Raw genomic sequence first — 53429 nt, forward strand, 5'->3', positions numbered from 1 at the left:
AAGGACGAAGGCGGCCGCCACACGCCATTCTTCAACAACTACCGCCCCCAGTTCTACTTCCGCACGACGGACGTGACCGGTGCGATCGAGTTGCCAGAAGGCAAGGAAATGGTCATGCCAGGCGATAACGTGTCGATCACCGTCAAGCTGATCAACCCGATCGCCATGGAAGAAGGCCTGCGCTTTGCCATCCGCGAAGGCGGCAAGACCGTCGGCGCCGGCGTCGTTGCCAAAATCATTGCGTAATTTCCGCAAACCATAAGGAATTACCATGGCCACCAAGCAAAAAATCCGCATTCGCCTGAAGGCGTTTGATTACAAACTGATCGACCAGTCGGCAGCTGAAATCGTTGACACTGCCAAGCGCACCGGTGCGATTGTCAAGGGGCCCGTGCCCCTGCCAACGCGCATGAAGCGTTTTGACATCCTGCGTTCGCCCCACGTCAACAAGACGAGCCGCGACCAGCTGGAAATCCGCACGCACCAGCGTCTGATGGACATCGTGGACCCTACGGATAAAACCGTGGACGCCCTGATGAAGCTCGACCTGCCGGCTGGCGTGGACGTCGAAATCAAGCTGCAGTAAGCAAGAAATCGGGGTTTCGGCCACAAGCCGGCCCCCAAATCGACAGGTTTTAGCCCGGGTTTGCCATTTTTGACAGCCTGGGCTATACTCTTGGGCTGTCCTTTGCATATTGGCTTCGTGCCTTTGTGAATTGGGCGGTTTTATTAACTGTCTTTCACATCAAAACGTCTGTGGCCAATTGAAGTCGCAGCGGTGAAAGTTACGAAAGAACACATCATGAGTCTGAGCAACTCCCTCGGGTTGCTGGGCCGCAAAGTTGGCATGATGCGTCTGTTTACGGATGATGGGGACACAGTTCCTGTTACCGTGGTGGATGTATCGAACAACCGCGTGACCCAGGTTAAAACCGAAGCAAATGACGGCTACGATGCCCTTCAAGTGGCATTTGGCGCGCGCAAAGCATCGCGCGTGACCAAGCCGGCCGCCGGCCACCTTGCAAAAGCAGGCGTTGAAGCTGGTGAAATCCTGAAAGAATTCCGCGTGACGGCTGATGTCGCAGGCAAATACGCTGCCGGTACTGTTGTGCCCGCAGCCGACGTGTTTGCCGTGGGCCAGCTGGTGGACGTGCAGGGCACCTCCATTGGTAAAGGCTACGCCGGCACCATCAAGCGCCACAACATGAGCTCGCAGCGCGCGTCGCACGGTAACAGCCGTTCGCACAACGTTCCCGGCTCCATCGGTATGGCGCAGGACCCCGGTCGCGTGTTTCCTGGTAAACGCATGACGGGCCATCTGGGTGACGTCACCGTGACCACGCAAAACCTGAACATCGTGCGCATCGACGAAGCCCGTCAGCTGCTGATGATTCGCGGCGCTGTGCCTGGTTCCAAAGGCGGTTTTGTCACGGTTCGCGCCGCGATCAAGGCCAAGCCCACCACCGCTGCTAAAGGAGCGAACTGATGCAGGTCGAACTCCTGAATGACCAAGGTCTGGCCTCGTCCAAAGTGGATGTGCCTGATACCGTGTTTGGTCGCGAATACAACGAAAGCCTGATTCACCAGGTGGTCGTGGCCTTCCAGGCCAACGCCCGCCAGGGTACCCGGGCCCAGAAGGACCGTGAGCAGGTTCGTCACTCGACCAAGAAGCCTTTTAAACAAAAGGGAACTGGTCGTGCACGTGCTGGTATGACGTCTTCGCCACTGTGGCGCGGCGGCGGTCGTATCTTCCCGAACATGCCTGATGAAAACTTCACGCAGAAGATCAACAAGAAGATGTATCGCGCCGGCATGGCGTCCATTTTCTCGCAACTGGCGCGCGAAGGCCGCCTGGCTGTGGTTGATTCGCTGGCTGTGGATTCACCCAAGACGAAAGTCCTGGCTGACAAGTTCAAGGCCATGAACCTCAACTCGGTGCTGGTCATCGCTGATGTGGTTGATGAAAACCTGTACCTGGCTTCCCGCAATCTGGTGAACATTCTCGTGGTTGAGCCCCGTTACGCCGATCCGGTGTCGCTGGTTCACTACAAGAAGGTTCTGGTCACCAAGGCTGCCATGGACCAACTCAAGGAGATGTTCGCATGAGCGCCCGTAACCCATCTTCTCCAAAACTGAAATTCGACGAAGGCCGCCTGATGCAGGTTCTGGTCGCTCCCATCGTGTCTGAAAAGGCGACGATGATTGCGGACAAGACCAATGCCGTGACCTTCAAGGTGCTGCAGGACGCTACCAAATTTGAGATCAAGGCTGCTGTGCAGCTGATGTTCAAGGTGGACGTCCAGTCGGTTGCCGTCCTCAACATCAAAGGCAAGACCAAACGCTTTGGCAAATCCGTGGGCCGCCGCGACAACATTCGCAAGGCTTACGTGACGCTCAAGCCAGGTCAAGAGCTCAACCTCGGTGGGGAGTCTGCGTAATGGCTGTCATTAAAATGAAACCCACCTCTCCCGGCATGCGCGGGATGGTGAAGATCTCCCGGGATCACCTGCACAAGGGTGAGCCTTACGCGCCGCTGCTGGAGCCACAATTCCAGAAGTCCGGCCGTAACAACAACGGGCACATCACTGTTCGCCACAAAGGCGGTGGTCACAAGCATCACTACCGTGTGGTCGACTTCAAGCGCAACAAGGACGCCATTCCGGCCAAGGTCGAACGTATCGAGTACGACCCCAACCGCACGGCCCACATTGCGTTGCTCTGCTACGCCGACGGCGAGCGCACCTACATCATCGCCCCTCGCGGCCTTGAAGTCGGCGCCACGCTGATCAGCGGTTCGGAAGCGCCGATTCGCGTGGGTAACACCTTGCCGATCCGCAATATTCCTGTCGGTTCGACGATCCACTGCATCGAGATGCAAATCGGCAAGGGCGCGCAAATCGCCCGTTCCGCCGGCACCTCTGCAACCTTGTTGGCCCGCGAAGGTACCTACGCCCAGGTGCGTATGCGTTCCGGTGAAGTTCGCAAGATCCACATCGAATGCCGCGCCACCATTGGTGAAGTCGCCAACGAAGAACACAGCCTGCGCCGTCTCGGCAAGGCCGGTGTGAAGCGCTGGATGGGTATTCGCCCGACCGTTCGCGGTGTGGTGATGAACCCGGTTGACCACCCGCACGGCGGTGGCGAAGGCAAGACCGGCGAAGGCCGTCATCCAGTCGATCCATGGGGTAACCTGACCAAGGGCTACCGCACCCGCAACAACAAGCGCACGCAAGTGATGATTGTTTCGCGTCGCAAGAAGTAAGGCTAACCCATGACACGTTCACTCAAAAAAGGTCCGTTTGTCGACCATCATTTGGTAGCCAAAGCCGACAAGGCCGTTACCAACAAGGACAAAAAGCCGATCAAGACCTGGTCGCGTCGCTCCATGATCCTGCCCGAGTTCATCGGCCTGACCATCGCCGTGCACAACGGCAAGCAGCACGTACCTGTCTACATCACCGATCAAATGGTTGGCCATAAGCTGGGCGAGTTCGCACTCACCCGGACTTTCAAAGGTCATCCGGCTGATAAAAAAGTTGTGAGAAAGTAAGGAAAAGACCATGGAAACACGTGCAACCCTCCGGGGCGTTCGTCTGTCGGTCGACAAGGGCCGTCTGGTCGCTGACCTGATCCGCGGCAAGAAAGTGGATCAAGCCCTCAACATCCTGAATTTCACGCAGAAAAAAGCTGCTGGAATCATCAAGAAGGTTGTGGAGTCCGCCATCGCCAACGCTGAACACAACGATGGCGCCGACATTGACGAACTGAAGGTGAAAACCATCTACGTCGAACAAGGTGCCACGCTCAAGCGTTTCTCCGCGCGCGCAAAAGGCCGCGGCAACAGCATCAGCAAGCCCACGTGCCATGTGTACGTGGTCGTTGGCAACTAAAGGCAGCAGGATATGGGACAAAAAATCAACCCAACCGGGTTTCGCCTTGCAGTTAGCCGCAACTGGTCTAGCCGCTGGTACGCAAGCAACCGTGACTTCGCCGGCATGCTGGCCGAAGACATCAAGGTTCGCGAGTACCTGAAGGCCAAGCTCAAGAACGCTGCGGTTTCGCGCGTTCTGATCGAGCGCCCCGCCAAGAACGCCCGCATCACGATTTTCTCGGCACGTCCGGGCGTCGTAATCGGCAAAAAAGGCGAGGACATCGAGAACCTCAAGAAAGAACTGAGCCGCCAGCTGGGTGTGCCGGTCGCCGTGAACATCGAAGAAGTTCGCAAGCCTGAAATTGATGCCAAGCTCATCGCTGACAGCATCACGCAACAGCTTGAAAAACGCATCATGTTCCGCCGTGCGATGAAGCGCGCCATGCAAAACGCCATGCGTCTGGGTGCCCTGGGTATCAAGATCATGTCGTCCGGCCGCCTCAACGGCATTGAAATCGCTCGCTGCGAGTGGTACCGCGAAGGTCGCGTGCCCCTTCACACCCTGCGCGCCGACATCGACTACGGCACCTCTGAAGCCAAGACCACCTATGGAGTGATCGGCGTCAAGGTCTGGGTCTACAAGGGCGACACGCTGGGCCGCAACGATGCACCAGGCGCCAAGATGGTGGAAACACCAGCCGACGAAGAACGCAAGCCGCGCGGCCCACGCCGTGATGCCCGTCCTGGCGATCGCCCTGGTTCCGACCGTCCTGCTCCACGCGGTGCCCGTGCACCACGCGGTGCGACTAACACCGCTCCGGTAGATGGAAGCGACAAGCCGGCTGAAGCTACTCCTGGTAGCGAAGCCCCGAAAACCACCGTTAAGCGCGTCCGTAAAGCCGCGCCAGCTGCAGCAGCTGACGGTGCCAAGACCGAGTAATCGGTCTATTAACGGAGAATCAAAATGCTGCAACCCGCTCGCAGAAAATACCGCAAAGAGCAAAAAGGCCGTAACACCGGCATCGCAACCCGGGGTTCCTCGGTTGCGTTCGGTGACTTCGGTCTCAAATGCACTGACCGTGGCCGTCTGACGGCCCGTCAAATTGAAGCCGCACGCCGTGCGATTTCCCGTCACGTCAAACGTGGCGGCCGTATCTGGATCCGTGTCTTCCCGGACAAGCCGATTTCCCAAAAGCCTGCTGAAGTGCGTATGGGTAACGGTAAAGGTAACCCAGAGTATTACGTGGCTGAAATCCAGCCCGGCAAGATCGTGTTTGAAATCGTTGGCGTGCCCGAAGAGCTGGCCCGCGAAGCGTTCCGCCTGGCTTCTGCCAAGCTGCCGCTGCGCACCACCTTCGTCAGCCGCATGATTGGCCAGTAAGGGGAAATGACCATGACCAAATCCACTGAACTCCGCCAAAAAGACGTTGCCGGCCTGAAAACCGAAGTCAAAGAGCTGCAAAAAGCCCACTTTGGCCTGCGCATGCAAAAAGCCACGCAGCAACTGACCAACCTTTCCACGCTGCGTTCCACGCGTCGCAGCATCGCTCGCGCCAAGACTATCCTGGCCGAAACCATCGTCAAGCAAGGAGCCAAAAAATGACGGAAGCTAAAAAATCCCTCAAGCGCACCTTGATCGGCAAGGTGGTCAGCGACAAGCGCGCCAAGACCGTGACGGTTCTGGTTGAGCGTCGTGTGAAGCACGAGCTGTACGGCAAGATCGTATCGCTGTCCAGCAAGTACCACGCCCATGACGAAAAGGGCGAGTACCACACAGGTGATGTGATCGAGATCACCGAAAGCCGCCCGATCTCCAAGACCAAGAACTGGGTTGTGACCCGTCTGGTTGAAAAGGCTGCGGTCGTTTAAGTCTTGGGTTTACCTCAAGGCTGACGTCAAGTCACTCTCTGAAAAATGGCTCACCTTGGTGGGCCATTTTTGTTTGCGCCGGCAATGTGTACGCTGTGTTCCCTGGTATGCCCTTCAAGGTCAGGTCGGTTTCTACACAGTGAGCGCACGCTTTTCAGCTCCGCACTAAACTGCGGGAGTTGATTTTCAACCCATTTATTATTTGAGGAGCACACCATGATCAAAGTAGGCGACACCCTTCCGGCCACCACGCTGATGGAATTTTCTGAAGTTGAAGGCAACGGCTGCAGCATTGGCCCCAACCCGGTTGACGTGGCCAAGGCCACCGCCGGCAAGACCATCGCGTTGTTCGCGCTTCCCGGTGCATTCACGCCCACCTGCTCGGCCAAGCATGTGCCTGGCTATGTGGAGAAATTTGCCGATTTCAAGGCTGCAGGTGTCGACGAGATCTGGTGCCTGAGCGTGAACGATGCGTTTGTCATGGGTGCCTGGGCACGCGACCAGAAGACCGGCGACAAGGTTCGTATGCTGGCCGATGGCAGTGCAGAGTTCGCCAAGGCCACGGGCCTGACGCTGGACCTGACGGCGCGCGGCATGGGCCTGCGCAGCAACCGCTACTCCATGCTGGTCAAGGATGGAAAGGTCGCCAGCCTGAATGTTGAAGGCCCCGGCAAGTTTGAAGTCAGTGATGCCGCCACGCTGCTGGCGCAAGCCAAGGGCTGATCACGCTGCCCCTGGCCCTTACGGGTCTGTCAAAGCCGCTGCCTCTTTGTCAGCGGCTTTTTTGTGCTCTGCTGGTGATGGCGGATTGACGCCGGTCAGTTAATTGCTATCAATAGCATAGCTGCTCGCGCAAGATCCTATTGGTCTGCGGCATGTTTTTCCTAAAAATCGACCTTGAGATAGTGCGCACCCGGGATCGGGTTGTGATAGTAGGGTGGGATCTCGGAGAATCCCAGCTCGGCATACAGGGCGCGCGCTGATTCCATGTCGTCCAGCGTGTCCAGCAGCACCGAGGAATAACCCGCCACGCGCGCCGCGTCCAAAATCGCTTCCGCCAGCTGCCGGCCCAGACCGAAGCGGCGAAACGGCAGGCGTACGTACAACCGCTTCATTTCCCCCGCGTTTGGGTAGTCGACCGAATCCAGTGCCCGCAGCGCACAGCAGCCGGCGACTTCCCCGTCGACCAGGGCCAGCAGCAGCGCACCCTCAGGGTCATCGTACTCACCGGGCAGTTCGGCCAGTTCGGCCTCAAAGTTCTGGAAGCACAGGTCAATGCCCAGCTGCTCCGCATACTCGCGAAAAATCAGGCGCGTGGCGGCCAGCTGCTCCGGCGTGTCGGGCGTGATGAACTGGATGGAGGGGCGTTGCACGGATCGGCGGGGGAGAAGTCGACAACCAGTTTACCGTGATTTGCAACTGGAGAGCAGGCCCGGGGGACACCCCGGCCGGTGGCATCAAAATGCAGGCGCGGCCAGTGTAGACACCCAGTAAGCCACGCCGCCGCAGACCGCCAGGATCAGCGCCGCAGCCAGGCGCGAGACCGTGTCGTCCCGCGATGGCGGGGCCGGCATCACCAGCTCCTTGTCACCGTGCAGCATGGCGCCGACCAGGTTGTGCTTGCGGGTCAGGTAATAAACGATGGCCGCGATGTGCAATACCACCAGGGCCAGTAGCACCCACTTGCCAATGTTCTTGTGATAGTTGGTTGCCAGGCCGACGGTGGCATTGGAGACAAAACGTGTCAGCGGGCCGGCAAAGGCAATTTCGTCGTCGCTCAGCAGGCCCGTGCCGACCTGGGCCACCAGAAATCCCAGCATGGCGAACACCGAACCAGCACCGATCGGGCTGTGGCCGACACCGTGCTCGGGTTTGCCTTGGCCCTTGAGGTAGCTGATGACGCTTTGGGGCGCATAAATGAACGCCCCAAAACGAGACCAGCGCCCACCCACCAGGCCCCAGACAATGCGAAACAGCAGCAGGGCCAGCACGGTATAGCCAAACCGGAAATGCCAGACCATGGCGTTGCCACCAATGGTGCCGGTAATGGCCAGCCCCAGCACACAAACCACCAGCGCCCAGTGAAAAAACCGCGTGGGGAAATCCCAGACGCGCACCTTGTGAAGATTCTTATTGGTGTACATGCTCACTCCTCGTTTTTGTGGTTGTTCTATGCAACGGTGCTCTATATACGGCCTCGCTGCCACTTGGTGCTTTCCCGTAGCGCATAAGTTCCTGCGGAACTTATCAGGTCTGGCTAAACTCAGCCCTATGGCAACAGGCAAAGTGTGTTGCCATTGCCCCATCTTAAGAAAAAACCTACGAGGAAACCCATGAAAGCTTTTGCCTGTATCGCCGCGGCCGCCACATTGATGGCCATGGCTGCTCCGGCCTCCGCGCAGTTTGCCAAACCCGAAGATGCCATCAAATACCGCCAGAGTGCGTTGTTTGTCATGGCCCAGCACTTCGGACGCGTCGGCGCCATGGCCAACGGCCGTGTCCCCTTCGATGCCAAAGTCGCAGCGGAAAATGCAGAAATCGTGGCCGACATGGCCAAGCTTCCGTGGGCCGGTTTTGGCCCCGGCACCGACAAGGGCGGCAACACCAAGGCCAAGCCTGAAATCTGGGCCGAACAAGCCAAGTTCAAGGAAGGCCATGAAAAGCTCGTCGCAGAGACCGCCAAGCTGGCCGCCGCAGCCAAAACCGGCAACCTTGATAACCTGAAGACCGCATTCACGTCCACGGCCGGCACTTGCAAGGCTTGCCACGACGCGTTCAGAAATCAGTAACACCCCCGTCCAGGCTCACTGCGTGTAGCCTGTTCCCCCCTCGAGGGGGCGGCGCCTGGGGCCGGCGAAGCCGGACCTCGGCCCCCGCTTGAATGGAGACATCTCCGCCCCGGGGTTGGGCAACAAAAAAGCCGGTTCGTTTGAACCGGCTTTTCTTTTGGGGGAGCGAAACGCTTCAGGTCTCTTTGAGAAGCTTTTCGATCAGCTGGTGCAGCGCCGCAAAGTCGGGCTCGCCCACGTACTGTTTGACGATCTCGCCGCGCTTGTTGACCAAGTAGGTGGTGGGTGTGAGCTGGACATCGCCCCATGCCTTGGCCACTGCGCCCGTGTTGTCGATGGCCACCTTGAAAGGCAGCTGGCGCGTCTGCGTGTAATTGACGACATAGCTGGGCGGGTCGTAGCTCATGGCCACGGCCAGCGTGTCGTAACCCTGGGATTTGTATTTGTTGTAGGTCGAAATGACCTTGGGCATCTCGGCCACGCAGGTTACGCAGCTGGTGGCCCAGAAATTGACGAGGGTGACTTTGCCTTTCAAGTCGGCGGTGGTTTGTTTGCTGCCGTCCAGCAGCACAAAGGTCGACTCCGGCGCGGCCTCGGCACCGCCACATCCCGGCAGGCAGGCAAGGGCCGCCACAGCCAAAATACCGGCCAGTGCCGTGCGGCATACTGTCAGGCGGGATGTCAATTTCATTGGAAGGACCTCATCATGCAACGTCGCAATTTTAACCAGGCCGGCGTCAGCGCGTTGGGCGCACTGATATTGGCCACTTACCACCAGGCCCACGCACTCTCGCTCGGGGACTTGTCAGGCATCAGCAATGCCGACGCCAGCGCCGGCCTGAAAACAGCCCTTGAGAAAGGCGCTGTCGCCGCCGTCGCCCTGCTGGGCAAGACAGATGGATTCCTCGGCAACCCAAAAGTTCGCATTCCTTTACCCGGATATCTAGAAGATGCCTCGAAATTGCTTAGAAACTTTGGCCAGGGCAAGCGGATCGATGAACTGGTGACGTCCATCAACCGGGCCGCCGAAGCTGCCGTGCCCATGGGAAAGGACCTGCTGGTCAATGCGGTGCGCACCATGAACGTGAATGACGCCAAGAACATCCTGACGGGTGGCGAAACCTCGGTGACCACTTTCTTCGCCGAGAAAACCCGCACCCCGCTGGGCGTGAAATTCCTGCCGGTGGTGACCAAAGCCACCGAAAAAGTCGGCCTGGCCAACAAGTACAACGAATTCGCCGGCAGGGCCGCCGGATTTGGTCTGGTCAAGAAAGAAGATGCCAACATCCAGCAGTACGTGACCGGCAAATCGCTGGACGGCCTGTACCTGATCATCGGCGAGGAAGAAAAGAAGATCCGGCAAGACCCGGTAGGCACGGGCAGCGCCATTCTCAAGAAGGTGTTCGGGTCGATGAAATAACGGTTTTTCTGAAATATTGTGTCGAAAATTCGCCTCTAGCCCATATAGGGCAAGCACAAGCAGCTATCAAAAAGTGAGCAGCATGAAGGGCAAGACACCGGAATTTGGTACAGGAACAGGAACGGCGTTCTCATGGGCCGGGTGGCTCCAAAAAAACGCATTTGCTTACATGCGGTTGGTAAATATGACCACGCGGGAAATGCCTTAACAGCCTCGCCAGTAAACGTGCTCTGATGAGGTTGCAGCGAACGGTCTGGAGCGGCTGCAGATACCGCGGATCACCGACGGTATGTGAAGAATGCCGCTCAAGCCGCCAAGCTGGGTTATGCAGGCTTCGTCTCGTGGCTGGGGGGCAACGGATCGACGCCGGCATGAAGCGCCGCAACATCAGCAAATCCGGACAATTGCCGAAACATGGATTTATCATCAAGAAGGACAGCCACCGCTTCTCAGTGGGTGGCAACCTTGCGGTTCACGCTTCGGGGTTGCGTCCGGTTCGGATTCGCGCTTCGCACTCCCCGCACGAAACCCACGAGGTGAGCCATGAACGAGCACCCCGATCAATGCCCCAGGGGCGCCAGCCCAGACCCTTCTGCCGCCACGGTTTTGGCGGTCACGGGATTGGGTGTGCGGCTGAAGTTATTCCTGACTGTGCTGGCGTTCGCCTCTCATGCCGCCTTCGCGGCCCCCTTGCTCAATGAGCCCATCCAGCCAATCCCCCTCACGCTGAAGCAGGACCCGGCACGTGCCGAAATCGGGCGGCAGCTGTTTCACGATCCGCGCCTGTCCGGAAATGGGCGCGTGTCCTGTTTCAGCTGCCATGACCTGACCAAGGGCGGCGGTGATGGCCGCGACCGCTCCGTCGGGCTCAACGGCGGGCTGACCGGTGTCAATGCCCCGACGGTGTTCAATGCGGCGCTCAATTTCAGGCAATTCTGGAACGGCCGCGCCGAATCGCTGGAGTCCCAGGTGGACCATGTCATGCTGAACCCGATCGAGATGGGGTCGAAGTGGGAAGAAGTGGTTCGCAAGATAGCGGACGACGCGAAATACAAAGGCGCGTTTGCCGCAGCCTACAAAGACGGCGTGACCAAAGCGAACATCCAGAACGCCATCGCGACATTCGAGCGGACGCTGATCACACCTAATTCGCGCTTTGACAAATATTTGCGCGGCGACGCCAACGCCATTACCGACGCGGAGAAGGTCGGCTACGCCAGGTTCAAGCAGTACGGGTGCGTTGCCTGCCACCAGGGCGTCAATGTGGGCGGCAACATGTTCCAGAAGTTCGGCGTCATGGGCGACTATTTCGCAAAGAGGGGCAACCCGACGGAGGCCGATCTTGGCCGGTACCTCGTCACAAAGGTGGAAAGCGACAAGCACGTCTTCAAGGTACCGAGCCTGCGAAACATCGCGCTGACGGCGCCTTATTTTCACGATGCCTCGGCCAAGACACTGGAAGATGCCGTCGATGTCATGTTCAGGTACCAACTCGGACGCGTTGCCTCCAGGGAAGACAAGGAATCCATTGTCAGGTTCCTCAATACGCTCACCGGCGAACGGGACTTCAAGCCGTGAAAAAACCGAATCAACTTGCCCTGGCGCCTATGGCGGCAATCACCGCCGTGCTGCTGTCCATCCTGGTGTTCCTGTATAGCAAAACCCAAAGCTTTGACGAGTCGCACTACTTTGAGGATATGGCCGTGCTGCGCCACCTGAAGCAGCTGGACGCGCAATGGGAGCTGGATGTGCTGAAGTCCAGGATCGGGATCAACACGCACTACGATGCGCTGGCCGATAACCAGGGCGAGATGGCCCGGCTCATGGAACAACTCGAGTCGGACACCCACGCCCACAAGCACGATGCATCCGGACAGGTGGACAAGCTCGCGGCGCTGGAACGCGCCGTGCAGGACAAAGCTGTCCTGATCGAGCAATTCAAGTCGCACAACTCTGTGCTGCGAAACTCGCTGGCCTTTCTTCCCACCGCAGCGGAAGATGTCCAGCAGTCGCTCGGGCCCGGCCGCGGCGCCACAGAGCTGGCGCTCCGGCAGATTTCGTCTGGCGTCAGCAGGCTGCTGCTCGCGAGCATGCTGTACAGCCAGAGCCCGACCGACGAAAAAGGGGCCGAGATAGAAGAGGAGCTGGGCCGGCTTGACGGCAAGCTGCACCATACTCCGCCGGGCATTGCCGACAGGCTGGGGATCTTCCGCGCGCATGTCCAGACCATCCTGCGCGAACAAAAAACAGTCAACGAACTTCTCGCAGGTATTTCCTCGGCACCGACCGCCAAACTGCTCGATACGGCCAACGATGTATCAACGATCGAGCAGCAGCGCGCGGGGGTGGAGGGCGAGCGCTACGGCCGTTACCTGCTGATTTTCTCGGCGGTGCTGGTGGCCCTGCTGCTGTATGCAGCCCTTCACGTGTTGCGCAGCCATGCCGTGATCCGGCGCGTCAACACGGAACTCCAGGCGGCCAATGAGCACCTTGAACAGCGCGTGCAGGAACGGACGCAGGAGCTGCGCCAGGCGCAAAGCGAGCTGATGACTGCGGCGCGCCAGGCGGGCATGGCCGAGATCGCCACCAATGTGCTGCACAACGTGGGCAACATCCTCAACAGCGTCAACGTCTCGGCCGACCTCATCGGCAGTACCTTGCACAAATCCAGGGTGCAGGGGCTTTCCCGGGGGGTGCAGCTGATGAACGAGCACGCCACGGATCTGGCCCATTTTCTGGTTCACGACGAGAAGGGCAAGATACTGCCCGGTTATCTGAATGGGATCTCCCAGACCCTGGTGCAGGAACAGCAGGGCATGCTCAAGGAACTGGAACTCCTCACCAGAAGCATCGACCACATCAAGGACGTCGTCGCCACCCAGCAATCGTACGCAGGCGGAAGCAGCATCGTTGAACCGGTGCAGATCAGCGACCTGGTGGAGGACGCCCTGCGGATGAACGGTGTCTCACTGGCGCGCCACGGGGTCACTGTGGTGAAGGAGTTCGCGCAGGTGCCAGAAGCATTGCTGGACCGCTCACGGGTCCTGCAGATCCTCGTGAACCTGATCAGCAACGCCAAAAATGCCATGGCGGGTATGCCGGCCGGATCGCACAAGATCACGCTGCGGGTGGAGCCTGTTGGCGACTCGACCTTGCGGGTCTCTGTCATGGATGTGGGAGAGGGGATACCGGCAGAAAACCTCACGCGGATTTTCTCGCACGGATTTACGACGCGCAAAACAGGCCACGGCTTTGGTTTGCACAGTTGCGCGCTGGCGGTGGGCCAGATGGGCGGGACACTTTCCGCTCACAGCGACGGGCTGGGTCTGGGTGCAACCTTCACACTGGAGCTGCCAATGGATATCGCGCAGGCCAAACCATGACGAAGCTACAGAACCAGCGCATCCTGCTGATCGACGACATGCCGTCGATCCATGAGGACTTTCGCAAAATCCTCGCGGCGAAACCGGCGGCGCGTGATCTGGACGCTGCCGAAGCCGAGTTGTTTGGTGAGGCCACGCAGATTTCCTGCAGTGATTTTGAACTCGACTCCGCCTATCAAGGCGCCGAAGGTGTGGCCAAGGTGGAGGAATCCATCCGGGCCGGGCGGCCCTATGCCATGGCCTTTGTGGACATGCGCATGCCGCCGGGCTGGGACGGGGTGGAGACCATTGAACGGCTTTGGCGCGTTGATCCGCATGTGCAGATCGTGATCTGCACCGCCTACTCCGACCACCCCTGGGAAGATGTGCTGGCGCGGCTGGACGTGCAGGACCGCATGCTGGTGCTCAAAAAGCCATTCGACATGATCGAAGTCAGCCAGCTCGCGAGAACACTGACCGCCAAATGGGAGCTGGCGCGGCGCGCGGCAGCACAGGTGAGCAGCCTGGAAGATACCGTGCAGGATCTCAGGGCAACCGAAGCGGCTTTGCGCCAGTCCAACAAGGAACTCGAAGCCTTCTCGTATTCGCTCGCGCATGACTTGCGCTCTCCCCTGAACTCGATTGACGGCTTCAGCCATTTGCTGCAAAAGGCCGTCAGCGGTGATGCGGCGGAACGCGCGAGGCATTACCTGAGCCGGATCCGCGAGGGAGTCAGGCAAATGGGTGAGCTCACGGATGGCCTTCTGCTGCTGGCCCAGGTGTCCCGTACCAACCTGAAGATCGAGACCGTCGACCTCACGGCAATAGCCGAGCGCGTGCGCGGGGACTGCCAGAAACGCAATACCGCGCGGGACGTGAAAGTCCATATAACGCCCAACCTTGCCGCTGTGGGTGACTCCGCGTTGCTGGGCCAGGTAATGGAAAACCTTATTTCCAACGCATGGAAGTTCACCGCCCATGCCGCTGCCCCCGAGATCTGGATTGGGGCGCAGCGCCCCGACAACGAAAGTACGGTTTATTTCGTCCGTGATAACGGCGCGGGGTTTGACATGACTTATGCAGACAAACTTTTCGGCACCTTCCAGCGCCTGCATTCGCCGGGTGAATTTGCAGGAATGGGAATCGGGCTGGCAAGCGCTCAACGGATCATTTCCCGTCACGGCGGTCGTATCTGGGCCGAAGGCGCGGTGGGGCAGGGTGCCACATTCTTCTTCACCATACCATCGCCTGTGCGGCAACACTCGCCCGATGAAAGCCCGGCTGATGCGAAAAAACACAGGAGCCAGCCATGACTCAACTGCAGAACCGGCGCATTTTGCTGATCGACGACATGCCGTCCATCCACGAAGACTTCCGGAAAATTCTTGCGTCCAGGCCGGTTGCGCATGACCTGGACGATGCCGAAGCCCTGTTGTTTGGCGATGCTGCACCAGTGTCCGATGATGGCTTTGAACTGGACTCGGCCTACCAGGGACGTGAAGGCCTGGACAAGGTCGAGGCATCCGTTCGGGCCGGGCGGCCCTATGCCATGGCCTTTGTGGACATGCGCATGCCGCCGGGCTGGGACGGTGTGGAGACCATCGAACGGCTCTGGCGTGTAGATCCACAGATACAGATCGTCATCTGCACCGCCTACTCCGACCACGCCTGGGAGGACGTATTCGCACGGCTGCAAGCCCGGGACCGCCTGCTGATTCTGAAAAAACCGTTTGATCCTGTTGAGGTCAGCCAGCTGGCAAGAATGCTGACCACCAAATGGGAGCTGGCGCAGCAGGCGGCGGCGCAGGTGAGCGGCCTGGAGGAAGCCGTGCAGGAGCGCACCCGCGCCTTGCATGACAGCGAATCACAACTGCGTCAGATCACGGACAGCGTGCCCGCCTTGATTGCCTACATCGACGCCGAACAGCGCTTTCAGTTCCATAACCTTGCCTACGAAGAAGTTCTTGGCCTGAAGCACGTCCAGATCCACGGCAAGACCATGCGTGAGCTGATGGGTGGCGAGCTCTACGGAAAAGAGCGGGGCAAGATTGAAGAGGCGCTCGCTGGTTACGCGGCGCAATACGACCGCACGCAGGCAACGTCGGATGGCCAGCTGCGTGACTACGTCATGCAGTACTTTCCGCGCTACGGCGAAAACGAGGACGAAGGCAAGGTCGTCGGTTTTTTTTCGCTGGGCACCGATGTGACCGAACTCAAGCGCATTGACCGCATGAAGAGTGAGTTCGTCTCTACCGTCAGTCATGAGTTGCGCACTCCGCTGACCTCCATTCGCGGCTCACTGGGCCTGATCGCCGGCGGCGTGGCCGGAGAGCTGCCGGCCATGGCCAAAAACCTGGTTGGCATCGCCACCAGCAATTGCGAGCGGCTCATCAGGTTGATCAACGACATTCTGGACAGCGAAAAAATCGAATCCGGAAAAATGCGTTTTGACTTCCAGCAGATGGAACTGCAGCCTTTGCTGGCGCAAGCCCTGACAGCCAACGAAGGCTTCGCAGGCCAGCACAACGTCAAACTGGTCCTGGATGCCCCGGCAGAGGCGGTAAGGGTCAGCGTCGACAGCGACAGGCTGACCCAGGTCATCACCAACCTGTTGTCCAACGCCGTGAAATTCGCGCCGGCCCAGTCCCGCGTGGAAGTCCGGCTGCTGTGCAAGAACGGCAGGGTCCGGGTGGAAGTCGCCGACAGCGGCCCCGGCATTCCCGAAGAGTTCCGAAAACGCATCTTTCAGAAATTTTCGCAAGCCGACACATCGGACACCCGAAAAATGGGTGGCACAGGCCTGGGCCTGAACATTTCGCGCGCCATCGTGGAGCGGATGGGCGGCCAGATCGGGTTCACGACGGAAACCGGCGTCGGAACTGTTTTCTTCTTTGAACTGCCCGAGGCGGTTCCAGCGCCGATTCAAACCAGCATCAGGTCCGGCGCGGCGACCAGGCCGCTCATCCTGGTCTGCGAAGACGATCCCGACATTGCCCGCCTGATCAACCTGATGCTTGATAAAGGCGGCTTTGACTCGGACATGGTGCACAGCGCAGGGCAGGCGCTGGAGCAAGTCAGGCTGATGCCCTACGCTGCCATGACGGTCGACCTGAACCTGCCCGACCAGGACGGCATCAGCCTGATCCGTGCACTGCGCCGCGAAGAGGCGACGAAAGACCTGCCGATCGTGGTGGTCTCGGCCAACGCCGAAGAAGGCGAACTCGAATTTAATACCCAGCCGCTGGCGGTTTCAACATGGCTGGAAAAACCCATTGACGAGAACCTGCTGATCCTCAGTTTGCACCGTGCCATCGGCAACATGGCCGAAGGCCGGCCGCGCATTCTGCACGTCGAGGACGACCTCGATATCCAGCGCATTGCCGCAGCCATTGCCCAGGACTTTGCCACCTTTGAATTTGCCGCCACGCTGCGCGAGGCGCGCGACCAGCTGGCGCGCCGCCGTTACGACCTGGTGCTGCTCGACCTGACGCTGAAGGACGGCTCGGGCTGGGGGTTGCTGGACACCATTGAAGCGCTGGACATCGTCCCGCCAGTGGTCGTGTTTTCTGCACACGATGTGGAGTCGAAACAAAGCCAGCGCGCGGAGGCAGTGCTGGTGAAAGCACACACCTCCAACGAAGAACTGATTCGAACCCTGCAGCGGGTGCTTGATGAAAGCCTGTGGGGGACGGTTCACCCACCCCTGACTGTAGACCCACCCCCGTCCAGGCTCACTGGCGTGTAGCCTGTTCCCCCCTCGAGGGGGCGGCGCCTGCGGCCCGGCAAAGCCGGTTCCGCGGCCCCCGCTGGTGAAATACCCCCGTTAGTTACGCCATCGGACTCTTCAAGCCACGGGTGCCGCGGAACCGGCTTTGCCGGGCCGCAAGCACCGTCCCCTGCAAGGGGAAAAGGGCTACACGCAGTGAGCCCGATAGGGGTGCACCAATTTTTCGGCTTTGCCGGGCCGCAGGCGGGCGGCCCCCGAGGGGCTGGAGCCCGCGGCTCCAAGCCTGCCTGCGCAGGCTTGGACGGGCGACAGAGGCGAAGCGTCTCGCGAGCCGCGGCCTGCAAGGCCTCGGGAGCTACACGAAGTGAGCGACCGTGGGGGCCTTACTTCTTTTGACTGGCGCGGTAGACCTGCATCACCGTCGCGAAGTCGCGATCAAAGTTGATGGGCAGGAAGGTGTCGTTGCCGGGCAGCTGCTTTTTCAGTGTGGGCGAGAAGCTGTAGCTGAACGAGCATTTCTTGACGCGTGCCTGCAGTTCGGGCGAAACGTCCTTGCTCATGGTCCAGGTTTCCGTCATGAAAGGCGGGCTTTCCCAGATCGTGCGGATGCTCGAGCCTTTGACGTCGCCCTTGACGACCATGCGCTGGTACAAATCGCTGGCCACGGCTGCGGCCGGATAAAAACCATGCATCACGCCCGTGACGGAGCGCTCGTGGCCGTTGGAGAACACGACTTCGTAGTCCTTGTCCGGCGTCAGGCCCAGCGCCGGGAACAGCGCGCGCGGCGCGAGGTTGCCCGAGTTCGAGGTTGGCGTGGTGTGCGCGATTTTCTTGCCGATCAGGTCCTTGGGCTCCCTGTACGGGCTGTCGATGCGGGTGATCAGAATCAGCTTGTAGGAGTTGCGCACGCCGCTGGCCTTGTTGCCTGGCACGCCAAACGGCGCCGGCTGGCCGGCGGTGACCAACTGCGCAGCCAGGCCGGGGTTGACCTGTGCCAGCTGGACCTTGCCGGTCGAGATGCCTTCAATCAGCTCTTTTTCACCGAGGATGTCGATGTTGCTGGTCTTGTCCATCGATTCGCCTTGCGCGTTTTGCAGGTCGATGTTTCCGCAGCGTGACAGGTGGCTGAAGTAGTCGCCCCACAAGGCCATGGTTTCGCTCTTGCCGTAGGTTTTGGGCATGGCCACCACCATTTTTTCGCGTGGGCCTGAATACTTTTCGGGCGCGGGAGTAGCCGCCGCTGCTTTCGCCTTGCGCGCAGGCTTCGCCTCGTCGGTCTGGGCTGTTGCTGAACCCAGGGCGCAAGCGGCGCTGGCCAATATTGCTGCATGGCGCAAATAAAACTTCATGAGTGATCATCCCGGTAGTTGTGGATAAAACCGCATTTGCGGTCGCGCGGCAGAGACGCCGGTTAACCCCAGTGTGCTTCCAAACTAACGTTTACTTACAGGTTGACCGACTCTAAAGGGTCATAAAGTGGGATTGCGTCAGAAAGTTTGTGGTTTTTTCGCTGAACGGAGGCCGCTGAGGTAGCGCGCAAAATACCTTTCCTGATATGCGGCGTTACAAATCGCCCCCGGCATCCGCCATGCGAGCAGCATCCACCTTCCCAAGCAGCCATTGCAGACCGGCCAGGTGTTGCTGGTCATGGCTGCACAGGTAGTGCACCAGGCTGCGCAACGTGAGGGCGCCATAACCTTCGAATTGCGCCGTGCGGCCCAGTTGTTCGGGCGTGATGCCCGACAGCATGGCCATCGTCCGGGTGCGCGCTGCGCGAAACGCCGCGATGGCCTCCTGCGCATCAGCGGCCGCGTAGTTGCGTTCCTTTTCCAGCACGTAGCCGTCCAGTGACTCCAGCACGGGGCTGGTTTCAGACAAGGTGCGCTGAAACCGCACGTGATACCCGTCAATCTCGATGTCCCTGACGTGGCAGACCTGCGCAATGGCCGTGAAGTTTTCGCTCGGAATGCCTTCCCACGACGGCGGTGTCCAAGCCTTGTGGCTTTCAGGAATTGCGTCGTAGAACTGCTCCAGCTGGTGCGGGAAATCCGCCATGGCCTGAAGCGTTGCGGGGTCCAGGGGCAGGGCAGGGCCCATCAGCCGGCCTTGCGCAGCGAAGGCCACAACACCGCCTGCGCCACGATCACGTTCTCGCCATTGAAGGTCGCCGCCGGCGAGCCGTAAAGCTCGTAACCCAGCGCCAGCGCCTCGCTCACGCGGCGGCAAAAGCTTGCGTCATCCGGGCCGGTAAGGAGCCTGTAGGTGGGAAGACCGTCGGGGGGCGTGGTGGCGGGTGATGTCATGGCGGCAGGCGGCTGATGAACGGAGGGCGATATTACCGTGTCCGTGCAGATGCTGCAGTGTTGGTCGTGACCGCGGAGATAGTGCGCCACGCCACGCAGGATCCGGGCGCCCGCCAGCCACCGAAGGCGCTACCCCTATTTGACCTGCCGCAAGGTTTGCGCTGATTGCGTTGACGGCTGGGCCGCATTTGCGCCAGATCAAGCCGCCCAACGGGCCGTACGGCTCCAATCAATGACGGGAATGTTCCCGTCTCTTCTGTTACTTACCCATGAAAAAGCAAATCATTGTCGCCGCTGCCGTCTGCACCGTTTTGTCGGGTGCTGCTTTTGCCCAAACCGCTGAAGGCCCCTGGCTGGTCCGTGCCCGCGCCGTCCACCTTGACAGCGCCAACGGTGACAGCACCGGCCTCGGGCTGGCCATCAACAACAAGTGGATGCCCGAGTTCGACATCAGCTATTTCTTCAACCCCAACTTCGCGGTCGAGCTGGTGCTGACGGTTCCGCAAAAGCACACGCTGTCGGCCCGCGGCACAGCCATCGGCAGCTTCAAGCACCTGCCTCCCACGCTGATGGCGCAATACCACTTCGACTCGCTGGGTGCGGGCGCCTTCAAGCCCTATGTCGGCGCGGGCGTCAACTACACCCGCTTCAGTGCGGTCAGCCTGCCGGCTGGCGTGGACATCAAACGCAACAGCTGGGGCCCGGCGCTGCAGGTCGGCGTGGACATTCCCCTCGGCAAGCAGCTGTCCCTGAACTTCGACCTGAAGAAGGTCTACATCCGCACCGACGTGTCCGCGGGCGGCGCCAACATCGGCACGTTCAAGGCCGACCCGATGTTGTTGGGTGTGGGGCTCGGCTGGCGGTTTTGAGCAGAAAAGGGTGAGACGCCCAAACTTGCGCGTCTCTTCTCGGGGGGCGCTTGCGGCGGCGCGGGTTCAGGCCTTCGCCATCCCCGGCAATGCCATCACACGCCCCGGCGCCGCCATCCCGGTAAACGCAAAGTCGACTTCCGGCACGCGCCCGCTCACGATGTCCGCAATTGCCGCGCCCGAGCCGCAGGCATGCGTCCAGCCCAGCGTGCCGTGGCCCGTGTTGAGGAAGACATTGGAGGCCTTGCTTTTGCCGATGTAAGGCACGTTGCTCGGCGTGGCCGGCCGCAGGCCCGTCCAGAACTGCGCGCCCTCGCCGTCCGTCATGTCGGGAAAGAGTTGTTTTACACGGCGCACGATGGCGTTGCAGCGCACCAGATTCAGGTCGGTGTTGTAGCCATTGAGCTCGGCCGTGCCGGCAATGCGCAAGCGGTTGCCAAAACGCGAGAACACCAGCTTGTACTCGTCATCCGTCAGGCTGACCTGGTACGACGCCGCCTCGTTGATCACGGGCAGCGTGACCGAATAACCCTTGGCCGGGTAGATGCGCAGGCTTTGCCCCAGCACCTTGGCCCACTGCGCGCTGAAGGCGCCCAGGCACATCACATACGCATCGGCTTTCAGCATCTCGACCTTGCCGCCGGCCTCGCCGCTGCCCATCGCCACCTGCACGCCGTTCAGTTGCCCCTCTGCGGCATCCAGGCCCAGCACCGTGGTGTTGTACAAAAATTTCACACCGGCCTGTTCGCAGCGCGCGGCCAGCGCGGCGGTAAACGCGCGGGCGTCACCCGATTCATCGCTGGGCGTCATGCTGCCGCCCACGATGCTGCCGCGGCATTGCGCCAGCGCGGGCTCAATCGCCACACACTCGTCGGCCGTCTTCATGTCGAGTTCGCAGCCGTGCTCGCGCATGATGCGCGCGGGCTCCTGCGCGGCGTCGTACTCGGCCTGGCTGGTATAGAAGTGCAGGATGCCCTTGGTCTGCGCGTTGTACAGCAGGCCCAGTTCGGCGCGCAGTTTTTGCAGCGCGCCTCGGCTGTACATGCCCAGGTTCACGATCTGCTTGATGTTTTGTGCCGTGCGCGCTGGCGTGCAGTTGCGCAAAAACTCCAGCCCCCACAGCCACTGGTTCACATCGGCGCGCAGCCTGAAGAGCAGCGGTGCGTCTTCACGCGCCAGCCATTGCAACACCTTGAGCGGTGCACCCGGGTTGGCCCAGGGCTCCGCATGGCTCACGGATATTTGCCCGCCGTTGGCAAAACTGGTTTCCATCGCGGCCGCGTTGCGGCGCTCTACCACCGTCACCTCGTGGCCGCGTTGCGCCAAATACCAGGCCGTGGTGATACCCGTGACACCAGCCCCCAAAACCATGACTTTCATGGCGAATCCTTTTCATTCAAGCAGAACATTGCAGTAGCGCAAGCGCCGTGCCAGGGGTTGCTGTTGAATCGGAAGAATCGTGGCAACCGCCAAGCCAATACCTATCAGCATGCTTGCGGCCGCTTCCACTGTCCTTGTTACCTGAGAGATTCAGCCGCAGCTTCCATGTCGATGAAAGGCCTCGGCTTTGCTCCTTCGGTGCGCTGCACCTTGCGTGCGGCGTCTCTCCAGACGGCTGTGTGTTCCGGGCAGTACGGGACCTGAGCGATTATGGAAGTTTGCGCCTTCGGTGGCTGCCTTGTGGGGCAGCGCTCTCCTGCTTGAACGGGTTTGAATTTACCACCGAAGCCTGTTTTGCCAAGCGTGAATAGGGCGTTCAGTACAGGTCTAGCGGGTTGATTCAGCGGCTTAATAGTAGGAAGCAGGGAGGCTCAGCCTTCGCTCGCTGCGTTCACAAACGCGGCCTTGGCATCGGTATAGGCCTCGCGGTCACCCGGGTGCCTGGCCGCCAGTTCCGCCTTGAGCGCGGCATAGCGCGCCGACAGCGCCGGGTCCGAACGCAGGGCGTCGCGAAAACGCAGGCGCTGCGCCCACACCTCGCCGCCGTGCACCACCAAGTGCAGATGATGCGTGCGCCGCCCTTCTGCCCAGCGCATCAGCCATTTGCGGTCAGACAGCGAGGCATTGAATTCAGCGGAGGTCGTGTAGCCGTTGGCGCACAGCGGCGCCAGAAGCGCTTCAGCCGCCACCATTGATTCCACACCGGCCAGCATGTCAATCACCGGCTTGGCCGCCAGACCGGGCACGGCCGTGCTGCCGATGTGCTGGATGTCGATCAGGCGGGCCGGCAGCTGAGGGGAGAGCGCAAGCAGGCGGTCCCGCTCAGCCATAAACTGCAGGGGCCAGGCCGGGTTGTAGGCCTGCAAGACCACTTCCTCGTGGATAGCGGCAAGCAGCGATTCCTCGTCAGTCATGCGGGTGACGGCTGGCAGGTTGTTGTACAGGGGCGAAAAACACTGCGCGGCACGCCAGAATCCTTTGTGGGGCCATTTTTAAGGCGTTTTTGAACATGAAAAAGGCCTTCAGCCCAATAAGAACGGGCGCGAGTAGCTACTAAAACAATAGCAACCAGAAATCCCCACGCCTGCGAATTTGGCGGCCCGCATTTCATTTACCTGAGAGCCAGCACAGCTTTGCGCGCCTGTGCCAGCCGTTCTTCCAGGTAGGCGCCATAAAAGTCGGTAGACGCCAGGCCAACCAGCCGTTCCGCCAGGTCTTGCCCGGCTGGGCCCAAAAACAGCACCGTAGGGGTGAAACCGGCCTTCCATGCCGCAACCTGGGCGGCGGCTGTCGTCACCTGGCCGTCAAAGCCGGTCAACGGTGTCGTGTGGTCGCTGATGTTGAGCTGCCAGGCGTGCAGGCTACCGTCACGCTGCGCCGGCAACAGGTAGTTGCGCCGCACCAGTTCGCAAAAAGGGCAGCCGGGCAGGCTGACCAACAGCACGAGTGGTTCATTTTTAGCGAAGGCGATTCCAGCGGCCGCCGGCAAAGAGGCCGGCACAGGCAAGGCCGTGTCTTTGGCCAGCGCAAGCTGGGGCAAGGCCAACCCGGCTGCCAGCACGGCAGTGAACTGGCGGCGGCCCATCGGGCTCATTCAGCGCTTTCCAGCAAAATCTTCGTCAGCGCAGCCGGTTCGCTGATCATGGGGTCATGGCCGGTCTTGATCTCCACCACGCGCGAATTTGGCAGCCACGCACCATCCCAGAATTTCGGGTCTTTCACACGCAGCCGGCTGGGTTCGATGGTGGCCAGGGCGGGCTGCGTGCAGCTGACAAAAGTCCGCGGCACTGCGGCTACGCGCTGCATGTCAAACTGCAGCGGTGCCTGGTAGGTGTTGCCGGGGTGCGGTGTCTGCCGGCGCTTCACCCATTCACGGTCGGCATCGTGCAGGCCGAACACCTCTGGGTCAGGCGCCGGAAAGCTGAAGCTGGGTGAAGCCTGCGCCGCCGCCATGCGCTGCTGCTGCGTGGCGCTGGCCTGCGTGCTGCTCCAGCTCTCGCCGGGTTTGGGCACCACCGCATCCACATACACCAGATGCTTGATGCGGTCGGGCATACGGTCGGCGACGGCCGTGCCGATCATGCCGGCATAGGAATGCACCGCCAGAATCACCTCATGCAACTCTTCCGCCTCGATCAGGTTGATCACGTCGTTGATGTGCGTGTCCAGGTTGATCGTGGGTGAGAGCAAATGGGCGCGCTCGCCCAGGCCGGTCAGTGTCGGCGTGAACACCTTGTGGTGGTCCAGCTGCAGTGCCTGCGCCACCCGCCGCCAGCACCAGCCGCCGTGCCAGGCGCCGTGCACCAAAACGAAATTGTGTTTCATCGCTTTACCTCCGTGTGTTTCTTCAGGCAAATTCTTCGCCAAACAGCAGCGACCAGGCATTGCGGTACGCGACCTGATGCCGGACATTCTCCGGCAGCTGCTGCAGGAAATAGCGGTGCTTCTGGTCATAGGACACCATGCGGTCCATCCGGTCTCCGCCCAGATCTAGCGCCGACAGAAAGCGTTTCGGATGGGCGACTATCAAGTCGCGCCATTCACGGGCCAGCCCGCCGTCGCTGCCCCAGACGCGCGCATGCCGCTGGTTGCTCAGGGGATAGATTGAAGCGGAGTCGCCGAAAGCCGTGTCGAAATGCAGGTTGGCGAAGCGCCGTATCAGGCCGTCCACATACGCCGCGTTGTAACGCGTGGCCCGCTCGATGTAGCGGATTTGCGCCAGATGGCACCAGACCACTTTGGCCTTGGGGTACTGCGCCAGCATGGCCTCCAGCGGCGTCAGCAAGTCGTCCTCGATTTCATAGTGGATCTGGAAAGCGACGCCGGTTCTTTCGCTCAGCGCGAAGACGCGGTGGCCTACGGGGCCGTCAATGGGGATCTGGACATCGCGGTCGTCCCCCATGCCGTGTTTGACCTGCCGTGGCGACGGGTAGTGGCGAAACTCATACTCGCCCAGGCACATGATTTGCCGTTTCTCGATGGCCGCCTCCTGGCCGTCCATGAATTCGGTGGGCGCTTCCGTCAGCGCCGGCGGCTGGCCGCCGTTGCCCACCGGGATAAAGCGGTCCGGATAGGCTGCAACCAGTTTTTCCGACAGGGCGTTGAAGCGCACGCCCTTTTTAAACTCGCCCTGGCCTATATCCGCCGACAGAGCCATCAGGCCAATGTTGAGCCTGTCCATGTTCTTCGCCACGAAATCGATGTCCAGCTTGCCGGGGTTGCAGGAACTCTCGATGTCCACATAAGGCAGCTCGCCTGCCGCAAGGATTTTCTTCAGGCGCTGCGCATACCCGGCTTTCAGCACCCCGAAGTCGGCCATGGCCTGGGCATGACCCAGCCCGGGCAAGGCGGCGCCAAGGGGCAGGCCCAGCATGGCGGTGATCATGCGGCGTCGAATCATCATGCGAAGCGTTCTCCTGTGTGGGTGAATGCCGGGCAGGCTTGCCCGCCGGTCAAATCGTCTTGCCGTCCTTCAACTCGGACAGCTTCGTTTCGGAATAGTTCAGCAGCTCGCGCAGCACTTCATCCGTGTGCTGACCCAGCAGCGGCGGCGGTAAATCGGTCCGCACCGGTGTTGCGCTCATGCGGATGGGGCTGGAAACCAGCTTCAAATCCGCCTTCACCGGGTGCTTCCACTCCGTCACCATCTTGCGCGCCTCAATCTGCGGGTCAGCAAACACCTCTGCCAGGCTGTTGATGGCGCCGCACGGCACTTTTGCCGCCTCCAGCGCACCCAGCCAGTCGGCTTTGCTGCGTGTCTTCATCACGGCTTCCAGAATAGGCACCAGCTGGCCCCGGTTCAGCACGCGGTCGCGATTCTTCGCAAACAGCGGGTTGGTCGCCAGCTCAGGGATGTTGGCCACCGCACAGAACTTCGCATACTGCGAGTCATTGCCCACCGCCAGGATCAAGTGATCTTTGCTGCCATCCGCGGCCGGTGCGACTTCAAACACCTGATACGGCACGATGTTCTGGTGCGCATTGCCCGCCCGGCCCGGCGCCTTGCCGCTGACCAGATAGTTGGCGCCCAGATTGGCCAGCATGGCGACTTGGGTATCCAGCAGCGCCATATCCACCTGCTGGCCCTCGCCGGTTTTCTCGGCATGGCGCAGCGCGGCGAGGATTGCCACCGTCGCATACATGCCCGTCATCAAGTCCGCCACCGCCACGCCGACTTTTTGCGGCCCGCCCCCCAGATCGTCGCGCTCGCCGGTCACACTCATCAACCCGCCCATGCCCTGAATCGCGTAGTCATACCCCGCACGGTCCGCATAAGGCCCGTTCTGCCCAAAGCCCGTGACAGAGCAGTAAACAAGGCGTGGGTTGATGGCCTTCAGCGTCGCATAGTCCAGCCCATAGCGCGCCATGTCGCCCACCTTGAAGTTCTCCACAAACACATCGCAATGCGCAGCCAGCTCACGCACCAGCGCCTGGCCCGCAGGCTGTGCAATGTCGCAGGTCACAGAACGCTTGTTCCGATTCGTGCCCAGGTAATAGGCCGCTTCGGTATCGGTCCCCTGCGCATCCTTCAAAAACGGCGGGCCCCAGGTCCGCGTGTCGTCGCCCGTGCCGGGCCGTTCAATCTTGATGACATCCGCGCCCAGGTCGGCGAGTGTTTGGGTACACCAGGGGCCCGCGAGTACGCGGGAGAGGTCGAGGATGCGGATGCCGGATAGGGAGTTCATGTGCGCCATTTTGCCTCTATGGAGGCTGGCGGCTCGTTACCCTTGCGCTCTCTCAGAGGGAAGAGGGAGAAAACCGGTTGGTCGGAGCGAGCTCGGACCTCTGGTCGTTGCTCCTTCTTCCCTTGGGAGGCGGTTGGAATGAGAGCCGTCGGGCAGTGGAGTATTGCAACCTGACTGAGTTTTTGTACGGCAAAGAATTGCGTGTCAGTTCCTTCGATTGGGGGATGGGCAGAATGTGCTGCAAGCCTAGAATCCGCTCACTGCTAACTAGACGAAAGTTTGCGCGAATGACCAAACCACACGTCACGAAGACGCTAGCGCCGATTCACTTCGAAGATCTTGAGCCGCATCGGTTTGAAGACTTGGTGCGGCAGCTTGCTTATGACTTTCGCCAATGGAAGTCGATTGAATCTACCGGGCGTGGGGGATCGGATGATGGTTTTGATATCCGGGCTTACGAAAATGTCGAGCTATTGAATCGTGATCTTGAGGATGAAGAGGGGGAAGACGCCCCACATCCGATGGAGGGGAATTTGTGGATGATTCAATGCAAGCGCGAGCGCGAGGTTGGACCACGTAAAGTAGCAAAAATCATTGATGACTGCGTGCGCAAAGAGGAGCCGCCGTATGGCTATATCCTTGCCGCGCCTGTGCACTTTTCGAAGGCGGCACACGACAAATTTCGTGAGGAGCTTAGAGGCCGAGGTGTCATGGAGTTCTTCATCTGGGGCGCAGGGGAACTCGAAGACATGCTCTTTCAGTCCAAGAATGACCGGCTTCTATTCGCCTTTTTCGGCATCTCGTTGACTACCCGGCGACGTTCAAGAACTACTGATATCCGCGCCTCGGTCGGCATCAAAAACAAGCTGATGCGCGCACTCGGCGAGGAGCCCAAACACCAGACTGTTTTACTGAGGGATCTGGCCGACTTGGAATACCCATTCGAGGATCGCTATCCAGACTTCCAGAGCCGACCACGCTGGCGAGACTACACGGTAGAGCATTTTCATCCACTGGGGCTAGTCGTTTCGTTGCGCAAGGAGTACGCATACTATGACCGACTGCAGAGAACGTGGGACTTCACGAAGGTCGTCAACATCGCACGACACGTAACCGCTCGCTTGCAAGGGGAAAAAAATGACGACGCTGCCAGACTTGCAGTGAAGGGATTTTGGGAGTTATTGCCTAAGCGCAATAGAGCGATGTTTATTACTCATGGCCTAGTTAAATTTGATTCTATTGCGCTGGTTGACGATAAGGGAGACAGTGCGTACAAGTACCCACACGTCTACGTTGACTTCCATGCCGAACGCGGCCCGATCTCGGGAGTGTTTGAGTATTTGGAGCTTAACGAGCATCACCACGAAGACGTCGATGGACTTTCTCGGATTTCCGTGTTTCCGAGTGAGTTCTCAGCGCAAACGTTTGGAAAGATCTACGAAGACCGATTTTTAGTGGTGGACGAGCAGACTCGAGCCGGCCTGAGAGTCAGCTCGGGAGAAATCACCCTCTACGATGTCGGACAGAAGTACACCTACCTAAGACCCACTGATGTGATTGGGGTCGAAGGCACTAAGGACCATGAGGGACAACGGGTACTCGTCAAGATCACAAACATGCGAGTGATTAAGGGCTCAGATCTCTTGTCTCTATTTGAGGAGAGCCCGCCTTTGAGGTACAGCGTTGAACAGCAAGTCGGTCGAGAGGTGAAGCCGAAGGAAACGATTCACGTCGTCGAGGCCATGGTGATATACGGTTGGCAGATCGAACAGGATCGAGCGGTCCTTTAATGTTTTTGGAGTGTTCCCTATGTTCTCGTTCTTCCAATAGCGCGAGCGAGACAAGCGCACTACCGTCAGCCCCGTCCGTCAGTCTGCCCCGCCTAACCAGCACAGACCATCGTTGAGGAAGCAGTGCGATGAAACTAAGTCGAACCCCGAAAATCAAACTGTAGTTTTACGACATACATACTTTAAAAACCACCAAGGACGCTATGCAAACCGCTGATCAGATCAACCTTGTTATTGCGATAGCCTCTGGCGTGTCTACGCTGATGTCGTTTGCTGTAGTTGTGGCCACGTTCAAGATACTTCAAGCAAATCGACAAACAGTGGATGTTATGAAAGAGCAAATTCTCGCAATTACGCGGCCGTACGTTCAAGTTTCCCCTCTGGTTCGGGTTGGTAGTCCGTTTATGACACTCAAAATTTGGAATTCTGGTTCAAGCGCTGCAAACAAGCTAAAGCTCACGCTGGACCGCGACTTTTTCTTCAATGCTCAGCAGGGTAAGGATCGAAATATCCGGAACTACAAGGCATTCTGTCAACAGATTGAATCTCTGCCTCCAAAAGCAGAAATCACATTTGATCTAGGAGCTGGACATACGATCTTTGGAAATCCCGAGCTCTGCCCATTGCAATTTACGATCGCCGCAGAGTACGAATTCGAAAGCCACCGTGTTGTTGAGAATACATCTGTAGATATGCGGCCATATTTACATTCGTCGCCCCCGATCCATCCTGTGGCAGAGCAAATAGAAAAACTAAATAAACAGATCGCTTCTCTAATAAGAAAGCTCAAATGACAGTGAAGAATTTTAGTGAGCGGATTGGCTGCGACAGCCTTCAACCATCCTCCTGGCTCGTTCCAGCCGAGTATTAGTGATGCAAAACCCATCTCTTCCGTCGCCTGCGCGGCAATTCGAAACTTTGGTAAAGCAAGTGCTTGAAGCCAACGGATTTACCTTGACGAAATTCGATGATCCCCGAGGGATTGGGGGATTTGACTTTACTGGTGAACTCGCAAACGAGAACTGGGCAATCGAAGTTAAGTTCTATCGTACTGCCCGGGCGCAGGTGAGCTTGGTGGAGAGTGCGGCCGCTCGCTTGGTGCATCGCGCACAGATAGCTCAAACTTGGAAGGGCATGTTGGTTGTTTCTAGCATCATTCCTTCGAGCTTACGGCTAGCACTAGAGCAGAAATACAGCCTGACCGTTGTGGATCGTGCCGATCTGTTGATATGGGCCACGGCTAATCCATCCTTTGTTGATGAAATTACTGCGCTTTTGGAGATGACGCCGTCGGAGCCTCTACCTGCGGAAGGAAAAGCTCCAAATTTAAGGGACTCGAGCCGTATAAGTAATGACGTTCCTCCGGTGGACACACGCGGCACTGAGCTGTGTGACAAGTTAAGACGGTTACTTAAAGGGAAGAAGACTTGGTCAGCTTACGAGCGGTTGTGCGACCAGATCTTGCGATATCTCTTTCCAAACGATCTATTGGGTTGGCACAAGCAACAAAGAACGGACGATGGACTCAATCGATTTGATTACGTGTGCCGGGTACGCCCCAGTACAGATTTTTGGAGATTTCTAATCGATCATTTGGACAGTCGATACATCCTGTTTGAATTCAAAAACTACTCGAAGCAAATAAAACAGGGCCAGGTATTAACGACGGAAAAGTACTTGCTCGAAAGAGGGTTACGTCGGGTGGCCGTCATTTTTACCCGTGTTGGTGCCGAAGCTAACGCTATTTTGATGACACAAGGCGCAATGCGAGAGCACGGAAAGTTGATGCTGATAGTGAACGACGACAAAGTTTGTGAAATGCTACATATGAAGGAGCGCGGAGAGGATCCTACGGATTGCCTTTTTGAGTTGGCAGATGAATTTCTGCTTTCCCTGCCGCGTTGAGAGGTTGCGGCTTCCGTCATAAGCTACTTTGGGTAACGCACCCGACGAAGTGCTGTAGGCCGCCTTCAGGTGTCAGAGGAATAGGTTCTTAAAGGAGGGACAGCAACGGCCCCAAGTTTGATGTTGCCGTTGCGGTGCAGCTGCGCGCCCTTTTGAGCGCTAGTCAAAAAGGGCCGAATTTTAGAAACCGCTCAATAAGTTTTGTACGGCAAGAACTTCCCCGACAACACCACATTCACCCGATCGCCTTTTGGATCGGGTTGGCGCACGATGTCCATGCTGAAGTCGATGGCACTCATGATGCCGTCGCCGAATTCTTCGTGGATGAGTTCCTTGATGGTGGTGCCGTAGACGCTGACGATTTCGTACCAGCGGTAGATCAGGGGGTCGGTGGGTACGGGGGTGGGGAGTGAGCCTTTGTAGGGTACGACTTGCAGCCACTTTTGCTCTTCTGTCGTCAAACCAAAAATCTTGCCTATCACTTTGGCTTGTTTGGCGTCAAAGGTCATCTGGCCCAGGCAACCGGCCGTCGTCCACTCTTTGCTGAGGCCGACTTTTTTGGCGACGGATTCCCAGGTGATGCCTTTGCTGACTTTGACGGTGATGATTTTTTCGGTGATGTCGTTGCGGTTCATGGTTTCTTTGCTCCTGTGTTTGAAGTGGTTTGGGTGAAAGTGGAAACGGGGGCGGTCAATGCGCTTTGGCGCGCGTGACCAAAAAGTCGACGATGTGGTTGCGCAGGTCGTAGTAGCCGGGCAGATGGTGCAGGCCGGCGCGGGTGCGTTCCCTGGGCAGCGGGTTGACGACTTCTTCGGCGATGCGGCCTGGTGCGTAGATGCCTTCGTTGTCGGTGCCGTTGCTCATCAAGAGGATGCGGTCGGCCAGCAATATCGCTTCGTCCACGTCGTGGGTGATCATGAAAACGGTTTGCTGCGTCTCGCGCACGATGGCCATGAGTTCGTCCTGGATGGTGCCGCGTGTGAGTGCATCGAGTGCGCCGAAGGGTTCGTCGAGCAGAAGCATCTTGGGCTGGATGGCGAAGGCGCGGGCGATGCCTACGCGTTGCTTCATGCCGCCTGAGAGTTGTGACGGCTTTTTGTCGATGGCGGGCAAGAGGCCGACCATGGCGACAAACTTTTCCACGTGTGCGTTGACTTGCGCGGCCGTCCAGTCGGGCCAGCGCGAGACCACCGCAAACGCGATGTTCTTGCGCACGGTGAGCCAGGGCATGAGTGCATGGCTCTGGAACACCACGCCGCGCTCCAGGCTGGGGCCGCCGATCTCGCGGTTTTCCATAAAGATGTGGCCGGCGGTGGCGGTGTCGAGTCCGGCCAGCACATTGAGGATGGTGGTCTTGCCGCAGCCTGAGTGGCCGATGATGCAGACAAACTCGCCCTTGCTGATGGTGAAAGACACATCGGCAAACACCGGCCGGCCCGACGTAAAGCTTTTGCTAAGCCCTTCGATCTTGAGAAATCCCTGCTGCATGCTGTGTTCTTTCGGTGGTGTGGCGACGGTGGCGCGCGTGGTGGGCTCACTCCACATAAGTGACGACCTTCTGTAGTTGAGCAAAGGCCAGGTCCAGCAGCATGCCGACGATGCCGATGACCAGGATGGCGAAGATCACGTTGGTGAGTGAGAGGTTGTTCCACTCGTTCCAGACGAAGTAGCCAATGCCGGTGCCGCCCACCAGCATCTCGGCTGCCACAATCACCAGCCAGGCAATGCCCATGGAGATGCGCATGCCGGTCAGGATGGTGGGCGCCGCCGCCGGCAGGATCACCTGGAAGGCCTTGCGCAGGGGGCCGACTTCGAGCGTGCTGGCCACGTTGAGCCATTCACGTTTGACTGAAGCCACGCCGAAAGCCGTGTTGATCAGCATGGGCCAGACCGAGCAGATAAAGATCACAAAGATGCCCGAGATCGATGAGTCCTTGATGGTGTAGAGCGCCAGCGGCATCCACGCCAGCGGCGAGATGGGTTTAAGCACCTGGATGAAAGGGTCAAATGCCCGGCGCAGAAGTGGCGACATGCCGATCACAAACCCCAGCGGCACGGCGACTGTGCACGCCAGCAAGAAGCCCAGGCCTACGCGTGCCAGAGAAAAGCCGAGCTGGATGGCAATGCCCTTGTCGTTGGGGCCGTTGTCATAAAACGGGTCGGCCAGGTGCCGCCAAGCGGTTTGGCCCATTTGCAGCGGTGTGGGAAAGCCGCCGGCCTTGGCCGTGCCCGGGTCTTTGCCCAGCATCTTCAGGTACTCGGCCTGCTCCGCTGAAACAGCCGGCCCGGCTGCGCCGCCGGTGACAGGCAGCGTGGCCAGCTGCCACGCCGCCAGAAACACCAGCAGCAGCAAGACCGAGACCAGCGTCGCCTTGAAGTTCAGTGACTTGAGCATGCGTCGGATTCCCTCGAAGGGCTCGGGATGAACGATAGGGAGGCCCGGCGAAGGGGCCACGTAGTTTTCAAGCCGGGGCCGCGGGACTGGCTTTGCCAGACCGCAGGCGCAGCGGCCCCTTTTCCTGTGCAAGGGGCAGGGAGCTGCCGCAGGCTCGCAGTGAGTGACCGTGGGGGCCTCATGTTCAGCCCATCTTGTTGATGGCGAAGCTCTTCAGGTATTCGTCTGGCTTGGCCGCGTCAAACACCTTGCCCATCACCGTGAACTTGGGGTACGCGCCCTCCGGTGCCTTCTGGCCCAGGTCGGCCATGTGTTTTTTCGCGTCGGTCAACAGGAAGACCTTTTCGGCGATCTGCTTGTAGTTGATGTCGCCCTTTACATAGCCCCAGCGCTTCATCTGCGTCAGCATCCACACCGCCATCGACTGCCACGGGATAGGGTCAAAGTCGGCGCGGTCTGGCACGGTCTTGATATTGCCCAGACCGTCGGCAAAACGGCCGGTCAGCACCTGCGCCAGCACGGTTTCGGGCTGGTTCAGGTAGGCCTGCGGTGCAATCACCTTGGCGATCAGCTCGCGGTTTTTCGGGTCGCGCGCCATGGCGGCCGCGGTGAGCACCGAGCGGTACAGCGCGGCAAAGGTGTTCGGGTTCTTCTGGATGAACTCTGTGGATGTGCCAAACGCGCAGCAGGGGTGGCCGTTCCACAAGTCCTTGGTCAGCAGGTGCAGAAAGCCGATTTCCTCATACACCGCGCGCTGGTTGAAAGGGTCGGGGCCGAGGTAGCCGTCGATGTTGCCGGCGCGCAGGTTGGCCACCATCTCGGGCGGCGGCACCACGCGGATCTGGATATCGGTGTCGGGGTTCAGCCCGGCTTCAGCCACGTAGTAGCGCAGCAAAAAGTTGTGCATGCTGAACTCAAAGGGCACGGCGAACTTGAAGCCCTTCCACATCTTCGGGTCGCGTTTGTCCTGGTGCTTGTTGGCCAGCGTGATCGCCTGGCCGTTGGTGTTCTGGATGGTGGCCACATTCATGGGCACCGGGTTGGATCCCACGCCCATCGAGATGGCCAGCGGCATGGGGCTGAGGAAGTGTGTCGCGTCGTATTCCTTGTTGATCATCTTGTCGCGTATCAGCGCCCAGCCGGCGGTCTTGACGACTTCAACATTCAGGCCTTCCTTGCTGTAGAAGCCCAGCGGGTGCGCCATGATCAGCGGCGTGGCGCAGGTGATGGGGATGAAGCCGATCTTCAGGTTGGTTTTTTCCAGCTTGCCTTTGTCCTGCGCCATGGCCTGCATGGTGCCGACGGGCAGCACGCTGGCGATAGCGGCCATGGCCGTGCCTTTGCCGACGGCACGCAGGAAGCGGCGGCGCACTTCGTCCTGCGGGAACAGGGCCTTGACCAGCGTGGCTTCAATGAATTCGTTGGAGTAGGCTTCGAACTCGCTGGTCAGGCTGCGCCGGCGCAATTCGGCGGCGGCGCCGTCGGCATTCATCTCCGGGTGGTGGTCGGCCTGGGCGTGGTTGCCGCCGCAACTGCACTTGAGCATCAGGGGCCGGTCGGCGTCGTAAGGGGAGAAACGGTCAGACATGGCGCGCACCTTTCAGTTGAAGATGCGCCTGACTTGCAAGCGGCGGGCCAATTTTGGCCGATTGGGGCGAAAGCGCGGCAGGTGCCGCATTTCGCTGTGGATGCCATGACAGGGTGTAGGGCGTCCACTACAAAAACCGGCCCGCAAACAGCAACAACGGTGCCGCCATGCTGGTTATGGCAGCGCGCAGGCCGATACGTCAGCTGGTTTCTTTCACCTTCAGCAGCGTTGCGCCGGGCTCAGGGTGGCGCACAGGTTTTGTCACGCACCAAATTCGCGCAGGGCGCGGGGCTTACCCGGTGCGGTCAGGCCGGAGACGAGATGTCGGCCAGTGACTGGCCCACATCCTCTTCTTCCTGGCCCTTGACCGCGATATCGCCGATGGAAATGATGCCGGCCAGGCGTTTCGAGCCGTCCAGCACCGGGAGACGGCGAATCTGGCGGGACGCCATGTCTGCAAGGACCGTGTCGAGGTCGTCAGTTTCACGTGCGGTATGTATGTCGGTGCTCATCACGGCAGACAGCGGCGTGCCGCCGTTCAGGCCCTCCGCGACGGCGCGCAGCACGATGTCGCGGTCGGTCACCATGCCGAGCAGCTTGTCGCCCTCGCACACAGGGATCACGCCCACGTCGAGCTCGCGCATGGCTTTCGCCGCGTCGGCCACGGTATTGCCGGGGGCCATGGTTCGCACGTTGCGGGTCATCACGTCGGTGACGGTCGTCATAAAAATACTCCTTGGATGGGTGGGCTTGGGTCTGGGCTGGGCGGTATCGGAACGACATCGCCGTCTGCAGCCAGCATGCCCTGCGCGTGCGTGTTTTTGCCGGTCATGGGCACCCGAGCGGCCGTAGGACAAGGCCGTTTGACGTGTTGCGGTCAGCTATCGGCAGGCGCCCTGCCATGGCGCTCGGCATACAGCGCCAGTTCCACGTCGTTTTTGGCGCCGGTTTTTTCCAGGATGCGCAAGCGGTAGGTGCTCACGGTGTTGGACGCCAGGCCCAGTTGCGTGCCGATCTCGCCGACGGACTTGCCGGCCGTGAGCAGGCGGAACACCTGGTGTTCACGGTGCGACAGGGCTTCAGCGCCGCTGCGCCCGCCGTTGCCACCGACTGCGGTGGCCAGCGCTTCGGCCGTGGCGGCTGAAACGTACATGCCACCCGCTGCCACCTTGCGCACCGCGGCAATCATGTCGTCGGGATTCGCGCTTTTGTTGAGGTAACCGGCCGCACCCAGCTTGATGCAGCGCACGGCGTACTGCTTCTCAGGGTAGGTGCTGAGCATCAGCACCGGCAGGCGAGGCCATTTTTTTTTGAGCGCCTGCAACACATCCAGGCCGTCGCGCTCGGGCAAGGCAATGTCCAGCAGCACGGCGCTCAGGCCTTTGTCGCCGCCCAAAGCGTCGACCCGCTGCAGGATGTCGGGGCCGGTTTCCGCTTCGGCCACCACTTCGATCTCGGGTGCGTCGGCCAGCACCTGCTTCAGGCCCTCGCGCACGATGCGGTGGTCGTCGCCGATCAGGATTTTGAGGGTACTCATAACTGGATCCGAAGGTGAAAGACAGAGCCGTGGCCGACCTGGCTGGTGATCTCCAGGCTGCCGCCCAGATGCCGCGCGCGCTCCCGCATGCCCATCACGCCATAAGCATTGGCCGCTTCAAAGGCGGCGGCTTCGGCGCCGCGGCCGTTGTCCTGCACGGCGATGCTGATGTCTTTGGCGGTGGCCCGTATGGTGATGGCCACGCGGCTGGCGGCTGCATGCCGGCCCACGTTGCTGAGCATTTCCTGGAAGATGCGAAAGACGGCAATCGCCGAGGGCTCGGGCAGCGGCGCGGCGTCGGCTACGTCCATCTGCCAGTCCAGCGCCAGTTCGGCCGACTGCACGAACTCATGCGCCTGCCAGTCCAGCGCCGCCCACAGGCCCTGGTGGTCCAGGATGCTGGGCCGCAGGTCGGTGATGATGCGGCCCACGTTGTCGACCGCGTTTTCAATCAGCCGGCCCATGTTCTGGCATTTGCTGCGCATGGTGTCGCGCATGGCCTGCGCGTCGCCGGGTTCGCGTTGTTGCTGTTCGCCCAGGCGTTTGTCGAGCCAGCCCACATCCATCTTCAGCGCCACCAGCAGGCTGCCCAGCTCGTCATGTACCTCGCGCGCGATGCGCGTGCGTTCTTCCTCGCGCACAGTGTGGGTGTAGGCGGTGAGCTCGCGCAGGTGTTGCAGCGCTTCAGACAAGGCCTGGGTGCGTTCGCTCACGCGCTGCTCCAGCACCGCATGCGCCTGGCGCAGCGCGTCTTCGGCCTGGCGGCGCGCCGAGATGTCGACAAAGGTGACCACCGCGCCCTGCACCACGCCGCCTTCGACGATGGGATGCGATGAGTATTCGACCGCAAACGCGCTGCCGTCCTTGCGCCAGAAGAGTTCGGTGTCGATGCGGCAGGGCAGCGCCTTGCGAAAGGCGTTGAAGATGGGACACAGGTGCTCGGGGTAGTGCGCGCCGCCGGCATGGGAATGATGCGCCAGCTCGTGCATGTTGTGGCCCAGCACGTCGGCGGGGGCATAGCCCAGCTGTTCGGCGCCGGCACGGTTGATGAAAGTGCAGCAGCCGTCCATGTCGATGCCGAAAATGCCTTCACCGGTGGACTCGAGCAGCTGCGACAGCTTGTCGCGCCAGACGGGCTGGTTGGCGCCGGGAAGGTGGGCGGGTGCGGGCATGGCGTAGTTCGGTTAACCGCCGTAGTCCGTAAATTCGGTAAACATCTTGTCAGGGCAACGCCCTCCTGAGGCGTTGCGCTCGTAGTAGTTCCAGCGGTAAGCCATTTCGGTGTTGTCCTGGCAAGCCACCCCCTTGTAGAGCTTGCCGTAAGTGGCTCTGGCGCCCGAAGATGATCGAAAGCTGTCAAGGCTTTCAACGACCAGCACACCATCTTTGGGATAAACCTTCAGCACGCCGAAAGACGCATTGCTCGGTATGTCGTAGTCCACATAGAGTTCGGTCCGCTCAGGATTCGGGCGCGCCTTCTCTACCAATATAAAAACCGCCTGTTGCTGCTCCACCAGCTCTTGCTGCGTCAGGTGGATAAACGATTGGGACTGCATTTTTTTGCCGAACTTCAGCGCCGGGCCCAGCACCAGCAAAGGTTTTCGCTCGTCCGTAGAGGCAGGGTTGAACCGGTGTTGAAGCGGTTTTTTAAACCGGTTAACGACAGCCGAGAAAATTTCGTCGTCGCTAAAGTTTTGATTCTGCAGCTCCAAAGCCCAGACAGGGCTTGCAGCACATAGCAGCAGCGCAGCCAGTAATCGTGTTTTGAAATCCATCATCATTGAACGGTTGTGATTGTTGGACCGCATCATGGCATGGCAAAGCCTGAGTTCTTTCCATACTGCACATGCGGGCATGAGCAAACATCGTGCCCAGCTTGGTGCGTGGCCGGGACTGTATCAACCCAAAATCGGTACTGAAGTGGGCTGGACGGAGCGGCTTGCCCCAGGTTCGCCCCAAAACGGGCTGCTTTTTTTGATTCCCTGTAAAGTCCAAGGCATGCTTACGATTTCTGGAGGCGCCGCGCACCTCTCGCCGCGGCCGGTCGCCGCCTTTGCCCTGTCAGTGATGATCTTGCTCGTGGCCTGCAGCCCCACGCTGAACTGGCGCGAAGTGCGGCCCGAGGGCACGCGCCTGGCGCTGCTTTTGCCCTGCAAGCCTGACAAAGCCGAAAAGGTGGTTCCTCTGGGTGGCCCGGCAACTACCTTGCGCATGCTGGGTTGTGATGCCGGCGGCGCCACTTTTGCTGTGGCGGTGGCCGACCTCGGTGACGCGTCAAAAGCGGCGCCCGTGCTCGCACAGTGGCAAAGCCTGACGCTGGCCAACATGAAAGCCGGGCCTGCGCAGGTGTCGCCGCTCAAGTTACCCGGCGCTGCCGCCTTGCTGCCGGCCTCGCTGGTCAAGGCCGAGGGGCGGGGCCCCGACGGCAAACCGGTGAGCGGGCAGGCCGCCTACTTTGTGCAAGGCCCGCAGGTGTTCCAGGTGGTGATGTATGCCCCGCGCATCGCGCCCGAGGTGGCCGAGACATTTTTCTCCAGCCTCAAGTTTGAATAAAGTGGCTTGCCTTTCATGACCAGCGCAGAAGCTTCCTTGTCGACCTCCCCGAATACCGCTGCGCCGGCTGCCGGTTCCCATCCGGGCCGGCTGGATGCGAAAACCGGCGCCATTGTTTTCCTGGCGTTTGCCGCCGCGTATTTCTGCTCGGCGCTGGTACGGGCCATCACCGCCACGCTGGCGCCTGTGCTCACGCAGGAGTTTTCGCTGCATGCGCGCGACCTCGGCCTGCTGGCAGGCGGTTATTTCCTGGGCTTTGCCGCCACGCAGCTGCCGCTGGGCACCTGGCTGGACCGCCATGGCCCCAAGCGCGTGATCCTGTGCTTTCTGGCGCTGTCGGTGCTGGGCTGCCTGGCTTTTTCGTTAAGCACCAGCTTTGCCTGGCTGCTGGCGTCGCGCGTGCTGGTCGGCATGGGCGTCAGCGCCTGCCTGATGGCGCCGCTCACGGGTTACCGCCGCTGGTATGAGCCGGCCACGGTGCTGCGTGCCAATTCGTGGATGCTGATGACCGGCTCGCTCGGCATGCTGGCGTCTACCCTGCCGGTGCAGTGGCTGATGCCGTTGACGGGATGGCGGCCCCTCTTCTGGATACTGGCCGCGATGATCTTGCTGTCGATGGCCGCGCTCGCCTGGGTTGTACCTACGTGGCAACAGACCAAGAAGCACGAAAGCACAGAGACCACCGTGCCCTCAAGCACCGATGCCGAAGCCGGCTACGCGCCGATCTGGCGCAGCCGCTACTTCCGCAAGTTGACGCCGCTGGCTTTCTTCAATTACGGCGGGCTGGTGGCCGTGCAGACTTTGTGGGCCGGCCCCTGGATGATCAGGGTTGCAGGCTATACGCCGCTGGAGGCCGCCACCGGCCTCTTCTATATCAATGCCTCCATGCTGGTGACCTTCTGGAGCTGGGGCATGGTGAACCCCTGGCTGTCGCGGCATGGCTGGGGCGCTACCCGCCTGATCACCTGGGGCGTGCCCTTCAGCCTCACCGTGCTGGCGGTCAATATCGCAGCCGGCACCTCCACCGGATGGCTGGGCTGGGCGCTGTTTTGCATGGGTTGCAGCGTCATGGGGCTGGCGCAGCCCGCGGTGGGCATGGCGTTCAAGGCCTCGCTCGCCGGCCGGGCGCTGTCGGCCTACAACCTGATGATTTTCGCTGGCGTGTTCACCGTGCAGTGGGGAATCGGCTTGCTGATTGACGTGTTTGCCGCCATGGGCCTGGCACGGGTGGCGAGCTTTCAGGCGGCGATGTCCGTGTTTTTGTGTTGTTGTATCGCCTCATATGGGTATTTCCTCAGTGTGAAAGCTGATAATTCACCGCAATGAACGGCATTTTCATCATCGCTCACGCTCCTTTGGCCTCTGCCCTGCGCCAATGCGTGTTGCATGTGTTTCCGGACAACGCAGCGGGTATTTCCGCGCTGGACGTGCAGCCCAACATGCCGCCCGAAGAAACCCTGGCCCAGGCGCGCATCATGCTGACGCAGCTCGGTACCTCGCATGCCCTGGTGCTGGTTGACGTGTTCGGCGCCACGCCCTGCAATGTGGCGCAAAAGCTGGTGGACGGCGTTCATTCCAAACTCATCACCGGCATCAACCTGCCCATGCTGCTGCGCACCGTGTCTTACCGCCACGAGTCGCTCGATGCGCTGGTAGCGCGCGCGCTGATCGGCGCCACGCAGGGCGTGATGCAGGTGGCCATCACCGCACCGCAAAATCAGGTACGCCGAAATCATGATAAAGACCAGCACGAACATCAGCAATAAGCTGGGCCTGCATGCCCGCGCCTCCGCCAAGCTCACCAAACTCGCCGGCAGCTATGGCTGCGAGGTCTGGATGAGCAAGGGCGAGCGCCGCGTCAATGCCAAAAGCATCATGGGCGTGATGATGCTGGCTGCCGGGTTGGGCAGCATTGTCGAGGTTGAGACCAACGGCAATGATGAGCAGGCTGCAATGGACGCGATCCTCGCTTTGATCGCCGACAAGTTTGGCGAAGGGGAATGAATGATGCCCCCACGGTCGCTCGATTCGCGTAGCTCCCTGCCCCCCGAGGGGGCCGCCCCGCCTGCGGCCCGGCAAAGCCGAAGGTGCAGCCCCCACGGTCGCTCACTTCGTGTGCTCTCTGCCCCCCGAGGGGGCCGCCCGCCTGTGGTCCGGCAAAGCCGGTTCCACGTCTCGGACTGGCTCGACGATACCGTCGTGCTGGGAGTCGTTGCATGACATTTTCCGTCCACGGCCTGGCCGTCTCGCGCGGCATCGCGATCGGCCGTGCCGTGCTAGTGGCTTCCAGCCGCGCCGACGTGGCGCACTATTTTGTGGACGACGCCAAGACGGCGGACGAGATTACGCGCGTCAGGGTGTCGCGCAATGCGGTGATGGAAGAAATCACGCGCCTGCAGCAGGACCTGCCCAAGGACGCGCCGCACGAGCTGGCTGCGCTGCTCGACGTGCACCTGATGCTGCTGCAGGACGAGCAGCTGATCAGCGGCGTGAAGCACTGGATCGTCGACCGCCATTACAACGCCGAGTGGGCGTTGACCACGCAGTACGAAATCATTGCGCGCCAGTTCGACGACATGGAGGACGAGTACCTGCGCGAACGCAAGGCCGACCTCGAGCAGGTGGTTGAGCGCATCCTGCGCCACATGAAGGGCGTGGCGTCGCCGGTGCAGCCCGGGGCCCAGGCGGGCGCCAGCCGCAAGCAGTCGCAGCAAGACCTGTTGCTGGACGACACCACCGACGTGCCGCTGGTGCTGATTGCGCACGATATTTCCCCGGCTGACATGCTGCAGTTCAAGCAGAGCCTCTTTGCCGGCTTTGCCACCGATGTGGGCGGCAAGACCTCGCACACCGCCATCGTGGCGCGCAGCATGGACATCCCGGCGGTGGTCGGGGCGCGCAGCGCCAGCCAGTTGATCAAGCAGGACGACTGGGTCATCATCGACGGTGAGGCCGGGGTGTTGATCGTCGACCCGTCGCCCATCATCCTGGCCGAATACGGCTTCAAGCAGCGGCAGGGCGAGCTGGAACGCCAGCGCCTGAACCGGCTCAAGCACACCGCGGCGCTGACCATCGACGGGCAGAAAGTCGATCTGCTGGCCAACATTGAAATGCCCGAAGACACGGCCGGCGCGGTGGCTGCCGGCGCCGTCGGCGTCGGGCTGTTTCGCAGTGAATTCCTTTTCATGGGCCGCAGCGGCAAGCTGCCCGACGAGGAAGAGCAATACCAGGCCTACCGCAAGGCGATTGAAGGCATGCACGGCCTGCCCGTCACTATCCGCACCGTGGACATCGGCTCCGACAAGCAGCTGGACCGCCACAAGGCGCAGGACACCCACCTCAACCCGGCGCTGGGCCTGCGCGCGATTCGCTGGAGCCTGGCTGACCCGCCGATGTTTTTGACGCAGCTGCGCGCCATTTTGCGTGCGGCCGCCCATGGCAAGGTCAACCTGCTGGTGCCCATGCTGGCGCACGGCAGTGAAATCCGCCAGACCATGGCGCTGATCGACCGCGCCCGTGCATTGCTCGACAACAAGGGCGTGCCGTACGGGCCGGTGCGGCTGGGCGCGATGATCGAAATCCCGGCCGCGGCGCTGACGCTCAAGCTGTTCCTGAAGTACTTCGACTTCCTGTCCATCGGTACCAACGACCTGATCCAGTACACGCTGGCCATCGACCGCGCCGACGAGGCGGTGTCCCACCTGTACAACCCCTGCCACCCGGCCGTGTTGCGGCTGATCGCCGACACCATCAACGAGTGCAACGCGCAGGGCAAGGGTGTCAGCGTTTGCGGCGAGATGGCCGGCGACGTCACCATGACGCGGCTGTTGCTGGGCATGGGCCTGCGCAGCTTTTCCATGCACCCGTCGCAGATCCTGGCGGTCAAGCAGCAAATCCTGCGCGCCGATGCCGCCAAGTTGCAGCCGTGGGCTGAACAGGTTCTGGCCTGCGAAGAGCCGGCGACGATGCTGCAAGGTTGATGGCTGTCAGGGTGTCATTGCTATTAAAAGCATAGCTGCTCGCGCACATACTGATTGGGCTGGATCTCGAAAACGTTGCTAAATCTCGCCCATTTGCCCATTCAGGGCGGCTGAAACAAAGCGAAACACGCCGCAACCGCGCTGCAAACAGCCGCAAGCCTCCCGCGGGCACCATGAGGAACCTTCACTTCTTCTTCGAGGCTCCTCATGAAACATCGCATTAAAAAAATCCTGCTCGGCCTTTTCGGCGGGGCGCTCATCGTCGGCAGCCTGGGTGCGTGCTCGCACGGCGGCCACGGCTGGCACGGCGACGCCGGCTCCCCTGAGGCGCGCGCCCGCATGGTCGAAAAAATCGGCTCGCGCCTGGACCTGGACGCTGCGCAAAAGCAAAAACTCGCCGTGCTGGCCGACAAGCTGCAGGCACAGCGCGCGGCCCTGCGCGGCAGCAGTGAGCCACGGGAAGCCGTTCGCGGCCTCTTTGCCGGCAACAAGCTGGACCAGGCCGGCGCCAAAAAGCTGATCGAGGAAAAAACCGCCGCGATTCAGTCCGGCAGCCCGGAAGTGATCGCCGCAGCGGCGGACTTCTTTGACAACCTCAAACCTGAGCAACAGCAAAAAGTGCGCGACTTCATGGAGCGCGGCCGCCGCTGGGGTTACCGTGGCTGAGGCACTTTTCTTCCCGGCAGGCCGAACGGCGGCAACCGCTGTGCGCCGCATCGCCAAGGTGGCTGCCCCGGGCAGCGCCAACGGCGGCGTACGCCTGCTGCTGCGTGCCGAAGGGCTGGTGGTGGTGGCCGCCGCTGCGGCGGCCTACGCCCAGTTCGGCGCGGGGTGGGGCTGGTTTGCGGCGCTATTTCTGGTGCCCGACCTCTCTTTTCTGGCCTACCTGGCCGGGCCGCGTGTGGGGGCTGCTGCCTATAACGCCATGCATTCCTACCTGGGCGCCGTCGGCCTGCTGGCGGCTGGCGTTTTGGGCGCTGCACCCATGCTGGTGGCGGCTGGGTTGGTCTGGTGCGCGCATATCGGCTTTGACCGCCTGCTGGGTTACGGGCTCAAGTACGGTGCGGGGTTCGGGCACACCCATCTGGGGCGCATCGGGCCCAAAGATCCGTGGTGAATAGCGCCTTTCTCCGCTTCAAAGGAGCCCGATGTTGAAATCGCTAACTTGCAGCATGCTCGTTGCTTTGGCGTCGATCGCCGGCGTGGTGGACGCCACTGAACCTTCCGGCGGAGCCGGCTTTCGTCTGATTCAGCTTCCCGATTCTGTCACGCAGCAACCGATGCAGGCGGCGGTGTTCTATCCGGCAGCGCCCACGTCTGAAACAACCAGGATGGGGGCTGTCGTTGTGTCTGCCGTGAAGGATGCGGCGCCGATAGGTGCGCGCCATCCTATGGTGCTGCTCTCGCATGGCAATGGTGCCGGCCGGTTCAGTCACCACGATACAGCGACATTCCTCGCGCGTCATGGCTACGTGGTGGCCGCAATCGAGCATCCGGGCGACAATTTTCGCGACAGCAGCGGGGTCGGCACCGATCGGGTGCTGATTGGAAGGGCGCTGCAACTGTCCGCACTGCTGGATTTCCTGTTGCAGGCTCCAGCCTCTGCGGACCTGATCGATTCCCGGCGGGTGGGCGTTGCGGGTTTTTCGGCAGGCGGCTATTCGGCCCTCTTGCTGATGGGCGCCAAACCGAAGTTCGAGCTGCTCAGTGCCTATTGCAAAGCCTTGCCGGCAAGTGTTCTATGTGCCGGTGGCGGAAAGGTTTCCCTGTCGTCGCCCCCGTTGATCGCGAAGACTGACGACCGCATCCGCGCCGCGTTCGTCATGAGCCCGCCGGGAGCCTTCTTTGACCGCGAAAGCCTGTCGCAGGTCTCGAGGCCGGTGAATCTGTACGCGGCCGGCGCCGATTCCGTGCTCCCGGCCAAGGAGAACGCGATCAAAGTGAAGGAACTGCTCCCCTCATTGGCCCGATACACGGAGATCCCCGTGGCCGACCACTTCGTGTTTCTCGCGCCGTGCACGTCGGAGATGCGCGGCGTCGCACCCGCTCTGTGTACGGATCCACAAGGCGTCAATCGGGCTGCTGTGCATGACAATGTGAACCGCGATGCCTTGATGTTTTTTCAGGAGCAACTCCAGGTCGATGCGAGTTTTCTGAAGCGAATGTAGCCAATCCTATGCCCCATATCCTGCTGATCGACGACGACGAGCACCTGGCTGCGCCGCTGGCCGCCTACTTTGCCCGTTTTGACTTCGTGCTGGAAAGCGCGCTGCGCCCCGGCGAAGGCCTGGCCATGCTGCGCGCCGGCGCGTATGACGCAGCCATCCTGGACGTCATGCTGCCCGAGATGGACGGCTTTGCGCTGTGCCGCGAGATCCGCAAGGAAAGCGACATTCCCATCGTGATGCTGACGGCCCGCGGCGACGTGATGGACCGCGTGGTCGGGCTGGAGCTGGGCGCCGACGACTACCTGCCCAAGCCTTTTGAGCCGCGCGAACTGGTGGCGCGCCTGCAGACCATTTTGCGGCGCCAGCGCAGCGCACCGGCTGCGGCCACCCAGCGCCATGTGTTCCAGGGGCTGGTGATCGACGTTGAAACGCGCGAGGTGCTGCGCCTGGGCGAAAAGGTCGAGCTGACTGGCACCGAGTTTGAATTGCTGGCCCTGCTGGCGGCCGAGCCCGGCAAGGTGTTCAACCGCGACGACATCCTCAACCGCCTGCGCGGCCATGAGGCTGAGCTGTACACGCGCGCCGTCGACATTGTGGTGAGCCGGCTGCGTAAAAAACTGGAGCCGCTGGACTGCATCAAGACGCTGCGCAACGCGGGCTATGCGCTTGCCGCCGGCAAGGCGGGTACGCCATGAGGCGCTGGAAAACGCGCCGGGACTGCCGGGCCCGCGAGCGCTCACGCCCCGAGCGCTGGCGCCACCGCTGGAAGCATTCGCTGCGGCTGCGGCTGATTACCGTGTTCCTGCTGCTGGCGCTGGCCATGGGCGCGGTGTTCATGAGCGGCATGCAGCGGGCGTTTTCAACGGGCTGGCGCGACGCAGCCAAGCCGCTGATCAGCGACTACATGGACCGGCTGGTGGCCGACCTGGGTTCACCACCCGATGTGGGCCGCGCCCAGGCGCTGGCTGCGCGGCTGCCGATTTCCATCCGCATCGAGGGGCCGCAGGTCAACTGGCAGTCGCATCCCGACAGGCCCGACCGCAAGGTGTTTGACGCCCGCGCCAAAGACTGGCTGAGCCGGACCACGGCCGACGGCCACCGCGTGATTTTTGGCCCGGGCACCGCGCCCTGGCAGACGGCGCCACATGGGGTGTTTGGCTGGATCACGCTTGCGCTGCTGTTGGGCTTGCTCGTGGGCGCCTATGCCTATGTGCGGCGCCTGCTGCGCCCGCTGGACGACATCCGCGCAGGCGCCGAGCGCTTTGGCCGCGGCGAGTTCGCAACGCCAATTCCCCTGCGCCGCCGCGACGAACTCGGCGACCTGGCCGGGCGCATCAACACCATGGCGCACGATATTGAAGGCATGCTGAACGCCAAACGCGCCTTGCTGCTGGCGCTGAGCCATGAGCTCCGTTCCCCGCTCACACGTGCGCGGCTCAATGCCGAGCTGTTGCCCACCACGCCCGAAGGCACCGGAGCCGGCGAACGCGAGCGCGAGGCGCTGCTGCGCGACCTGGGCGAAATGCGCGACCTGATCAGCGACCTGCTCGAAAGCGAGCGCCTGGCCAGCCCGCACGCCGCGCTGCAGCGCGAACCGGTGGACCTGGCGGCGCTGGTGCGCGAAACAGCCACCGAGGTGCCGGGGGCATCAGAGATGGTGCTGGACCTGGCGACAGGCCTGGCACCGCTGGCGCTGGACCGCATGCGCGTGCGCCTGCTGGTGCGCAACCTGATGGACAACGCGCTGCGTTACAGCAGCGGCGCCGGGAGGCCGCCGCAGGTGTCGCTGCAGCCGGCGGGCGGCGGCGTGATGCTGGAAGTACGCGACTTCGGCCCGGGCGTGGACGCCGCGCAACTGGCACATTTGACCGAGCCCTTTTACCGGACCGACGGCGCACGCCAGCGCGCAACGGGCGGTGTGGGACTGGGCATGTACTTGTGCCGGCTGGTGGCCGAGGCGCATGGCGCCGAACTGCAGGTGCGCAATGCGGAGCCGGGCCTGGCCGTGTGTGTGCTATGGCCTGCTATTGAATCAGGAGCTGCTCGCGCCCGTTCTTAAAGGGCTGCGGGCCTATTTGGCTCTTGTTCCCAGCAGCGCAGCGCCGATGATCATCACCGCCGCCAGGGCGATGCTCCAGCTCAGCGCGCGGCCGCTCACCCCCATCAGCAGCGCAGTCGAGCCCAGCGGCGTGAGGTAGCTGAGGATGCCGATCTGCTGCGCGTCGCCCAGCTTCAGGGCCTTGTCCCAGAGAAAGAACGCCGCGCCCAGCGGCCCTGCGCCCAGCACCGCCAGCAATAGCCAGTCTTGCACCGACAGCGTGGCGGCAGGCTCCAGCGCCCAATGGCACAGCAGCGAGAGCACGCCTGAGACCAGGCCGAAGAGGCCGATGGCTGCGGTAGGAAAGGCCGGCACCCGTTTTGTCAGCAGCGAGTAGCTGGCCCAGATAAAGGCCGAGGCGAGCGCCGGGAGATAGCCCCATGACCAGCCGCTGGAGGAAGATCCGTCGGCCCCTGTGCCCAGAATGGCGATGGCCGCGCCAGAAAAGCCCAGCAGGCCTGCGACCACATGCACGGTGCGTAACTGCACCCCAGGCAGAAACAGCGGCGCCAGCACCACCATGAAGAGTGGCCAGAGATAGTTCACCAGGTTGGCCTCTACCGCCGGCGCATACCGCAGCGCGATGAAAAGCAGGAAGTGATAGCCGAAGAGGCCATACACGCCGAGCGCCAGCGTGGCGGTGGGAATCTTCCATTGCGCGCGGTCACGCAGCACAAAAGGCAGGGCCAGCAGGCTGCCGGTCAGCAGCGCAACGCCGGTGAGCAGAAAGGGTGGAACGTGTTTGAGCGAGACCCCGAGCGAGGCAAGCAGGGTCCAGAGGGCGATGGCGCCCAGTGCGTACAGATTGGCTGGCATGGCGGCAAGGATAGGGGGCTGCACCGGGCGCGTCGTCGCAGGGCAACGCTTTGTTGTCGTGCAACGACGGTTTCAGGGATTCAGGCGTATGTCCTACGCGCAGACCAACATCCGGTAACGAGCTTCACGTGCGAGGGGCGCCGCAGACACCTTGCCCGTACGGACTTCAGTTGCAATGGCATGGCAGATTTCTCCGAAATCGCATGAAACCCAAGGAGACTCACCATGAAAAAGCTTTCCATCCTCTTGCTGGCGCTGGCCGGCATGGCCGCCCTGTCGGGTTGCGTGGCTTACCCGGTAGCCTATGACAACGGACCGCAATACCGTGTCGTGCCCGCCCCCGCGCCAGGTTATGGCCCTGGCTATGGCCGGGGTGACCGCGATGGCGACGGTGTGCGCAACCGCTACGACCGCCGGCCGAACGACCCGAGCCGCTATTGAAAATCCGTAAAGGTCAGGCGCTGCCCGGCCCGGCGCGCCGCATCGCGGCCGTCAGGGCTGAGGGCGACTGGTAGCCGCAGTGCAGCGCGGTGTCGGCCACGCTCATGCCGCGGCCGCGCAGCTGCACGGCCAGTGCCAGGCGTTGCCGGCGCAGCCACTGCATCACGCTGAGGCCGGTCTCGCGCCGGCAGCGCGCGGCAAACTGCGTCGGGCTTAAAAATACTTGCGCGGCCAGTTGCGCGACGCTCAGTGGCTCATGCAGGCGCTGCTGTGTCCAGGTGGCCAGCTGTTCCCAGTGGATGGGCCGCGCATAGCGCAAGGGCGTTGATGCGGGTGTTGTGGGTTGCCAGGCTTCCAGCAACAGCGCCGGGCCATGGCGTTGGGCCAGGCCACCGGGTTGCTGCAGTGCTTCGGCCAGGTAATGGGCCAGCGCCAACGCTTGCCCGGTTTTGGCGGGGTCCGCTGCGCAGCGGGCCCAATCAGGTTGTGCGGTGTCCAGCACCAGGCAGCGGCTGCCGTCACGTGATTCGAAGTCATGCCGGTCGCCGGGTGTGATCACGCAGCCCTGGCCTGCCGCGATGCGCCGCCCGCGTCCGCGTACTTCCAGTTCCAGCACACCGCTCAGGCCCAGCAGTACCTGGAAGTGGTCATGCGCATGGCTGCCGTGCGACGCGCCGTAGTGGCGCAGCGACAGGGAGTCTTGCGGCAGGGTCATGTTGCGGGAATTAAAGAGCAGCGATGGCCGCGTCTGCCTTGTCGGCCACGCCTGCGGCGTGGGCCTGCTGGTCGGCGTGGTAACTGCTGCGCACCATGGCGCCCACGGCGGCGTGCGTGAAGCCCATCTTGTAGGCTTCTTCTTCAAACATCTTGAAGGTGTCGGGGTGCACATAGCGGCGCACCGGCAGATGGCTGGTGGAGGGCGCCAGGTACTGGCCGATGGTCAGCATGTCGATGTTGTGCGCGCGCATGTCGCGCATCACCTGCAAAATTTCTTCGTCGGTCTCGCCCAAGCCCACCATGATGCCGCTCTTGGTCGGCACATCGGGGTGCAAGGCCTTGAACTTCTTGAGCAGGTTCAGGCTGAAGTTGTAGTCGCTGCCGGGGCGCGCTTCTTTATAAAGGCGCGGCGCGGTTTCGAGGTTGTGGTTCATCACGTCGGGCGGTGCGGCCTTCAGGATCTCGAGCGCGCGGTCGTCGCGGCCGCGGAAGTCGGGCACCAAAATTTCAATGGTGGTGGCGGGCGAGAGCTCGCGGATCTTCTGGATGCATTCCACAAAGTGGCCGCTACCGCCGTCGCGCAGGTCGTCGCGGTCCACGCTGGTGATCACCACGTATTTGAGCTTGAGCGCCGCGATGGTTTTCGCCAGATTCAGCGGCTCGCTCACGTCCAGTGGATCCGGTCGGCCGTGGCCGACGTCGCAAAACGGGCAGCGGCGCGTGCACTTGTCGCCCATGATCATGAAAGTGGCCGTGCCCTTGCCGAAGCATTCGCCGATGTTGGGGCAGCTGGCTTCTTCGCACACCGTGTTGAGCTTGTTCTCGCGCAGGATCTGCTTGATCTCGTAAAAGCGCGTGGTCGGGCTGCCGGCCTTGACGCGGATCCAGTCGGGCTTCTTGAGCATTTCGCCCTGCACCACCTTGACGGGGATGCGCGACAGCTTGGCCGCGGCTTTTTGCTTGGCCAGCGGGTTGTAGTCTTCCTGGCTCTGGATGTCGCGAACAACAGGATTGACGGTTTCTGGGGTGCTCATGGTGTATTTCTTTGAAGGAATGTGCTCAGGGCGCCAGGTAGGTGACGAGCTTGCGGCCCAGCACATCCGCGGCTTCCTGCCAGCTTGCCGATACCCCGATTGTAGAAAGGTCTGTGGTTTTGAGCCCCACGTACCCGCAGGGGTTGATCCGCGAGAAGGGTTCCAGGTCCATCGCCACATTGAGCGCGACCCCGTGGTAGGTGCAATTCCGGCTGACTTTGATGCCCAAAGCGGCGATCTTGCCCAGGCCGCGAAAAGGGTCGGCAGGGTGCATCGGGCCGGTCAGGGCGGCGTGAGAGGCCGGGTCGTCCAGTCGCACATAAATGCCGGGCGAGCCGGCCACCCGGTGCCCGGTGACGCCGAAATGCGCCAGGGTCTTGATGACGGATTCCTCGATGCGGTAGACGTATTCCTTGACGTAATAGCCGGCGCGCTTCAGGTCAATGAGCGGGTAGGCCACCACCTGGCCGGGGCCGTGATAAGTCACCTGGCCGCCGCGGTTGGTCTGCACCACCGGGATGCTGCCGGGGTTCAAAACATGGTCGCTCTTTCCCGCCAGCCCTTGGGTGTAAACCGGTGGATGCTCACAAATCCATAGCTGGTCGCGCTCGTCCTGATTGGGTTGCAGCCCGTTTTCTCTTGAAAAACCGAGGTTGCGCGCCGCCGTGAAGGCCTGCATGGCTTCATAGGTGGGCAGGTAATCAACCCGGCCCAGGTTGCGCGTCAACATAGTAGAACGGCCGCCGCGCCGGGCCGCCCCAAGCAAGGCCAGCCCCCTCGGGGGGCAGCGACCCGCGCAGCGGCGGAGCGTGGGGGCAGCATGTTGGCCTGCATGGCTTCGTAGGTGGGCAGGTAGTCGACCCGGCCCAGGTGGCGTGTTTCAGCCTGCATGTGCGCTTATCCCGGATCCTGTTTAGAGCACGACCTTGACCATCGGGTGCGTCGACAGCGTGCGGTAGAGCTCATCAAGCTGCTCCCGGCTGGTGGCGGTGACGGTGATGGTGACGCCCAGGTATTTACCGCCCTTGCTTTCACGCAGCTCGATGGTGGAGGCGTCGAAGGCCGGGTCGAACTGGTGCGCGATGGACGTGATGGCTGCCACCATGCCGTCGACCTTTTCACCCATCACCTTGATCGGGAACTGCGAGGGATATTCGATCAGCGATTCCTGGCGCGAAGGCTCCGTGCCGGGAACACCGATGATTTTGGGGATGTTGGGGGAAGTCGTCATGGCAATGGGTCCTTTCAGGCCGCTTTGGCACGCTGGTATTGAGCGTACAGCTTTGCATAAATGGGGCCAGGTTTGCCTTTTTCCACTCCGTGGCCGACCGCCTGGCCGTCCAGCAGGGTGATGGGCAGAACCTCCTTGGTGGCCGACGAGAGCAGCAGCTCGTCCGCTGCCAGCACTTCAGCGCGGGTGATGCGGCGCAGCTCAAAAGGAATGCCCGCTGCGCGGCACATCTCTTCGATCAGGCCAAAACGGATGCCTTCGAGCACCAGGTTGTCCTTTAGCGGCCCCGAGACCTTGCCGTCCTTGACGATCCAGACATTGCTGGAAGCGGCTTCGCTCAGGTAGTCGCCGCGGAACATCACGGTTTCGACCGCGCCGGCGTCGACGCTGATCTGGCGTGAAAACACCGCGCCCAGCAGGCTGGTGCTTTTGATGTGGGCTTTTTCCCAGCGGAAGTCGTCGGCGGTGACGCAGGCGACGCCGTTTTCGCGCGCCGCATCGGAGGGCAGCTTCATCGGGTTGCACATCACAAAGACGGTGGGTGTCAGGCCCGGCAGCATGGGGTGGTCGCGCATGGCCACGCCGCGGGTGATCTGGATATATACCAGTTGATTGCCTTTTTCGGCTGGGGCGCCCGTGGATTGTGCGCAGGCAGCTATCAATTTAAGAGCAATTTCCAGCCACTCGGCACGGGTCAGCGGGTTGGCGATGCGCAGCTCGGTGAGGCTGCGTTCCAGCCGTGCCATGTGCTGCTCAAAACGAAACGGCTTGCCTGCATACGCCGGCACCACTTCATAAATACCGTCGCCGAAGATGAAGCCCCGGTCCATCACGCTGATCCTGGCGTCCTTGAGCGGGGTGAATTCGCCGTTGAGGTAGCAGGGGGTGTCGGGAAGGGCGTTGGCGGGAGGCGTTGTCATGGGTGGGTTTGAAAAGGAAATGAAAGTGCGTTGGAACGGCTGCTGGCGGACGGCCTGTACCGGATTGTCTAACGTCTGGCCATTTGCCGGCGGCGGCGTTTGAACCAGATACGAACGCGCCAGCCCAGCTTGACCAGCAGGTAACCGGTAATCGAGCCCAGCACGGCAAAGATGCCCATGCCCAGGATGGCAGGCCCGCCGAAGGAGGCTGCCCACGCCACGATGCCTGCGCCTTCCGAGATGCGGATGGGCGGCGGTGCGTCCAGCAGCAGATCGCCCACCTGATAGGCCAGCCAGAGCCAGAAGCCGACGGTGAAGGGGTTGGTAATGAAGGTGATGCCGGCGGCCACCGGAATATTGGCGCGCCACCAGACGCTGTGGGCGGCGGCCGCCACGGTTTGTGCAAATGGCAGTGCAAATGCCCAGAATATGCCGATGGCCACACCGCGCGCCACGGCCTCGTGCTGCAGCCGCCACAGCTGCGGCTCCAGCAGCCGGTGGGCCACCGGTTTGAGCCACCGGTTTTGGGCCAGGACTTCACGTGTCGGCACGGATGCTTTCAGCCGGTCCGTCCAGTGCCGGTGTTGCGGCGCCTTCTTTTTAGGGGCGCTCATGGCAGGCGGTGTTCAAGATGGCCGATTCGCTCCGGCATCAGGCAACAAAGATAACGGCGGCGATCGCCAGCGCGCCCAGCACCAGGTTGACCATGGCCAGGGTGGCGATCTGCCCGACGCGGCGCCCACCCTCGGGCCAGTCGGACGCGCTGACAGCGAGCTTCAGGCGCCGGAAAGGGCCGAAATACAGATGTCCGAACAGCGCGAACATCAGGAGGCCGATGCCGAACATCAGGTGCCAGCCCAGGGGGGCGGTTTTCATGCCCACGGCCAGCAGCATGGCCAGGCCTGTCACCAGCAGGACGCCGATGGTGACCCAGACCAGAGCGAAAAATCGCTGCATGACCTTTGCGATGAGCGGCAGGCGTTGGGGTGGCGCCAGCTGTTCGGCGACGGCAGGCCGCAAGGCAAACAGCATGAAGACCACCCCGCCCAGCCAGGCAATGGCGGCGGCAATGTGCAGGAATTTCATCAGGGCGGGCATGGCATCTTTCGGTGGGTGGAAGGTGACGGATGCGGGGGCTTGGGCCATCGTGGAGCATCACGTGCAACTACGTAGGAGGGTCGGCGCGCCGTAGTCGCCGGACAATTGTGAACCACCCGCTGCGAGCCGCACCCAAATGATGCGAATCGCCCCTAATTCATATGCAAGCCGGGGGTTTTGTCGGATACGCAGGGGTTTCTACGTATAATCAAGGGCTTTGCTGATAACGGCCCCGTAACTTTTCCGTAATTTGTGACGACCAAAATGGCAAATTCGGCGAAATCAGTGACAAACCCGGGAAATCCGGGTGTGACAGGGCGAAGTGTCACAGAAGAGATGGAGACTGGCGATGAGGGTTTCAAGCCCTTGACGCGTGAAGAGGCCCAAAAGCTTCGTGAAACGAGCCCGTCTATCTCGCCCTGGTCGGTATTGGCAGGGCAATTGGTGGTTGGGGTTCTGGTGGCATGTGCCGCCTGGGCGCTGACCGGCCAGCGGTCAGTCGGCTGGTCGGCACTCTACGGAGCGTTGGCGGTCGTGGTTCCGGCGGCGCTGTTTGCGCGCGGCCTGACCGGCAAAGTGTGGTCAATGAATCCAGGCACTGCGGTGGCTGGATTCTTTTTGTGGGAAATGGTCAAGATCGCCTTGACGGTGGCAATGCTGTTTGCTGCGTCAAGGGTGGTTTCGATGCTGAGTTGGCCGGCCATGCTGGTCGGCCTGGTGGTGACAATGAAAATGTCCTGGCTCGCGCTGTTGTTCGCGGTCAGGAAAAATAAACTTTGAGGCGAGCAATAAATGGCTGCTGAGAATGCTGCTGGACATGGCG

Annotated in this window: 64 protein-coding genes and 1 riboswitch (1 of these 65 running past the window's edge); of the genes, 36 read left to right on the plus strand and 28 right to left on the minus strand. The window is 61.1% G+C overall.

From position 1 onward, the window contains the following. The 13 genes from AC1DYR_RS21635 to AC1DYR_RS21695 form a co-directional block, all read left to right on the plus strand. Positions 1–246: EF-Tu C-terminal domain-related protein (locus AC1DYR_RS21635; protein ID WP_477686924.1), on the plus strand; the 246-nt coding region annotated here is incomplete at its 5' end. 25 nt (positions 247–271) lie between these two features. Further along, entirely contained in the window at positions 272–586 is a 315-nt protein-coding gene (gene rpsJ, locus AC1DYR_RS21640) for a 30S ribosomal protein S10 (protein WP_007838118.1), read from the plus strand. A 216-nt stretch (positions 587–802) separates the two neighbouring features. Then, positions 803–1486 (plus strand): 50S ribosomal protein L3, encoded by a 684-nt coding sequence (gene rplC / locus AC1DYR_RS21645; protein ID WP_011481229.1) that lies wholly within the window; start codon positions 803–805, stop codon positions 1484–1486. After that, on the plus strand, positions 1486–2106 hold the full coding sequence (gene rplD, locus AC1DYR_RS21650; RefSeq protein WP_011481230.1) for a 50S ribosomal protein L4: 621 nt from the start codon (positions 1486–1488) through the stop codon (positions 2104–2106). Before rplC ends, rplD begins: the two co-directional genes overlap by 1 nt. Then, positions 2103–2438 carry a 50S ribosomal protein L23 gene (gene rplW / locus AC1DYR_RS21655; protein WP_457281637.1) on the plus strand — a complete coding sequence of 112 codons (336 nt, stop codon included), beginning with the start codon at positions 2103–2105 and terminating at the stop codon, positions 2436–2438. Before rplD ends, rplW begins: the two co-directional genes overlap by 4 nt. Further along, a complete protein-coding gene (gene rplB, locus AC1DYR_RS21660) occupies positions 2438–3262 on the plus strand; it encodes a 50S ribosomal protein L2 (RefSeq protein WP_011481232.1) in 825 nt (274 codons plus the stop codon). Before rplW ends, rplB begins: the two co-directional genes overlap by 1 nt. A gap of 9 nt (positions 3263–3271) precedes the next feature. Continuing rightward, complete coding sequence (rpsS, locus tag AC1DYR_RS21665; protein ID WP_007866503.1) at positions 3272–3550, plus strand: 30S ribosomal protein S19; 279 nt, start codon at positions 3272–3274, stop codon at positions 3548–3550. Positions 3551–3560: 10 nt separating this feature from the next. Then, complete coding sequence (gene rplV / locus AC1DYR_RS21670; RefSeq protein ID WP_007866508.1) at positions 3561–3890, plus strand: 50S ribosomal protein L22; 330 nt, start codon at positions 3561–3563, stop codon at positions 3888–3890. Between the two features lie 12 nt (positions 3891–3902). Further along, positions 3903–4811: a 30S ribosomal protein S3 gene (gene rpsC / locus AC1DYR_RS21675; protein WP_457281636.1), complete on the plus strand. Its 909-nt coding sequence runs from the start codon at positions 3903–3905 to the stop codon at positions 4809–4811. Positions 4812–4835: 24 nt separating this feature from the next. Further along, positions 4836–5252: a 50S ribosomal protein L16 gene (gene rplP / locus AC1DYR_RS21680; RefSeq protein WP_122954483.1), complete on the plus strand. Its 417-nt coding sequence runs from the start codon at positions 4836–4838 to the stop codon at positions 5250–5252. Between the two features lie 12 nt (positions 5253–5264). Then, complete coding sequence (gene rpmC, locus AC1DYR_RS21685) at positions 5265–5474, plus strand: 50S ribosomal protein L29 (protein WP_431098894.1); 210 nt, start codon at positions 5265–5267, stop codon at positions 5472–5474. Next, on the plus strand, positions 5471–5740 hold the full coding sequence (rpsQ, locus tag AC1DYR_RS21690) for a 30S ribosomal protein S17 (protein ID WP_457281635.1): 270 nt from the start codon (positions 5471–5473) through the stop codon (positions 5738–5740). The genes rpmC and rpsQ overlap by 4 nt, the downstream gene beginning before the upstream one ends. Positions 5741–5956: 216 nt before the next feature. After that, the gene (locus tag AC1DYR_RS21695) at positions 5957–6463 is read left to right on the plus strand and encodes a redoxin family protein (RefSeq protein ID WP_477706896.1); all 507 of its coding nucleotides are present in this window, start codon (positions 5957–5959) and stop codon (positions 6461–6463) included. A gap of 161 nt (positions 6464–6624) precedes the next feature. On the opposite strand, the gene AC1DYR_RS21700 is transcribed toward AC1DYR_RS21695, so the two are convergent. Together AC1DYR_RS21700 and AC1DYR_RS21705 are read right to left on the minus strand one after the other, a co-directional pair. Then, positions 6625–7113: a GNAT family N-acetyltransferase gene (locus tag AC1DYR_RS21700; protein ID WP_477706897.1), complete on the minus strand. Its 489-nt coding sequence runs from the start codon at positions 7111–7113 to the stop codon at positions 6625–6627. 84 nt (positions 7114–7197) lie between these two features. Beyond that, a complete protein-coding gene (locus AC1DYR_RS21705) occupies positions 7198–7884 on the minus strand; it encodes a cytochrome b/b6 domain-containing protein (RefSeq protein ID WP_477706898.1) in 687 nt (228 codons plus the stop codon). Positions 7885–8073: 189 nt separating this feature from the next. On the opposite strand from AC1DYR_RS21705, the gene AC1DYR_RS21710 reads away from it, so the two are divergent. After that, the gene (locus tag AC1DYR_RS21710) at positions 8074–8529 is read left to right on the plus strand and encodes a c-type cytochrome (protein WP_477706899.1); all 456 of its coding nucleotides are present in this window, start codon (positions 8074–8076) and stop codon (positions 8527–8529) included. Positions 8530–8704: 175 nt separating this feature from the next. Here the strand turns inward: AC1DYR_RS21710 and AC1DYR_RS21715 are convergent, their stop codons facing one another. Further along, positions 8705–9220 (minus strand): TlpA disulfide reductase family protein, encoded by a 516-nt coding sequence (locus AC1DYR_RS21715; protein WP_477648235.1) that lies wholly within the window; start codon positions 9218–9220, stop codon positions 8705–8707. Positions 9221–9235: 15 nt separating this feature from the next. Here AC1DYR_RS21715 and AC1DYR_RS21720 point away from each other — a divergent pair, with 15 nt between their 5' ends. From AC1DYR_RS21720 to AC1DYR_RS21740, 5 genes are all read left to right on the plus strand, one after another. After that, positions 9236–9949: a DUF4197 domain-containing protein gene (locus AC1DYR_RS21720; protein WP_477706900.1), complete on the plus strand. Its 714-nt coding sequence runs from the start codon at positions 9236–9238 to the stop codon at positions 9947–9949. Positions 9950–10492: 543 nt separating this feature from the next. After that, positions 10493–11527 (plus strand): cytochrome-c peroxidase, encoded by a 1035-nt coding sequence (locus tag AC1DYR_RS21725; protein WP_477706901.1) that lies wholly within the window; start codon positions 10493–10495, stop codon positions 11525–11527. Next, a complete protein-coding gene (locus AC1DYR_RS21730; RefSeq protein ID WP_477706902.1) occupies positions 11524–13332 on the plus strand; it encodes a DAHL domain-containing protein in 1809 nt (602 codons plus the stop codon). The genes AC1DYR_RS21725 and AC1DYR_RS21730 overlap by 4 nt, the downstream gene beginning before the upstream one ends. Continuing rightward, a complete protein-coding gene (locus AC1DYR_RS21735) occupies positions 13329–14624 on the plus strand; it encodes a sensor histidine kinase (protein ID WP_477706903.1) in 1296 nt (431 codons plus the stop codon). Before AC1DYR_RS21730 ends, AC1DYR_RS21735 begins: the two co-directional genes overlap by 4 nt. Further along, complete coding sequence (locus AC1DYR_RS21740; RefSeq protein ID WP_477706904.1) at positions 14621–17056, plus strand: response regulator; 2436 nt, start codon at positions 14621–14623, stop codon at positions 17054–17056. Before AC1DYR_RS21735 ends, AC1DYR_RS21740 begins: the two co-directional genes overlap by 4 nt. Before the next feature lie 365 nt (positions 17057–17421). Here AC1DYR_RS21740 and phnD read toward each other — a convergent pair whose 3' ends face one another. The 3 genes from phnD to AC1DYR_RS21755 all read right to left on the minus strand — a co-directional run bounded on the left by phnD (position 17422) and on the right by AC1DYR_RS21755 (position 19341). Next, on the minus strand, positions 17422–18387 hold the full coding sequence (phnD, locus tag AC1DYR_RS21745; RefSeq protein ID WP_477706905.1) for a phosphate/phosphite/phosphonate ABC transporter substrate-binding protein: 966 nt from the start codon (positions 18385–18387) through the stop codon (positions 17422–17424). Positions 18388–18601: 214 nt separating this feature from the next. Further along, positions 18602–19135 (minus strand): DinB family protein, encoded by a 534-nt coding sequence (locus AC1DYR_RS21750; protein WP_477706906.1) that lies wholly within the window; start codon positions 19133–19135, stop codon positions 18602–18604. Then, positions 19135–19341 (minus strand): DUF1737 domain-containing protein, encoded by a 207-nt coding sequence (locus AC1DYR_RS21755; RefSeq protein ID WP_457281622.1) that lies wholly within the window; start codon positions 19339–19341, stop codon positions 19135–19137. Before AC1DYR_RS21755 ends, AC1DYR_RS21750 begins: the two co-directional genes overlap by 1 nt. A 269-nt stretch (positions 19342–19610) precedes the next feature. On the opposite strand from AC1DYR_RS21755, the gene AC1DYR_RS21760 reads away from it, so the two are divergent. Further along, positions 19611–20210: an OmpW/AlkL family protein gene (locus tag AC1DYR_RS21760; RefSeq protein WP_477706907.1), complete on the plus strand. Its 600-nt coding sequence runs from the start codon at positions 19611–19613 to the stop codon at positions 20208–20210. A 66-nt stretch (positions 20211–20276) separates the two neighbouring features. Here AC1DYR_RS21760 and AC1DYR_RS21765 read toward each other — a convergent pair whose 3' ends face one another. From AC1DYR_RS21765 to AC1DYR_RS21790, 6 genes are all read right to left on the minus strand, one after another. Further along, positions 20277–21590, minus strand: a complete 1314-nt coding sequence (locus tag AC1DYR_RS21765) for a D-amino acid dehydrogenase (RefSeq protein WP_477706908.1) — start codon at positions 21588–21590, stop codon at positions 20277–20279. A gap of 119 nt (positions 21591–21709) precedes the next feature. After that, positions 21710–21831: riboswitch (glycine riboswitch) on the minus strand. A 190-nt stretch (positions 21832–22021) separates the two neighbouring features. Then, positions 22022–22564, minus strand: coding sequence for a GrpB family protein (locus tag AC1DYR_RS21770; RefSeq protein WP_477706909.1), 543 nt, complete (start codon positions 22562–22564; stop codon positions 22022–22024). Between the two features lie 197 nt (positions 22565–22761). Continuing rightward, positions 22762–23244, minus strand: a complete 483-nt coding sequence (locus AC1DYR_RS21775) for a thioredoxin domain-containing protein (RefSeq protein WP_477706910.1) — start codon at positions 23242–23244, stop codon at positions 22762–22764. Next, complete coding sequence (locus tag AC1DYR_RS21780; RefSeq protein WP_477706911.1) at positions 23241–23975, minus strand: alpha/beta fold hydrolase; 735 nt, start codon at positions 23973–23975, stop codon at positions 23241–23243. Before AC1DYR_RS21780 ends, AC1DYR_RS21775 begins: the two co-directional genes overlap by 4 nt. A 22-nt stretch (positions 23976–23997) precedes the next feature. Then, a complete protein-coding gene (locus tag AC1DYR_RS21785; protein WP_477706912.1) occupies positions 23998–25053 on the minus strand; it encodes an amidohydrolase family protein in 1056 nt (351 codons plus the stop codon). 49 nt (positions 25054–25102) lie between these two features. Beyond that, complete coding sequence (locus AC1DYR_RS21790; RefSeq protein ID WP_477706913.1) at positions 25103–26335, minus strand: CaiB/BaiF CoA transferase family protein; 1233 nt, start codon at positions 26333–26335, stop codon at positions 25103–25105. 287 nt (positions 26336–26622) lie between these two features. Here AC1DYR_RS21790 and AC1DYR_RS21795 point away from each other — a divergent pair, with 287 nt between their 5' ends. The 3 genes from AC1DYR_RS21795 to AC1DYR_RS21805 all read left to right on the plus strand — a co-directional run bounded on the left by AC1DYR_RS21795 (position 26623) and on the right by AC1DYR_RS21805 (position 30030). Continuing rightward, on the plus strand, positions 26623–28125 hold the full coding sequence (locus tag AC1DYR_RS21795) for a hypothetical protein (RefSeq protein ID WP_477706914.1): 1503 nt from the start codon (positions 26623–26625) through the stop codon (positions 28123–28125). A gap of 203 nt (positions 28126–28328) precedes the next feature. Further along, on the plus strand, positions 28329–28919 hold the full coding sequence (locus AC1DYR_RS21800; RefSeq protein WP_477706915.1) for a hypothetical protein: 591 nt from the start codon (positions 28329–28331) through the stop codon (positions 28917–28919). 79 nt (positions 28920–28998) lie between these two features. Further along, positions 28999–30030, plus strand: a complete 1032-nt coding sequence (locus AC1DYR_RS21805; protein WP_477706916.1) for a restriction endonuclease — start codon at positions 28999–29001, stop codon at positions 30028–30030. Between the two features lie 191 nt (positions 30031–30221). Here AC1DYR_RS21805 and cynS read toward each other — a convergent pair whose 3' ends face one another. The 8 genes from cynS to AC1DYR_RS21845 all read right to left on the minus strand — a co-directional run bounded on the left by cynS (position 30222) and on the right by AC1DYR_RS21845 (position 37331). After that, positions 30222–30665 carry a cyanase gene (gene cynS, locus AC1DYR_RS21810; RefSeq protein WP_411881260.1) on the minus strand — a complete coding sequence of 148 codons (444 nt, stop codon included), beginning with the start codon at positions 30663–30665 and terminating at the stop codon, positions 30222–30224. 55 nt (positions 30666–30720) lie between these two features. Beyond that, the gene (locus tag AC1DYR_RS21815) at positions 30721–31575 is read right to left on the minus strand and encodes an ABC transporter ATP-binding protein (RefSeq protein ID WP_477706917.1); all 855 of its coding nucleotides are present in this window, start codon (positions 31573–31575) and stop codon (positions 30721–30723) included. Next, entirely contained in the window at positions 31565–32425 is an 861-nt protein-coding gene (gene ntrB / locus AC1DYR_RS21820; RefSeq protein ID WP_477706918.1) for a nitrate ABC transporter permease, read from the minus strand. Before ntrB ends, AC1DYR_RS21815 begins: the two co-directional genes overlap by 11 nt. Positions 32426–32609: 184 nt before the next feature. Next, on the minus strand, positions 32610–34013 hold the full coding sequence (locus AC1DYR_RS21825) for a CmpA/NrtA family ABC transporter substrate-binding protein (protein ID WP_477706919.1): 1404 nt from the start codon (positions 34011–34013) through the stop codon (positions 32610–32612). A 305-nt stretch (positions 34014–34318) separates the two neighbouring features. Continuing rightward, a complete protein-coding gene (locus tag AC1DYR_RS21830) occupies positions 34319–34738 on the minus strand; it encodes a CBS domain-containing protein (protein ID WP_477706920.1) in 420 nt (139 codons plus the stop codon). 152 nt (positions 34739–34890) lie between these two features. Next, the gene (locus AC1DYR_RS21835; protein WP_477706921.1) at positions 34891–35550 is read right to left on the minus strand and encodes a response regulator transcription factor; all 660 of its coding nucleotides are present in this window, start codon (positions 35548–35550) and stop codon (positions 34891–34893) included. Further along, complete coding sequence (locus AC1DYR_RS21840; protein ID WP_477706922.1) at positions 35547–36722, minus strand: sensor histidine kinase; 1176 nt, start codon at positions 36720–36722, stop codon at positions 35547–35549. The genes AC1DYR_RS21835 and AC1DYR_RS21840 overlap by 4 nt, the downstream gene beginning before the upstream one ends. Before the next feature lie 12 nt (positions 36723–36734). After that, complete coding sequence (locus AC1DYR_RS21845) at positions 36735–37331, minus strand: hypothetical protein (RefSeq protein ID WP_477706923.1); 597 nt, start codon at positions 37329–37331, stop codon at positions 36735–36737. 217 nt (positions 37332–37548) lie between these two features. Here AC1DYR_RS21845 and AC1DYR_RS21850 point away from each other — a divergent pair, with 217 nt between their 5' ends. The 10 genes from AC1DYR_RS21850 to AC1DYR_RS21895 all read left to right on the plus strand — a co-directional run bounded on the left by AC1DYR_RS21850 (position 37549) and on the right by AC1DYR_RS21895 (position 46310). Then, entirely contained in the window at positions 37549–38103 is a 555-nt protein-coding gene (locus AC1DYR_RS21850; RefSeq protein WP_477706924.1) for a hypothetical protein, read from the plus strand. Positions 38104–38118: 15 nt separating this feature from the next. Continuing rightward, positions 38119–39429, plus strand: coding sequence for an MFS transporter (locus AC1DYR_RS21855; RefSeq protein WP_477706925.1), 1311 nt, complete (start codon positions 38119–38121; stop codon positions 39427–39429). Continuing rightward, positions 39426–39869: a PTS sugar transporter subunit IIA gene (locus AC1DYR_RS21860; RefSeq protein ID WP_457281604.1), complete on the plus strand. Its 444-nt coding sequence runs from the start codon at positions 39426–39428 to the stop codon at positions 39867–39869. The genes AC1DYR_RS21855 and AC1DYR_RS21860 overlap by 4 nt, the downstream gene beginning before the upstream one ends. Then, a complete protein-coding gene (locus AC1DYR_RS21865) occupies positions 39838–40107 on the plus strand; it encodes an HPr family phosphocarrier protein (protein ID WP_477706926.1) in 270 nt (89 codons plus the stop codon). Before AC1DYR_RS21860 ends, AC1DYR_RS21865 begins: the two co-directional genes overlap by 32 nt. Positions 40108–40319: 212 nt before the next feature. Beyond that, positions 40320–42083, plus strand: coding sequence for a phosphoenolpyruvate--protein phosphotransferase (gene ptsP / locus AC1DYR_RS21870; RefSeq protein WP_477706927.1), 1764 nt, complete (start codon positions 40320–40322; stop codon positions 42081–42083). A gap of 207 nt (positions 42084–42290) precedes the next feature. After that, positions 42291–42749, plus strand: a complete 459-nt coding sequence (locus AC1DYR_RS21875) for a Spy/CpxP family protein refolding chaperone (protein ID WP_477706928.1) — start codon at positions 42291–42293, stop codon at positions 42747–42749. Then, the gene (locus AC1DYR_RS21880; RefSeq protein ID WP_457281599.1) at positions 42742–43200 is read left to right on the plus strand and encodes a DUF4260 domain-containing protein; all 459 of its coding nucleotides are present in this window, start codon (positions 42742–42744) and stop codon (positions 43198–43200) included. Before AC1DYR_RS21875 ends, AC1DYR_RS21880 begins: the two co-directional genes overlap by 8 nt. Before the next feature lie 31 nt (positions 43201–43231). Continuing rightward, a complete protein-coding gene (locus AC1DYR_RS21885; RefSeq protein WP_477706929.1) occupies positions 43232–44251 on the plus strand; it encodes an alpha/beta hydrolase family protein in 1020 nt (339 codons plus the stop codon). A gap of 8 nt (positions 44252–44259) precedes the next feature. Next, entirely contained in the window at positions 44260–44946 is a 687-nt protein-coding gene (locus tag AC1DYR_RS21890) for a response regulator transcription factor (protein WP_477686955.1), read from the plus strand. After that, complete coding sequence (locus AC1DYR_RS21895; protein ID WP_477706930.1) at positions 44943–46310, plus strand: sensor histidine kinase; 1368 nt, start codon at positions 44943–44945, stop codon at positions 46308–46310. The genes AC1DYR_RS21890 and AC1DYR_RS21895 overlap by 4 nt, the downstream gene beginning before the upstream one ends. A gap of 12 nt (positions 46311–46322) precedes the next feature. Here AC1DYR_RS21895 and AC1DYR_RS21900 read toward each other — a convergent pair whose 3' ends face one another. Then, positions 46323–47165, minus strand: a complete 843-nt coding sequence (locus AC1DYR_RS21900) for a DMT family transporter (protein ID WP_477706931.1) — start codon at positions 47163–47165, stop codon at positions 46323–46325. 225 nt (positions 47166–47390) lie between these two features. Between AC1DYR_RS21900 and AC1DYR_RS21905 the strand changes: the two genes are divergently transcribed. Next, complete coding sequence (locus tag AC1DYR_RS21905; RefSeq protein WP_457281594.1) at positions 47391–47606, plus strand: hypothetical protein; 216 nt, start codon at positions 47391–47393, stop codon at positions 47604–47606. 13 nt (positions 47607–47619) lie between these two features. On the opposite strand, the gene AC1DYR_RS21910 is transcribed toward AC1DYR_RS21905, so the two are convergent. The 7 genes from AC1DYR_RS21910 to AC1DYR_RS21940 all read right to left on the minus strand — a co-directional run bounded on the left by AC1DYR_RS21910 (position 47620) and on the right by AC1DYR_RS21940 (position 52654). Continuing rightward, positions 47620–48321, minus strand: coding sequence for a helix-turn-helix domain-containing protein (locus AC1DYR_RS21910; RefSeq protein WP_477706932.1), 702 nt, complete (start codon positions 48319–48321; stop codon positions 47620–47622). Between the two features lie 10 nt (positions 48322–48331). Then, on the minus strand, positions 48332–49357 hold the full coding sequence (gene lipA, locus AC1DYR_RS21915) for a lipoyl synthase (protein WP_477706933.1): 1026 nt from the start codon (positions 49355–49357) through the stop codon (positions 48332–48334). 25 nt (positions 49358–49382) lie between these two features. After that, on the minus strand, positions 49383–50087 hold the full coding sequence (gene lipB, locus AC1DYR_RS21920; RefSeq protein WP_477686961.1) for a lipoyl(octanoyl) transferase LipB: 705 nt from the start codon (positions 50085–50087) through the stop codon (positions 49383–49385). A gap of 183 nt (positions 50088–50270) precedes the next feature. Beyond that, the gene (locus AC1DYR_RS21925; protein WP_477648275.1) at positions 50271–50588 is read right to left on the minus strand and encodes an HP0495 family protein; all 318 of its coding nucleotides are present in this window, start codon (positions 50586–50588) and stop codon (positions 50271–50273) included. Between the two features lie 14 nt (positions 50589–50602). Then, complete coding sequence (locus AC1DYR_RS21930; RefSeq protein WP_477706934.1) at positions 50603–51508, minus strand: D-amino acid aminotransferase; 906 nt, start codon at positions 51506–51508, stop codon at positions 50603–50605. Positions 51509–51576: 68 nt separating this feature from the next. After that, positions 51577–52122, minus strand: a complete 546-nt coding sequence (locus tag AC1DYR_RS21935; RefSeq protein ID WP_477706935.1) for a DUF2062 domain-containing protein — start codon at positions 52120–52122, stop codon at positions 51577–51579. A 37-nt stretch (positions 52123–52159) separates the two neighbouring features. Next, entirely contained in the window at positions 52160–52654 is a 495-nt protein-coding gene (locus AC1DYR_RS21940) for a DUF4149 domain-containing protein (RefSeq protein ID WP_477706936.1), read from the minus strand. A gap of 216 nt (positions 52655–52870) precedes the next feature. Here AC1DYR_RS21940 and AC1DYR_RS21945 point away from each other — a divergent pair, with 216 nt between their 5' ends. Next, positions 52871–53386 carry an ATP synthase subunit I gene (locus AC1DYR_RS21945; RefSeq protein ID WP_477706937.1) on the plus strand — a complete coding sequence of 172 codons (516 nt, stop codon included), beginning with the start codon at positions 52871–52873 and terminating at the stop codon, positions 53384–53386. 12 nt (positions 53387–53398) lie between these two features. Next, positions 53399–53429 carry the beginning of a F0F1 ATP synthase subunit A gene (gene atpB / locus AC1DYR_RS21950; RefSeq protein ID WP_477706938.1) on the plus strand. It continues 860 nt past the right edge of the window, so 31 of the gene's 891 nt are visible here — the first part of the coding sequence; it begins with the start codon at positions 53399–53401; the stop codon falls past the right edge of the window.

The sequence above is a fragment of the Polaromonas sp. P1_F9 genome, from assembly GCF_056405615.1.

Bases quoted from the DNA above. Each gene is read 5' to 3' on its own strand.
- AC1DYR_RS21725 (WP_477706901.1), top strand. From the start codon at position 10,493: ATGAACGAGCACCCCGATCAATGCCCCAGGGGCGCCAGCCCAGACCCT.
- AC1DYR_RS21875 (WP_477706928.1), top strand. From the start codon at position 42,291: ATGAAACATCGCATTAAAAAAATCCTGCTCGGCCTTTTCGGCGGGGCG.
- AC1DYR_RS21740 (WP_477706904.1), top strand. From the start codon at position 14,621: ATGACTCAACTGCAGAACCGGCGCATTTTGCTGATCGACGACATGCCG.
- AC1DYR_RS21775 (WP_477706910.1), bottom strand. From the start codon at position 23,244: ATGAGCCCGATGGGCCGCCGCCAGTTCACTGCCGTGCTGGCAGCCGGG.
- rplW (WP_457281637.1), top strand. From the start codon at position 2,103: ATGAGCGCCCGTAACCCATCTTCTCCAAAACTGAAATTCGACGAAGGC.
- rplD (WP_011481230.1), top strand. From the start codon at position 1,486: ATGCAGGTCGAACTCCTGAATGACCAAGGTCTGGCCTCGTCCAAAGTG.
- rpsS (WP_007866503.1), top strand. From the start codon at position 3,272: ATGACACGTTCACTCAAAAAAGGTCCGTTTGTCGACCATCATTTGGTA.
- AC1DYR_RS21735 (WP_477706903.1), top strand. From the start codon at position 13,329: ATGACGAAGCTACAGAACCAGCGCATCCTGCTGATCGACGACATGCCG.
- AC1DYR_RS21750 (WP_477706906.1), bottom strand. From the start codon at position 19,135: ATGGGCCCTGCCCTGCCCCTGGACCCCGCAACGCTTCAGGCCATGGCG.
- AC1DYR_RS21945 (WP_477706937.1), top strand. From the start codon at position 52,871: ATGGCAAATTCGGCGAAATCAGTGACAAACCCGGGAAATCCGGGTGTG.
- AC1DYR_RS21900 (WP_477706931.1), bottom strand. From the start codon at position 47,165: ATGCCAGCCAATCTGTACGCACTGGGCGCCATCGCCCTCTGGACCCTG.
- AC1DYR_RS21895 (WP_477706930.1), top strand. From the start codon at position 44,943: ATGAGGCGCTGGAAAACGCGCCGGGACTGCCGGGCCCGCGAGCGCTCA.
- AC1DYR_RS21935 (WP_477706935.1), bottom strand. From the start codon at position 52,122: ATGAGCGCCCCTAAAAAGAAGGCGCCGCAACACCGGCACTGGACGGAC.
- rplP (WP_122954483.1), top strand. From the start codon at position 4,836: ATGCTGCAACCCGCTCGCAGAAAATACCGCAAAGAGCAAAAAGGCCGT.
- AC1DYR_RS21835 (WP_477706921.1), bottom strand. From the start codon at position 35,550: ATGAGTACCCTCAAAATCCTGATCGGCGACGACCACCGCATCGTGCGC.
- AC1DYR_RS21795 (WP_477706914.1), top strand. From the start codon at position 26,623: ATGACCAAACCACACGTCACGAAGACGCTAGCGCCGATTCACTTCGAA.
- AC1DYR_RS21860 (WP_457281604.1), top strand. From the start codon at position 39,426: ATGAACGGCATTTTCATCATCGCTCACGCTCCTTTGGCCTCTGCCCTG.
- AC1DYR_RS21715 (WP_477648235.1), bottom strand. From the start codon at position 9,220: ATGAAATTGACATCCCGCCTGACAGTATGCCGCACGGCACTGGCCGGT.
- rplC (WP_011481229.1), top strand. From the start codon at position 803: ATGAGTCTGAGCAACTCCCTCGGGTTGCTGGGCCGCAAAGTTGGCATG.
- rpsC (WP_457281636.1), top strand. From the start codon at position 3,903: ATGGGACAAAAAATCAACCCAACCGGGTTTCGCCTTGCAGTTAGCCGC.
- AC1DYR_RS21885 (WP_477706929.1), top strand. From the start codon at position 43,232: ATGTTGAAATCGCTAACTTGCAGCATGCTCGTTGCTTTGGCGTCGATC.
- ptsP (WP_477706927.1), top strand. From the start codon at position 40,320: ATGACATTTTCCGTCCACGGCCTGGCCGTCTCGCGCGGCATCGCGATC.
- AC1DYR_RS21755 (WP_457281622.1), bottom strand. From the start codon at position 19,341: ATGACATCACCCGCCACCACGCCCCCCGACGGTCTTCCCACCTACAGG.
- AC1DYR_RS21805 (WP_477706916.1), top strand. From the start codon at position 28,999: ATGCAAAACCCATCTCTTCCGTCGCCTGCGCGGCAATTCGAAACTTTG.
- rpsQ (WP_457281635.1), top strand. From the start codon at position 5,471: ATGACGGAAGCTAAAAAATCCCTCAAGCGCACCTTGATCGGCAAGGTG.
- AC1DYR_RS21865 (WP_477706926.1), top strand. From the start codon at position 39,838: ATGATAAAGACCAGCACGAACATCAGCAATAAGCTGGGCCTGCATGCC.
- AC1DYR_RS21830 (WP_477706920.1), bottom strand. From the start codon at position 34,738: ATGACGACCGTCACCGACGTGATGACCCGCAACGTGCGAACCATGGCC.
- AC1DYR_RS21695 (WP_477706896.1), top strand. From the start codon at position 5,957: ATGATCAAAGTAGGCGACACCCTTCCGGCCACCACGCTGATGGAATTT.
- AC1DYR_RS21905 (WP_457281594.1), top strand. From the start codon at position 47,391: ATGAAAAAGCTTTCCATCCTCTTGCTGGCGCTGGCCGGCATGGCCGCC.
- AC1DYR_RS21940 (WP_477706936.1), bottom strand. From the start codon at position 52,654: ATGGCCCAAGCCCCCGCATCCGTCACCTTCCACCCACCGAAAGATGCC.
- AC1DYR_RS21705 (WP_477706898.1), bottom strand. From the start codon at position 7,884: ATGTACACCAATAAGAATCTTCACAAGGTGCGCGTCTGGGATTTCCCC.
- phnD (WP_477706905.1), bottom strand. From the start codon at position 18,387: ATGAAGTTTTATTTGCGCCATGCAGCAATATTGGCCAGCGCCGCTTGC.
- AC1DYR_RS21770 (WP_477706909.1), bottom strand. From the start codon at position 22,564: ATGACTGACGAGGAATCGCTGCTTGCCGCTATCCACGAGGAAGTGGTC.
- AC1DYR_RS21815 (WP_477706917.1), bottom strand. From the start codon at position 31,575: ATGTGGAGTGAGCCCACCACGCGCGCCACCGTCGCCACACCACCGAAA.
- AC1DYR_RS21785 (WP_477706912.1), bottom strand. From the start codon at position 25,053: ATGATGATTCGACGCCGCATGATCACCGCCATGCTGGGCCTGCCCCTT.
- cynS (WP_411881260.1), bottom strand. From the start codon at position 30,665: ATGAACCGCAACGACATCACCGAAAAAATCATCACCGTCAAAGTCAGC.
- AC1DYR_RS21850 (WP_477706924.1), top strand. From the start codon at position 37,549: ATGCTTACGATTTCTGGAGGCGCCGCGCACCTCTCGCCGCGGCCGGTC.
- ntrB (WP_477706918.1), bottom strand. From the start codon at position 32,425: ATGCTCAAGTCACTGAACTTCAAGGCGACGCTGGTCTCGGTCTTGCTG.
- rplV (WP_007866508.1), top strand. From the start codon at position 3,561: ATGGAAACACGTGCAACCCTCCGGGGCGTTCGTCTGTCGGTCGACAAG.
- rplB (WP_011481232.1), top strand. From the start codon at position 2,438: ATGGCTGTCATTAAAATGAAACCCACCTCTCCCGGCATGCGCGGGATG.
- rpsJ (WP_007838118.1), top strand. From the start codon at position 272: ATGGCCACCAAGCAAAAAATCCGCATTCGCCTGAAGGCGTTTGATTAC.
- AC1DYR_RS21825 (WP_477706919.1), bottom strand. From the start codon at position 34,013: ATGTCTGACCGTTTCTCCCCTTACGACGCCGACCGGCCCCTGATGCTC.
- rpmC (WP_431098894.1), top strand. From the start codon at position 5,265: ATGACCAAATCCACTGAACTCCGCCAAAAAGACGTTGCCGGCCTGAAA.
- AC1DYR_RS21855 (WP_477706925.1), top strand. From the start codon at position 38,119: ATGACCAGCGCAGAAGCTTCCTTGTCGACCTCCCCGAATACCGCTGCG.
- AC1DYR_RS21890 (WP_477686955.1), top strand. From the start codon at position 44,260: ATGCCCCATATCCTGCTGATCGACGACGACGAGCACCTGGCTGCGCCG.
- lipB (WP_477686961.1), bottom strand. From the start codon at position 50,087: ATGTTGACGCGCAACCTGGGCCGGGTTGATTACCTGCCCACCTATGAA.
- AC1DYR_RS21780 (WP_477706911.1), bottom strand. From the start codon at position 23,975: ATGAAACACAATTTCGTTTTGGTGCACGGCGCCTGGCACGGCGGCTGG.
- AC1DYR_RS21845 (WP_477706923.1), bottom strand. From the start codon at position 37,331: ATGATGATGGATTTCAAAACACGATTACTGGCTGCGCTGCTGCTATGT.
- AC1DYR_RS21720 (WP_477706900.1), top strand. From the start codon at position 9,236: ATGCAACGTCGCAATTTTAACCAGGCCGGCGTCAGCGCGTTGGGCGCA.
- AC1DYR_RS21760 (WP_477706907.1), top strand. From the start codon at position 19,611: ATGAAAAAGCAAATCATTGTCGCCGCTGCCGTCTGCACCGTTTTGTCG.
- lipA (WP_477706933.1), bottom strand. From the start codon at position 49,357: ATGAGCACCCCAGAAACCGTCAATCCTGTTGTTCGCGACATCCAGAGC.
- AC1DYR_RS21790 (WP_477706913.1), bottom strand. From the start codon at position 26,335: ATGAACTCCCTATCCGGCATCCGCATCCTCGACCTCTCCCGCGTACTC.
- AC1DYR_RS21800 (WP_477706915.1), top strand. From the start codon at position 28,329: ATGCAAACCGCTGATCAGATCAACCTTGTTATTGCGATAGCCTCTGGC.
- AC1DYR_RS21765 (WP_477706908.1), bottom strand. From the start codon at position 21,590: ATGAAAGTCATGGTTTTGGGGGCTGGTGTCACGGGTATCACCACGGCC.
- AC1DYR_RS21910 (WP_477706932.1), bottom strand. From the start codon at position 48,321: ATGACCCTGCCGCAAGACTCCCTGTCGCTGCGCCACTACGGCGCGTCG.
- AC1DYR_RS21840 (WP_477706922.1), bottom strand. From the start codon at position 36,722: ATGCCCGCACCCGCCCACCTTCCCGGCGCCAACCAGCCCGTCTGGCGC.
- AC1DYR_RS21710 (WP_477706899.1), top strand. From the start codon at position 8,074: ATGAAAGCTTTTGCCTGTATCGCCGCGGCCGCCACATTGATGGCCATG.
- AC1DYR_RS21930 (WP_477706934.1), bottom strand. From the start codon at position 51,508: ATGACAACGCCTCCCGCCAACGCCCTTCCCGACACCCCCTGCTACCTC.
- AC1DYR_RS21925 (WP_477648275.1), bottom strand. From the start codon at position 50,588: ATGACGACTTCCCCCAACATCCCCAAAATCATCGGTGTTCCCGGCACG.